This window comes from Micromonospora sp. 4G55 (assembly GCF_016803375.1).
Window position 1 is genome coordinate 1 of record NZ_JAEVHN010000003.1, and the last position, 53,801, is coordinate 53,801.

General features: G+C 66.2%; 43 protein-coding genes, 1 tRNA gene and 3 pseudogenes. 25 read left to right on the plus strand and 22 right to left on the minus strand.

The genetic code is table 11. The annotated features are described in order from the left end of the window. Window positions 1-149: 149 nt before the first annotated feature. Both JNW89_RS00535 and JNW89_RS00540 read right to left on the minus strand, forming a co-directional pair. Window positions 150-716 carry an ImmA/IrrE family metallo-endopeptidase gene (locus tag JNW89_RS00535; RefSeq protein WP_238447150.1) on the minus strand — a complete coding sequence of 189 codons (567 nt, stop codon included), beginning with the start codon at window positions 714-716 and terminating at the stop codon, window positions 150-152. A 4-nt stretch (window positions 717-720) separates the two neighbouring features. Beyond that, window positions 721-1,077 (minus strand): helix-turn-helix domain-containing protein, encoded by a 357-nt coding sequence (locus JNW89_RS00540; RefSeq protein ID WP_238447189.1) that lies wholly within the window; start codon window positions 1,075-1,077, stop codon window positions 721-723. A 151-nt stretch (window positions 1,078-1,228) separates the two neighbouring features. On the opposite strand from JNW89_RS00540, the gene JNW89_RS00545 reads away from it, so the two are divergent. The 4 genes from JNW89_RS00545 to JNW89_RS00560 are packed head-to-tail and all read left to right on the plus strand — an operon-like array spanning window position 1,229 to window position 3,275. Beyond that, window positions 1,229-1,489, plus strand: coding sequence for a multiubiquitin domain-containing protein (locus tag JNW89_RS00545; RefSeq protein WP_238447151.1), 261 nt, complete (start codon window positions 1,229-1,231; stop codon window positions 1,487-1,489). After that, window positions 1,464-2,633, plus strand: coding sequence for a ThiF family adenylyltransferase (locus JNW89_RS00550; RefSeq protein WP_238447152.1), 1,170 nt, complete (start codon window positions 1,464-1,466; stop codon window positions 2,631-2,633). The genes JNW89_RS00545 and JNW89_RS00550 overlap by 26 nt, the downstream gene beginning before the upstream one ends. Further along, window positions 2,630-3,025 carry a DUF6527 family protein gene (locus tag JNW89_RS00555; protein ID WP_238447153.1) on the plus strand — a complete coding sequence of 132 codons (396 nt, stop codon included), beginning with the start codon at window positions 2,630-2,632 and terminating at the stop codon, window positions 3,023-3,025. Before JNW89_RS00550 ends, JNW89_RS00555 begins: the two co-directional genes overlap by 4 nt. A gap of 4 nt (window positions 3,026-3,029) precedes the next feature. Then, complete coding sequence (locus JNW89_RS00560; RefSeq protein ID WP_375155023.1) at window positions 3,030-3,275, plus strand: hypothetical protein; 246 nt, start codon at window positions 3,030-3,032, stop codon at window positions 3,273-3,275. Window positions 3,276-3,776: 501 nt separating this feature from the next. Here the strand turns inward: JNW89_RS00560 and JNW89_RS00565 are convergent. Further along, window positions 3,777-4,643, minus strand: a complete 867-nt coding sequence (locus tag JNW89_RS00565; RefSeq protein ID WP_238447155.1) for a site-specific integrase — start codon at window positions 4,641-4,643, stop codon at window positions 3,777-3,779. A gap of 437 nt (window positions 4,644-5,080) precedes the next feature. Next, entirely contained in the window at window positions 5,081-5,227 is a 147-nt protein-coding gene (locus JNW89_RS00570) for a hypothetical protein (RefSeq protein ID WP_238447156.1), read from the minus strand. A 377-nt stretch (window positions 5,228-5,604) separates the two neighbouring features. On the opposite strand from JNW89_RS00570, the gene JNW89_RS00575 reads away from it, so the two are divergent. From JNW89_RS00575 to JNW89_RS00640, 13 genes and pseudogenes are all read left to right on the plus strand, one after another. After that, on the plus strand, window positions 5,605-7,140 hold the full coding sequence (locus JNW89_RS00575) for a DUF3375 domain-containing protein (protein WP_238447157.1): 1,536 nt from the start codon (window positions 5,605-5,607) through the stop codon (window positions 7,138-7,140). Continuing rightward, window positions 7,137-7,910, plus strand: coding sequence for a DUF4194 domain-containing protein (locus JNW89_RS00580; protein ID WP_238447158.1), 774 nt, complete (start codon window positions 7,137-7,139; stop codon window positions 7,908-7,910). Before JNW89_RS00575 ends, JNW89_RS00580 begins: the two co-directional genes overlap by 4 nt. Beyond that, window positions 7,907-11,398, plus strand: coding sequence for an SbcC/MukB-like Walker B domain-containing protein (locus tag JNW89_RS00585; RefSeq protein ID WP_238447159.1), 3,492 nt, complete (start codon window positions 7,907-7,909; stop codon window positions 11,396-11,398). Before JNW89_RS00580 ends, JNW89_RS00585 begins: the two co-directional genes overlap by 4 nt. A gap of 55 nt (window positions 11,399-11,453) precedes the next feature. After that, window positions 11,454-12,206, plus strand: coding sequence for a DUF3322 domain-containing protein (locus JNW89_RS00590; protein WP_238447160.1), 753 nt, complete (start codon window positions 11,454-11,456; stop codon window positions 12,204-12,206). Continuing rightward, window positions 12,151-12,729: a Wadjet anti-phage system protein JetD domain-containing protein gene (locus tag JNW89_RS00595; RefSeq protein WP_238447161.1), complete on the plus strand. Its 579-nt coding sequence runs from the start codon at window positions 12,151-12,153 to the stop codon at window positions 12,727-12,729. Before JNW89_RS00590 ends, JNW89_RS00595 begins: the two co-directional genes overlap by 56 nt. A gap of 317 nt (window positions 12,730-13,046) precedes the next feature. Next, window positions 13,047-16,313, plus strand: a complete 3,267-nt coding sequence (locus tag JNW89_RS00600) for an NACHT domain-containing NTPase (protein ID WP_238447162.1) — start codon at window positions 13,047-13,049, stop codon at window positions 16,311-16,313. Window positions 16,314-16,554: 241 nt separating this feature from the next. Beyond that, a pseudogene (locus JNW89_RS37255) lies at window positions 16,555-18,018 on the plus strand (NF041680 family putative transposase). 18 nt (window positions 18,019-18,036) lie between these two features. After that, window positions 18,037-18,618, plus strand: a complete 582-nt coding sequence (locus JNW89_RS00615; protein WP_238447165.1) for a hypothetical protein — start codon at window positions 18,037-18,039, stop codon at window positions 18,616-18,618. Window positions 18,619-18,753: 135 nt separating this feature from the next. Continuing rightward, window positions 18,754-19,044 carry a hypothetical protein gene (locus JNW89_RS00620; protein WP_238447166.1) on the plus strand — a complete coding sequence of 97 codons (291 nt, stop codon included), beginning with the start codon at window positions 18,754-18,756 and terminating at the stop codon, window positions 19,042-19,044. Between the two features lie 327 nt (window positions 19,045-19,371). After that, window positions 19,372-21,939, plus strand: a complete 2,568-nt coding sequence (locus JNW89_RS00625) for a Nuclease sbcCD subunit C (protein ID WP_238447167.1) — start codon at window positions 19,372-19,374, stop codon at window positions 21,937-21,939. Between the two features lie 704 nt (window positions 21,940-22,643). Next, a complete protein-coding gene (locus JNW89_RS00630) occupies window positions 22,644-23,624 on the plus strand; it encodes a hypothetical protein (RefSeq protein WP_238447168.1) in 981 nt (326 codons plus the stop codon). Between the two features lie 106 nt (window positions 23,625-23,730). Next, window positions 23,731-24,351, plus strand: a complete 621-nt coding sequence (locus JNW89_RS00635) for a hypothetical protein (protein ID WP_238447169.1) — start codon at window positions 23,731-23,733, stop codon at window positions 24,349-24,351. Between the two features lie 358 nt (window positions 24,352-24,709). Continuing rightward, window positions 24,710-26,005 carry a site-specific integrase gene (locus JNW89_RS00640; RefSeq protein WP_238447190.1) on the plus strand — a complete coding sequence of 432 codons (1,296 nt, stop codon included), beginning with the start codon at window positions 24,710-24,712 and terminating at the stop codon, window positions 26,003-26,005. Window positions 26,006-26,139: 134 nt separating this feature from the next. Here the strand turns inward: JNW89_RS00640 and JNW89_RS00645 are convergent, their stop codons facing one another. Next, entirely contained in the window at window positions 26,140-27,582 is a 1,443-nt protein-coding gene (locus tag JNW89_RS00645; RefSeq protein WP_238447170.1) for a tyrosine-type recombinase/integrase, read from the minus strand. A 221-nt stretch (window positions 27,583-27,803) separates the two neighbouring features. Further along, window positions 27,804-28,331 (minus strand): hypothetical protein, encoded by a 528-nt coding sequence (locus tag JNW89_RS00650; protein WP_238447171.1) that lies wholly within the window; start codon window positions 28,329-28,331, stop codon window positions 27,804-27,806. 392 nt (window positions 28,332-28,723) lie between these two features. On the opposite strand from JNW89_RS00650, the gene JNW89_RS00655 reads away from it, so the two are divergent. Then, window positions 28,724-30,586 (plus strand): TOPRIM nucleotidyl transferase/hydrolase domain-containing protein, encoded by a 1,863-nt coding sequence (locus JNW89_RS00655; RefSeq protein WP_238447172.1) that lies wholly within the window; start codon window positions 28,724-28,726, stop codon window positions 30,584-30,586. 929 nt (window positions 30,587-31,515) lie between these two features. Here JNW89_RS00655 and JNW89_RS00660 read toward each other — a convergent pair. Continuing rightward, window positions 31,516-34,830, minus strand: coding sequence for a DEAD/DEAH box helicase (locus JNW89_RS00660; protein ID WP_238447173.1), 3,315 nt, complete (start codon window positions 34,828-34,830; stop codon window positions 31,516-31,518). A gap of 836 nt (window positions 34,831-35,666) precedes the next feature. Here JNW89_RS00660 and JNW89_RS00665 point away from each other — a divergent pair. Together JNW89_RS00665 and JNW89_RS00670 are read left to right on the plus strand one after the other, a co-directional pair. Continuing rightward, window positions 35,667-36,110: a hypothetical protein gene (locus tag JNW89_RS00665; RefSeq protein WP_238447174.1), complete on the plus strand. Its 444-nt coding sequence runs from the start codon at window positions 35,667-35,669 to the stop codon at window positions 36,108-36,110. Between the two features lie 631 nt (window positions 36,111-36,741). Then, window positions 36,742-36,814: transfer RNA gene (locus JNW89_RS00670), tRNA-Arg, on the plus strand. Window positions 36,815-36,960: 146 nt separating this feature from the next. On the opposite strand, the gene JNW89_RS00675 is transcribed toward JNW89_RS00670, so the two are convergent. Then, a complete protein-coding gene (locus tag JNW89_RS00675) occupies window positions 36,961-37,308 on the minus strand; it encodes an integrase (protein ID WP_238447175.1) in 348 nt (115 codons plus the stop codon). Window positions 37,309-37,313: 5 nt separating this feature from the next. On the opposite strand from JNW89_RS00675, the pseudogene JNW89_RS00680 reads away from it, so the two are divergent. Continuing rightward, window positions 37,314-37,433: pseudogene (locus tag JNW89_RS00680) on the plus strand (IS5/IS1182 family transposase); the annotation flags it as partial. Window positions 37,434-37,624: 191 nt separating this feature from the next. Here the strand turns inward: JNW89_RS00680 and JNW89_RS00685 are convergent. The 4 genes from JNW89_RS00685 to JNW89_RS38425 form a co-directional block, all read right to left on the minus strand. Then, complete coding sequence (locus JNW89_RS00685; protein ID WP_238447176.1) at window positions 37,625-38,467, minus strand: alpha/beta fold hydrolase; 843 nt, start codon at window positions 38,465-38,467, stop codon at window positions 37,625-37,627. A 614-nt stretch (window positions 38,468-39,081) separates the two neighbouring features. Next, entirely contained in the window at window positions 39,082-40,059 is a 978-nt protein-coding gene (locus tag JNW89_RS00690) for a low temperature requirement protein A (RefSeq protein ID WP_255540218.1), read from the minus strand. After that, window positions 40,011-40,238, minus strand: coding sequence for a low temperature requirement protein A (locus JNW89_RS36375; RefSeq protein ID WP_255540219.1), 228 nt, complete (start codon window positions 40,236-40,238; stop codon window positions 40,011-40,013). The genes JNW89_RS00690 and JNW89_RS36375 overlap by 49 nt, the downstream gene beginning before the upstream one ends. Window positions 40,239-41,027: 789 nt before the next feature. After that, entirely contained in the window at window positions 41,028-41,453 is a 426-nt protein-coding gene (locus tag JNW89_RS38425) for a PIN domain nuclease (protein ID WP_375155022.1), read from the minus strand. Between the two features lie 1,294 nt (window positions 41,454-42,747). Between JNW89_RS38425 and JNW89_RS00695 the strand changes: the two genes are divergently transcribed. After that, a complete protein-coding gene (locus JNW89_RS00695) occupies window positions 42,748-43,401 on the plus strand; it encodes an HIRAN domain-containing protein (protein WP_238447177.1) in 654 nt (217 codons plus the stop codon). Window positions 43,402-43,609: 208 nt separating this feature from the next. Continuing rightward, a protein-coding gene (locus JNW89_RS00700; RefSeq protein ID WP_238447178.1) for an IS5 family transposase occupies window positions 43,610-44,412 on the plus strand; the annotation gives its coding sequence in 2 pieces (ribosomal slippage) (window positions 43,610-43,940 and window positions 43,940-44,412; 804 coding nt in all). Window positions 44,413-44,823: 411 nt separating this feature from the next. On the opposite strand, the gene JNW89_RS00705 is transcribed toward JNW89_RS00700, so the two are convergent. From JNW89_RS00705 to JNW89_RS00745, 9 genes and pseudogenes are all read right to left on the minus strand, one after another. Continuing rightward, the gene (locus JNW89_RS00705; protein WP_238447179.1) at window positions 44,824-45,372 is read right to left on the minus strand and encodes a GNAT family N-acetyltransferase; all 549 of its coding nucleotides are present in this window, start codon (window positions 45,370-45,372) and stop codon (window positions 44,824-44,826) included. Between the two features lie 150 nt (window positions 45,373-45,522). After that, window positions 45,523-46,059: an alpha/beta hydrolase gene (locus JNW89_RS00710; protein ID WP_238447180.1), complete on the minus strand. Its 537-nt coding sequence runs from the start codon at window positions 46,057-46,059 to the stop codon at window positions 45,523-45,525. A 530-nt stretch (window positions 46,060-46,589) separates the two neighbouring features. Then, complete coding sequence (locus tag JNW89_RS00715) at window positions 46,590-47,045, minus strand: DUF6069 family protein (RefSeq protein WP_238447181.1); 456 nt, start codon at window positions 47,043-47,045, stop codon at window positions 46,590-46,592. 298 nt (window positions 47,046-47,343) lie between these two features. Further along, on the minus strand, window positions 47,344-48,342 hold the full coding sequence (locus JNW89_RS00720; RefSeq protein ID WP_238447182.1) for an RNA polymerase subunit sigma-70: 999 nt from the start codon (window positions 48,340-48,342) through the stop codon (window positions 47,344-47,346). A 105-nt stretch (window positions 48,343-48,447) separates the two neighbouring features. Next, window positions 48,448-48,728 (minus strand): annotated as a pseudogene (locus JNW89_RS00725) (transposase family protein); the annotation flags it as partial. Window positions 48,729-48,741: 13 nt separating this feature from the next. Then, window positions 48,742-49,419, minus strand: coding sequence for a TMEM175 family protein (locus JNW89_RS00730; protein ID WP_238447183.1), 678 nt, complete (start codon window positions 49,417-49,419; stop codon window positions 48,742-48,744). 152 nt (window positions 49,420-49,571) lie between these two features. Then, complete coding sequence (locus JNW89_RS00735) at window positions 49,572-49,733, minus strand: hypothetical protein (protein ID WP_238447184.1); 162 nt, start codon at window positions 49,731-49,733, stop codon at window positions 49,572-49,574. Window positions 49,734-49,975: 242 nt separating this feature from the next. After that, window positions 49,976-50,449, minus strand: coding sequence for an SRPBCC family protein (locus JNW89_RS00740; RefSeq protein WP_238447185.1), 474 nt, complete (start codon window positions 50,447-50,449; stop codon window positions 49,976-49,978). Next, window positions 50,446-50,745 carry a metalloregulator ArsR/SmtB family transcription factor gene (locus JNW89_RS00745; RefSeq protein ID WP_255540220.1) on the minus strand — a complete coding sequence of 100 codons (300 nt, stop codon included), beginning with the start codon at window positions 50,743-50,745 and terminating at the stop codon, window positions 50,446-50,448. Before JNW89_RS00745 ends, JNW89_RS00740 begins: the two co-directional genes overlap by 4 nt. A 196-nt stretch (window positions 50,746-50,941) precedes the next feature. On the opposite strand from JNW89_RS00745, the gene JNW89_RS00750 reads away from it, so the two are divergent. Both JNW89_RS00750 and JNW89_RS00755 read left to right on the plus strand, forming a co-directional pair. Beyond that, on the plus strand, window positions 50,942-52,003 hold the full coding sequence (locus JNW89_RS00750) for a hypothetical protein (RefSeq protein WP_238447187.1): 1,062 nt from the start codon (window positions 50,942-50,944) through the stop codon (window positions 52,001-52,003). Between the two features lie 79 nt (window positions 52,004-52,082). Further along, window positions 52,083-52,724 (plus strand): hypothetical protein, encoded by a 642-nt coding sequence (locus JNW89_RS00755; protein WP_238447188.1) that lies wholly within the window; start codon window positions 52,083-52,085, stop codon window positions 52,722-52,724. A 242-nt stretch (window positions 52,725-52,966) separates the two neighbouring features. Here the strand turns inward: JNW89_RS00755 and JNW89_RS00760 are convergent, their stop codons facing one another. Further along, window positions 52,967-53,563, minus strand: coding sequence for an ATP-dependent Clp protease proteolytic subunit (locus JNW89_RS00760; RefSeq protein WP_088964893.1), 597 nt, complete (start codon window positions 53,561-53,563; stop codon window positions 52,967-52,969). Between the last annotated feature and the right edge of the window lie 238 nt (window positions 53,564-53,801).

A 53,801-nucleotide genomic window follows, 5' to 3' on the forward strand; every position in this document is an offset into this window, starting at 1 on the left:
CCCGAACCCCGACCCTCCTCAGAGACGGGGCGGTTCAGTTGCAGCGAGATGAGCTCCGCGCTCCGCCGTCGGACTCCAGCCCGGCGAAGACCGATCGCTTGAACTACCGAACCTGTCGAAGTCTCTGCATAGGCCGATGGCCGGAAGGCTCACCGGAATCCGTACTTCATGCTGGCCCGGTCGGCGATCACACGAGCACCTCTCATCTGCATCTGCGCGAACTGCTCGCTCACCCCGTACGCGGACGCCACCTGGGTGTTGCTCCACTTCGAGTACGCGGCCTTCCGCGCGGCCTCCTGGGGCACCAAGAGCTCACCTGCCATGAACCCGGCCTGCTTCTCCTGAGCCTTGTCGAACTGGCGCTTGTGGTCCTCCCCCAAGATCACCGAGTCGAACGAGTGCTCCAGCAGGTGATGCCCCATCTCGTGGGCGATGCTCGACCGTCGCCGAACCAGGGCGTGCCCGTCGTTCTCTACGATCACGCGAGCGGTGCCCAGTGGCACCAGGGCCGCGGACCAACTCCCGCTCCTCGCTGCGTAGAAGTGGGTGTGCCCCTCGGTGCTGAGGTTCCAGTCAAGCAGTTCAGTAAGTGTGTAGACGCGGATGCCATGCGCGTCCGCCAGTTCGTACGGGTCGAGCTGATCAAATGACCCGAGACCGAGGGCCTCGCGCTCCTCGCAGGCCACCTCGCACATGAGCTTCTGGGTCCATCGCACAGCACTAACTCCGCGGCTCGCGCTCCGCCCGGAACCGACGCGCGGCGGCTCCGATGACCTCCTCCAGGTACGCCACATCGCTGGCGTTCAGGTCCTTTCGCGCTCGCAGCAGCGGGACCATCTGAGCGACTAGGTCGGGCTCCTCGGGCGATGGCCCTCGGGTGCCGACGTAGAAGTTCTCCGCTGGCATCCGTAACCACGTTGTCATCGCCGCGAACGCCGTGACGTCCGGCTTCAACCCGTTCGCCATCCTGGAGATCGTCGACGCGCTCACGCCGATCTCTTTCGCCAGCTGTCGCCAGGACAGCTCCTGCTGTTGCCGCGCTGCATCCAGCGCAGCGTAGAGCGACCTGACGTCCACGCTCAACTGATCACTCACACCTGCCTCGCCTCTCGTGCATCGCTCGACTTGTCGCTCATGTGTGGTAGCGTACCTCGTGCTCGAAGTTTCGAGCACCGACCCACTTGTAGTGCAGTGGGTCGACCTTCAGACGTGCGTTGAAAGGACCACCATGAACCCGAACGACCATGGCAAGAAGCCGGTCACCATCATCGTGAACACCCGCTCGGTCGAGTGGGCCGAAAAGGAGATCACCTACGAGCAGGCGTACGACCTCGCGTACCCCGGTCAGCTGCTCGGCGACGGGGACACCGCCACGGTCGAGTACTCCCGTGGTGCTGGCGGCCACGGCGGCGGGTCGCTGACCGCCGGCCACGGCGTGCACGTCAAGGAGGGGATGGTCTTCGATGTCTACCGCACCACTCGTTCGTGACCCGTCGATGAGCCGGCTGCTGGATGACGGGTACAACCTCGTCATCCAGGGCGGCCACCTGATCGTCCGTAGGATGCCGTACGTCACCTCCGCTGGCGTGGTGGCGTACGGGTCTCTGGCGTACCCGGTCACCGTGAGCGGCGACCGGATCAACGACGACACCGGAGACCACAGGATCTGGTTCATCGGCGAGCAGCCGTGCGACGAACACGGCCGAGCGTTGCCGGCCGTGTCACCGCAGGGCCGCGCGATCACCGAGGAACTCGCCGCCAGCTTCATGATCTCCAGCAAGCCGCCCACCGGGTACACCGACCAGCACGCGAAAGTCACCTCCTACGCGCGGATCTTGTCGCATCCCGCCCAGGCGATCGACCCCACCGTCACCCCGACGCCGGGGGCCAGGTGGGACGAGATCGAGGACGGTCTGCCATTCGTCTACCGCGACACCGCCTCATCCCGGGCCGGGCTGGCAGCGCTCAACTGCAAGTTCCGCGGCCAAAAGATCGCCATCGTCGGGCTGGGAGGCACCGGCAGTTACATCCTCGACCAGGTCGCGAAGACGTGGGTGGACGCCATCGAGTTGATCGACGGCGACTTCCTCGACAACCACAACGCCTTCCGTGCCCCCGGCGCCGCCGACGTCGAAGAACTTCGTCGCCGGCCGAACAAGGCGGAGTACTACGCCGAGCTGTACTCGCACATGCACACCGGCATCACCCCACACCCCGTGTACCTCGACCAGGACAACCTCTCGCTCCTCGACGGCTGCACATTCGCGTTCCTCGCCGCGGCGGACGCCACGACCCTGCCCGCGATCATGGCCTGGCTGACCGAGCGTCAGATCCCATACATCGACGTCGGCATGGGCGTCGAAGAGGTCGACGGGCACCTCTCCGGCCTGCTGCGCATGACGACGCACTTCCCCGAGCGCGCCGCAGGACCCGCACCCGCGCCAGCCCTCGCCGGCGGCCGCGTGGACGAATACGACCGCAACATCCAAGCCGCTGACTTGAACGCCTTCAACGCCATCCTCGCCGTCATCGCCTGGAAGAAGTACCTCGGCTACTACGCCGACCACACCCAGGCCGTCGAGACGCTGTACAAGCTGTTCACCGGAGAGATCCGCAATAGGGCGACCGAGTGACCAAAGTATCGAGGCTCGCTCCGGAGTTCATCGACACCTTCCCGACGCAACTCGACCCGGGGGTGCTGTACGTATCCGCCAAGTACTCCACCGCTGCGCACCTGTGCTGCTGCGGTTGCCGCGAAGAGGTGATCACGCCCCTGTCTCCGGCGCAGTGGGTGCTGACGTTCGACGGTACCGTCTCGCTGCAGCCCTCAGTCGGCAACTGGAGCCTGCCATGCCGCTCCCACTACATCATCGACGGCGGCCGAGTCCGGTGGTCACGGCCCTTCACCAATAAGGAGATCAAACTCAATCGTCAGGGCGACCGCCAAGAGCTCAACGCAGCGCGAGCTCATACCCCTAGCTGGCTACGGCGCATAGTCCATCGCATCAAACCTTGGAAGCGCTAGCAAGATCCACCTCGCCCGTGATGGCCTGGGTCGGGCCCTGGCGATCGTGCTCTCCAGGGGCAACGTCAACGACTTCATCCGCTTCACCCAGGTCATGGCAGCCTTGCGGGTCGAGCGGTCGGGGCCCGGCCGGCATCGGGTCCGGCCGGACCATGTCACCACCGGCAAGGGCTACAGCTCGAAGGCCATCCGGGCGGACCTGCGCCGGCGAGGCATCGGGCACACGATCCCTGAGCGAGCGGACCAGTAGGCCAACCGCCATCCGCGCGGCAGCCGAGGCGGCTGGCCACCGGTGTTCGACAAGCAGCTCTACAAGCGGCGCAACGTCGTTGAACGCTGCTTCAGCCGGCTCCTCACCACCTCTCTTGCCCTGGCCTTTGGCCTTGTCCGAGGGACCGGCCGCTAACTTTCTTGGCCTTCTTGCGCTTGGCCTTCACGGCGTCGCTCACGGCCCTGGGCGATGGCGCGATCCGCCCCCGAGGTGGTGTGCTGGTAGAGCATGGCCGCTTGGGGCGAGTCGTGACCCATCTGGGCCATCAGTTCTTGGGTGCTCGCGCCCGTCCGCGCCGCGCTGGAGTTAGCCGTCTGCCGCAGATCCACGAGATGCAGAGTGGGCTCGGCGCAACCGGCGGGCCCACGTTGCGGGTCGACTTCGCACCGCAAGAGTGTCGAGCCTTCGCCGGACGCGGGCTGGCCGCCCGGCGGTCCAGCCGTCGCTCGCACATCGACCGCACACCACCAACCGAAGCCGTCAGAGTGTCTTGCGGACGCGACCGAGGCGCCGCTTCGAGGTCCGCTGCCCGGATTCGCCGGTAGGTCGTGACGGCTTCCACCGCGGCCAGCACCCGCGCGCTGAGGGTGTCTGCGCGTCCGCAGCCGAGTCTTGCGACGGTGTCCTCTTGCGGTCGGTGTGGCAGCGAATCTCGCCGCCAAATTTTGCGGCGTCGAGGACGAGACGTGCGGTGGCCTCAGCGGCTTGGCGCTGGGTGTCAGGTAGGACGATGGTGTAGGTGTCGGCGGTCAAATGGATGGTGGCGTGTCCGAGCTGGTCCTGCACAGTTTTGAGGTCGGCGCCGGCGGCGTGGGCGAGGGTCGCGGCTCCGTGTCGCAGGTCGTGCAGCCGAATGGGTGGTAGTCCGGCCCGGCCGACCAGCAGCCGCAGACGCTGGGTGAGGTAGCCGGGATGAATTGGTAGCCCGTCGGGGCTCGTGAACACGTAGCCACTGTTGTGGCCCACCTTCCCGACGTCGGTCCGCGCTTGGCGCCGCTCGCGCTGGCGCTCGCGGTGCTGGCGCAGCACCCGCACGGTGTGCTGGTCCAGCGCGACGCTCCGGCGGCTGGCCTGTGACTTGGGCGGTCCTTCGTGCACGTCGTAGCCGGCGGTCGTGCGCTGCCGTACGACCGACAACTGGCCGGTGTGCAGGTCGACCTCGGTCCAGCGCAGACCTGCGGCTTCACCGCGGCGGAGCCCGCGTAGAGCGATCAGCCACCATAGGGCGAACAGGCTGTCGTCGTGGACGTAGTCGAGGAAGCTGGCCAGCTGCGTCGGCGTCCAGACGGCGATGGTCGGGCGCTCGCCGCTGGCCTTCCACTCGGCGACGCGGGCCTCGGTCCACACCTGGGCCTGGGGACGGGGCGCGCGGGTAGTTCCAGGTGGCGGGCCGGATTGGTAACGAGCAGGCCCTCGCGGACGGCGCCGGTCAGCGCTGCCCGCAGCGTCGTGTGGACGTGCTGCAAGGTGCACGGGCTCTGCAGTTGCCCGGACCGGTTGCGGGTGGCTGCGAACTGGGCGAACGCCGCGGCGAGCTGCCGTGCGCTCAGGTCACCGAGGATCAGATGGCCGATGTGCGGGATGAGGAACCGCTCGATGTCGTGGGTGTAGTGCATTCGTGTCGTCGGCCGGATTCGGGTCCTCGTCGATAGCCAGTACCGCAACCAGCGGGCGACCGTCCAGGACCGGCCGGCCTGCTCCTCACGGGACAACGCCAGCAATTCGTCCCGCGCCCGACGGGCCGCTGCCTGCGACGAGTAGCCGCCCCGGCGCACCCGCTCGGCCTAGCCGAGCAGGTTCCTCGTTGAGCAGTGGAAGTACCAGCTGCCGTGCTCACGTTCCGACAGCCGCGGACAGGAGCTGCCCCGCCGTCGGCCCGTCGCCGGGTCCGTGCACCTGCACCGCTTCACGATGGTGCCCTCACTGTTCATGATCTCTCCTTGACCTGGTGAGGCCTCATCGGGGAATGAGGTGAAACGTGGCAACGCCCGTTGATGGTCCGGGATTCTCCGATTGCCTTGCCCTCAGAAGCTCAGGCAAATGTGTCAGCTCCTGAAAGCTGATCATGGGCTGGTCGGGGACAATTTTAGAACGATTGTACGACTCCGGTAATTGTCAGACGGGGCTGGCATCATCAAGCGCGAATCGACAGCGCGCCGATGGGATGCTGCATGAGATGCGACTGCGGGCGAGCCACAACGTTCGACGCTGAACGATGCCTTGGCGGATCGCTCGCCTGCCTGGGTGGGCCACACCGTCGGCCGCGGCGGCCTTCCTGGCGGCCCATATTTCAAGCTGACCGCGTCCGGTGAGCGACATCGTCGGCGAGCTCGCCCGCGTCGCTGGCGCATTCGACCAGCCGACCCTCACACTCCTGTACAGAGGCCACGCGAAAGTGGTGATCGCGATGCTGCGCAGCGCGTTCACTCGGGACAACCGCACCATCTCGGCCGCTCGACTCCACGCGCAGGTCGACACCTACCTTGATCAACTGCGGATCGATGGTTTCACCGATCTCCCGTCCGGATCGGGTCGTGATCTGTGCCTGCGGTGGATGCGGGGGCAGTGGCTCGTCCGCAGCGTCGCAGACGATGGCGCCGAGGTCTACACGCTGACCAGTCACGCCCAAGACGCTCTCAACCTCGTCACGAACCTGACGCGGGAACGCGCCAGCCTCAGTGAGCACCGGATCGCCACGATCGTCAACGCGGTGCGGCGGTTCAACACCGAGGTCAACCCGGACCGCGGCGCTCGGGTGGACATTCTCAACAGCGAGATCGCTCGGCTGACCCGCGAGCGTGACCGTCTCCTCCAAGGCGCGGACCTGACCCGCCCGTCGGCCGACTACATGCTCGAGGGGTACGGCGAACTGCTTCAGCTGGTGGCAGCGCTGCCAAGCGACTTCGCCCGCGTACAGGAGGCGTTCACCGCGCTGCGCACGCAGATCCTGGGTTCGTTTCGCGCAGAGGACCGCCACGCCGGCGAGGTGATCGATGACTACCTGCGGCGCACCGACTCGCTGATGACCGCCACCGCCGAGGGTCGGGCATTCGAGGGCGCCTTCACCCTGCTCCGGGACGACGAGTTGCTCCTGCAACTGCGCGAGGACCTCTCGGCGCTGCTGAGCCATCCCATGGCAGAGGACATCCTCAACGACGTCGACCGCCGCGATCTGCGCGGAACTGTCGGGCTGATCCGGCGCGGCATCGACGCGGTGCTCGCCCAACGCAATCGCGTCACCGCCACGCTGCGCGAGTACATCCAGACCCACAACACCGTCCGAGACCGCGAACTGGACAACACCCTGCGCCAACTCGACGCCGAACTCGCCCGATGGATGACCTCGGCCGGGCCACGCACGACCGTCGCGCTGCCGCTGCTCCCCGCCCGCTTAGACGTGCACCATCTCCGCGAACGATTCCACAACCCAGACGACGACGCCGGGCCACCGCCACTGCGGGACGTCACCACGCAACGCCCCGACGGGCTCACCCTGGCGGACCTGCTGGCGCAGGGCGGCCCGTCGCTTGACCAACTCCGCGCCGCCGTTCACGAGGCCCTCGCCTCGGACGAGCCCCTGGCGTCCCTGGGGCGGCTGTTCGACGCGCTGGACGCGCCGCTACGCCGGCCCGTCGAGATCTTCGGTCTGCTTCACCTGACCACGAACATGGACGACTTCGTTCGCGACAAGGAGCACACCGAGGTGTACCGAACGCTGCGGCCGGACGGCACCCGACGCGACTTGGCGGTCCCGGTGATTACACCAGGCCCGCAGAGCCCAGACTCGCCTGTCACGTTTGCAGAAGAACCCCGGGGCCGAGCGCCCAGATTGGAGCCGGCATGAGCGTCGACGAGACATCCTCGACCGGTGCAGCCGCGGACATCCCCATCGGCTGGGACGACCCGGAGCGGGAGTTGACCAGCAGCGTCTCGCTCTTCGAAGGCGATGAAGGCGGACTCGAGCTGTCGCAACGCCGCGTGCTGGTCGCTCTGCTCAAGCAGCGGTTCATCACCGCGCAGAGCCACCCCAAGGAATGGAAGACGCTCACGGCGAACCCACGGCTGATTCGCTCTCGGCTCAACGACCTGTTCCTCAATCTCCACCTGGACGCCGACCGCGAGGTCGCCTACAAACGGCCGGTAGTGCCCGAAGGCGGCGGCAGGTTCCCCACCCTGCTCCATGACACCGCGTGGAGCCGCGAGGAGACCATCCTGCTGGTGTACCTGCGCACCCGCAGCCGCTCGGAAGAGGCCGCCGGCACCTCCCGCACCTATGTCGACCGGCAAGACATCCTCGAGCACATCGCGTCGCTTCGCCCGGCGCACGCCACTGATCATGCCGCCGACGGGCGACGCGCCGCCAAGGCCATCGAAAGCCTCAACCGAGCCGGACTGCTGATCGGCGCGAGTATCAGCGACCGGTTCGAGGTCAGCCCCGCCATCGACGTCGTGCTGCCCCTCGAGCGCCTGCAGGACCTACTGCGCTGGCTCAAGGCACAGCCGGCCGGCACAACGAGCGCCAATGGCGTCGCCAGCCCGGTCGACGGCAGCAGCGAGGCGGAAGCCATCGACGCCAGCACCGAGCACCTCTCTACCGACGAGGACGCACCGTGACGATCAGCGACCACAACCAGCCCGCGCTGCTGCCCCCGCCCGAGTCGCCCTGGCCCCGTGTGACCACGCCGCCGGAACCGCTGTTTTCTATCGCTGGCGCCACTGCTAGCACCCTGCAGTGGAAGGCGGAGGCGTTCCAGCTGGTGAATTGGGGAGGGTTTGAAGGCCGGGTGCGCTTCGACTTCCACAGCGGCGCGACGCTGATATCCGGAGCGTCGGGGACGGGAAAGAGCACGCTGCTCGACGCGTACATCGCCCTGATGATGCCGTCGGATACGCCGTTCAACGGCGCCTCAAACGACGCCGTCGCCGGGCGCGCCCGCAGCGCCGAGCAGCGCAACCTGCTGTCTTACTTGCGCGGCCAGACCGACACGACCGCCGACGACCACGGCCGTGAACGCCCCAAGGTGCTTCGAGGAGCCGGGCGACCAACCTGGGGCGCGGTGGCCATGACGTTCATCGACGACCACGGCCGCCGCTTCACCGCGCTGCGGATCTACCACGTCTCGTCGCGCGCGACCCAAGCCGGCGACATCACCATGCGGATGGCTACCTACGAGGGCCACCTGGACCTGGCCGATCTCGCCGAGCACGCAAGCTCGCTGTTCGCGCCGAAGTCGCTCAAGACCGCGTTCCCGGGACTGCTGACGCACGACAGCTACGCCTCCTTCGCCGCTCGCCTGCACACCCGGCTGGGCATCGGCGCGAACGGCGACGGCGCGAAGGCGCTGCGACTGTTGGTACGGATCCAGTCCGGGCACCAGATCCGCACCGTCGATGAGCTGTACAAGGACATGGTCCTGGAGCGGCCCGCGACTTACGAGGCAGCCGACCGGGCAATCGGCCACTTCGACGACCTCGAGGACGCCCACGCCGCGATGCGCAAAGAGCAGCAGAAGGCTGAACTGCTCGGCCCGATCACCCAGAAGCACGCCGACATCACCGCGGCGCAGGCGACGATCGAGCAGATTGACACATTCGGCGTCACGGCCGCCGGCGACACCCCTATCGTGCTGTGGCGATTGCGACGGGAAGCCGCCCTGCTGGACAGCGTGATCACCGCCAACCAGGAAAAGCAGAAGACGAACGGGATCGACCTGACGTCTGCGATTGAGCGCGAGCAGTCGCTGGAGGGGGAACTCGTCGCGACTGTGGCCGCCCATCAGGACGCGGGCGGAGGTGAGCTGGAGAATCTCGCTCAGCAGGCCATGCAGCAACGCCAGCGCCGCGACGAACGGCTGGCGCGGCGCGCGGCGCTCACCGAACGCACCGTCGAACTGGCCGTGCCGCTCGACGACAGGGACACCTTCGCCCAGCTGCAGGCGACCGCCGCAGCGTTCCTCGCCACCGGCGATACCGCCGAGAAGGCGCTACGAGACCGCCGCGAGGAGCTACGCGGCTTGGAGTTCCCACTGCTGGAGAACCGCAGGAAGCTGACCGAAGAGCGCGCCTCGCTGGCCGGCCGCGCCGGGCGCGTTCCGAAGCACCTCGACGACCTGCGCCACGACGTCGCCCGAGCATCGCGCATACAAGCCAGCGAACTGCCATTCCTGGCCGAGCTCATCGACATCGCACCTGACCAGGGGCGGTGGCGCACAGCCGTAGAGACGGTCTTAGGAGCCAGCGCCCGGTTGCTGCTCGTACCCCGCGACCGTCTGGAAATGTTCTCCGCGGCCATCGACCCACTGCGCCTGCGCGGCCGGCTGACCTTCGAAGGGGTGCCGCTCGGCCTTGACGGCCACGCCGACACCAACCCGGACAGAATCGCCGGGAAACTCGTGTTCAAGCCATCTTCCTTCACCGGCTGGGTACAGCGGCACGTGTCCGACCCGGCCCGCAACGCCCTTTGCCTAGAGGACCCCGATCAGCTGGGCGGACCCGGGTACCGAGTAACGATCGCTGGCCAAACCCGTCTCGGCACGCGAGGCACCCACGGGCGCAACGAGCAGCCGAACATCATCGGCTTCAGCAATGAGGACACCCTCGCCGACATCGACCGCGAACTGCGCGACATCGAGGCGAACCTCGACACAATTGATCACCAGCGACAAACGATCGACAGCGAATGGACGACGCTGAACGCCCGCCGCAGCGCCTACGAGGCGATCCGGGCCGTCACCTGGGACGACATTGACGTGGCCAGTGTCGAGGCGGCCATCGACAAGCTGGACCGCGCCCGCCAAGCAATCCTTGACGCAGACGACAATCTGCAGCAACTACAGGGACGCATCGACCAACTGAAAGAGGAACTGGAGGGCGCCCGCGCACGCCGATTCGAGCTCAAGCAGAAGGAAACCAACCTTCGCCTGCAGGCGTCGTCGCTCAACACGCAACACACCGGGGTGCAGGGTGACCTGCACCGGATCAACCTTGAGAAACGGGTGGTGCTCACCGACGAGCAGACAGCCGCACTCGACCGGCACTTCACCGCAGCGGTCGCCCCAGCGGACCCCAGTGACCTCGACCAGTTCCCGACGAACCTGAGTCGGCTACGGCAGCGGCTGTCAGCCACCGCGCAGTCCGCTGACACGCAATTGCGCAACGCGGAGGCTGAGCTGGAGCGGATCTTCGCCGCGTACCAGTTGAAGTTCGAGGACCCGAACCTCGGGCGGACCGCAGCGTCATACCAGGACTACGCCACGATCCTGGACAGCATTCTCAGCACCGGGCTGCACGAGCGCCAACAGGAGTGGCGCAAGCGACTGATGAAGTGGAGCGGTGAAGACCTGGTTCCGCTCGCCGGGGCCATGGAATCCTCGATCGAGGACATCGAGGAACGCCTCGAACCCATCAACGGCATCCTGCGTGGTCTGCCGTTCGGCGCCAACCGCGACCGGCTGCGCATCAAGCTCCGACGCCTGACTCCCGATGCCGTCGTCCAGTTCCGCCGCCAGCTGCGAGTCCTGTCTTCCGGCGCGACGCGAGAACTGCCCGAACACCAAATGGAACAGCGCTTCCACGATCTGCAGCAGTTCATGGGCCGTATCCGCCGCCGCAACGACCCACGCGCCGTCGCCGACCTCAGCGACCGCGACCGGCTGCTCGACGTCCGCCGACACGTCGACATCACCGCCGAGCGCTACGACACCACCGGACAACTGCTCAGCACCCACTCCTCCCTCGGCGGTAAGAGCGGCGGCGAAAGCCAGGAACTGGTCGCGTTCATCGTCGGCGCGGCGCTCCGATTCCGGCTCGGCGACGAACTCCGCGAACGGCCACGGTTCGCACCAGTCTTCCTCGACGAAGGCTTCGTCAAATCCGACGCCGAGTTCGCCGGCCGCGCCGTACAGGCATGGAAAGGCCTGGGCTTCCAGCTGATCATCGGAGCGCCACTGGACAAGGTGACAGCACTGGAACCGCACATGGACGAATTACTAGCCATCACCAAGAACACGAGCACGCACTACTCCTTCGTCAGCCGCATCAGCGACGCCACACATCACCCCGTGAGCAGCCCGTCGGCCATACCCAACGCGCGCCCCCCATGAACGGATCCGATCTCATGGCACAGCACCCCACACCCGACGGCGGAGCAACGCCACGATGAAGACGATCGAGCAAGTCCTGACCGACATCGAGCGACGACTCAGCAACACCTGGGCTAGCTACATCACCGACACCCTCGGGATCACCTTGCCCCCTGCCGCAGCAGCGGACGACGGAGCGGTGCCCACGACGCCGGCGCCCTCCGAGCAGCCGGGCCCGCGGGCAGCCTCCTGGCCGCATGACTTCCCGCTGGGACAACCCACCTCGCCAAACCTCGCCAAAGACTTCGCTACCGCGGCAACCTGGGCCGCCTCATGGCGCTCATGGAGCGCGGCGCACGACACGCCACTGCGCACCCGCACCCGTCGCGTCCACAACACCGACCAGGAACTCCCCACGCACCTCGTCGTCACCGATCCCGACCATGCAGCCCGACTATGCGCACGGCACTGGCCGCAACGGCTAGAACGAGCACGCCAACGAGCCAACCTGCTCACCGACCGCTTCCCCCACCTCGCCGAAGCGGGACCGCTCGCCGCGACGATCACCGCAGTCGACGAGCTGAGCGAGACGGACTTCGAGCTGCTCTGCCGAGCTGGAACATGGTTCGCCGAGCACGACGCAACTGGCCTCACCCCCAGACAGGTGCCGATCGAAGGGCTGCACGCCAAGTGGCTCAACCACCGGCTCGAACTGGTACGCCGCCTATCGGCCCGAGAACGACTTGAGACTCCTGCCACCACATCCACCACGAGTGCACTTCACCTACCTCGACCCCGCCCACCTCGCCGCAGGCGGACGCCGGCATGACTCCGTCACCATCGGCGATCGGGCGCTACCGGAGTACCAGCCACGAGTCGTCATCATCTCCGAGAACAAGGACACCGCCATCCACTTCCCCGCGCTCGACGGCGCCGTCAGCGTCGAGGGCGTCGGCCGCGGAGGTAGGACGATCGCCGCCCTACCTTGGGTGACCGGCGCCGAACACATCCTTTACTGGGGCGACATGGACGCCGACGGCCTAGAGATTCTCAACGAGTTCCGCGCCGCCGGCGTACCCGCAGGATCGCTCTTCATGGACCTGACCGCCTACACGCGATGGGAGCGATTCGGCACCAACAGCGATGCGCGGGGCCGGCCTCTGCAGGCCCGCAGGCCGCGACTGGTGCCGTTCCTGACCGACGCCGAAGAGGCCCTCTACCAATGCCTTACCGCCGAGACGTGGACCCGACACCGACGCGTAGAGCAAGAGCGGGTTCCACTCGATGCGGCGGCATCGGCCGTGCGGCGCCTCGTTAGCCAAACCCACGGGCCGACGTGGCCCCTTCCCTGAGCCCGAGGGCCTGACGGTCTCACGTCACCGACTCACGTGCGAACGCGCGGCCAGCGACGGCGACCGGATGGCTGTTGGGGCTTGACAAATCCGGCTCGTTTCAGCCACCAGGCATTTTGAACATCGGCACCCAGTGCGCTTCACGTAGAATGGGGATGTCGTCGGAAGGGGTTAGGGTGCCCGAGAGTCGCTACAAGTTCTTGTACGAGCGTCTTGGAGACCACGACTTCCAACTCCTTGTCAACGCTCTCCTCACAGCCCGTTTCGAAAACTTTGCGCCACTGCCTCTACGCCAAGCTGACGGTGGCCGGGACGGGATGCTGCGTGACGCTCCAGAGAAAGTGCTTGTTTACCAGGTGAAGTGGTCAGTCGACGGGCGGCGGAAGGACCCGGTCGGCTGGCTCGACGCAACCGTTCGTCGGGAGGAAGACAACCTTCGCCGGCTGGCCGGGGATGGTGTGCGGCGATACACGTTGGTGACGAACGTACCGAGCACCGGGAAGCCGGGCACCGGAACGTTCGACCAACTCAACTCCAAACTTGACCGGCACGCTAGGGCGTTCGGGCTCGAACAGATGAGTTGCTTCTGGCGTGAGGCGGTCGACGGGATGGTTGACAACGCCTCAACTGAGATCAAGTGGCAATACGCCGACATGCTCGCCGGCTGGGATCTCATCCGCTACCTCATCAGCGAGGAGGCCGTCGGACGCAAGGATAGCGGCCTGCGCGCACTGGTCCGGAAAGTCGCCGCGGCTCAGTGGGATGACGACGAACGCGTTAAGTTCAGTCAGGTAGACATCGACCGCGAAAAGGTTGCGGACCTGTTCATCGATGTCGGTGCCGGTCGCCTTCGCGCAAACGGCCCTGGTGACGCTGCCCACCCTCCCTTTGAAGCGGTCGGCGGCGCTGCCGCTCATCTCTTGCGCACCGCCAGTACCTGCACGCTCGTGCGAGGCGCACCAGGTCAGGGCAAATCGACGCTATCGCAGTATGTGTCACAGGTGCAGCGTGCCGCCTTTCTGCCGACGCATCAACAACCCGCAGATTTACCGAAGGTCCCGAACCCCCTCTTCCCGATACGTTTTGATCTAAGCGACTACTCGCGATGGCTATCGGGAATCGATGTCTGGGACGGGGGCGGAGAGCAAGCGCCGAAGAGGTCTCGGAAACGACCAGCAGCGGCGTCGACAATTGAGTGCTTCCTCGCCGAGTTGATGACGCACGCCAGCGGCGGCCTTCCGGTCTTGCCGAAAGATGTGCAAGAGATCTTCGAACGTGTCCCAAGCATGATTGTCCTGGACGGGCTAGACGAAGTCGGACGACCGAGAACCCGCAAGGCGGTCGTAGAAGCGATCAACCAGTTCTGTCGCCGCAACAAGGCGTACCGAGACGTGCCGAAGGTCGTCGTCACCACACGTCCCAGCACTAACGAGCTGCCAGAGCCGGCGAGCGACCTTTTTGAGGTGCTTGTGTTGAGGCCGCTAGAGCCAAGACAGCGCGATGAATACCTGCAGAAGTGGTGCGCGGTCCGTGGTATCCATGGCAGCGAGGGCCGGGCTCTGCGAAAGAACTTCAGGGCCAAGAGTGCCGAGCCCTACATTGGGGAACTTGCCGGAAATCCGATGCAGTTGACGATCCTCCTGGATCTCCTCCACAAGCATGGGGAAGCGACTCCCACGCAACGAACTGAACTATACGACTCGTATGTCGATCTGCTGCTAGCTCGCGAAGCAAATAAGCATCCGGAGTCCGTGCGGAAGCACCAGAAGGAGCTGCGGGAGATCGTACCCTTCCTCGGCTGGTATCTTCAGTCTCGGAGCGAAGAGGACAGCGTAAACACGCGGATGTCTGTCGCCGACCTAAAAGCCGCCATCCGCCACTTCCAGTTCACCTATGGCAAACCCTTATCCGTCGTGGATGAGATGTTCGAAGCGACAAGTGATCGGCTCTGGGCACTAACGAGCAAGGCCGAGGGAACCTATGAATTCGAAGTGCTATCCCTTCGCGAGTATTTCGCCGCCCGATTCTTGTACCGCTACGCCGGTGAGGACACCAGGGCCTTCGACAGGAACAAAGTATTCCGAGAGCTACTGAGGCGTCCCTATTGGCTCAATACTGCGCGTTTCTATGGCGGTAACGCCGAAGGTGGAGACGTCTATATCCTCGCCGAGGGCATTCACGAAGAGATCGTCGACCACAACACCCCTGCATCGATCGTGGCAGCGTGGACCCTGCTGACCGACGGCGTGTTCGCGAGCCGACCGCGCCAAGCCCGGAAAGTGCTCAGCACTCTATGCAGCGATCAGAATATCGCTGTCCTCCTTGAGGCCCTGGACCGCAGGGAGATTATCCCACTCCCAGAGCTTCCCCAACTTCCTGCTGTGGACGGCCCGGACCCGACTTGGACAAGGTTGACCGAGCAATTGACCGCCCATCCGACTCACCCCACCACCCCTCAGCGCGTACGGGCGCTTCGGCAGCTGCTTAATCAGCGTGCGGAGTTCACAGGATGGTGGACCCAACAGATGCAGGCCGTCATCAAGAGCCCAGTCGAGGCCTCCTGGCTGGAAATGGCTGCTCGGTGTGAGGGAGCCGCTGGCATCGAGCTCGACCTCGACGGCATCGACCTGTCCCGCCCGCTCGTCGCTCAATTCCTACTCGACACCGGCCTCGTGCCGCCACCTGGAAGCAAGTTCGAAGCCGACCTGATCCAAGCTGTGCTCGATGGTCTATGTCCGAACGTCAGCTCCATTCGATCGGTGCCTGCGCAGATTGCGGTCGCTTTCGGAACGGAATACTTCATCCGGGCGACGGAGGCGGGTTTCGGCGGAGAGGACAATTATGTAGATCCCCGACGGCGCCAAGAGGCAATCTCCTCTCTACGGCGATCTGGTTCGCCCTTCGCTGCTGTTGCCTCGCTCCGTCGGTTTAGGGCAGGGGAGAAAGGCAGTACTTTCCCCTGGTCAAACACCGCAACGGCACTGTATGAGCAGGTTGGACGCTGTTGGCTGTCGTCGCAGATCGCTATCATCGGCGCCGCATCGCCGTACAAGCTAGCCTTCACTCGCCTGCCAGGAACTACGCCGTTCGGTCCGAATGGCCATCCCGCGACTTTGCTCGCCGAAACTCGGATCAAGGCCGATGACCGGCGGTGGTGGCTCCACCAGCTTGAGGGAATCACAGACCCAGCTGGCCAGGATTGGGGCGGGTCGATGAAATTCGACCTGGCCCGTGCGGAATGGGCTCTTGCGCTCTGGTGCGTCGCGACAGAACCGGTGGTATCCAATCTCCTTGCCGAGTGGCAATCTGTGTTTGAGACGCTGCCCGAGGTTCGGCGTCGTGGGGTCCTGGATGCTGCGCTTCGTATGGGTGCCCACGGATGGCTCGAACCGCTCTCGGCTCACGGGGACCTAGCTCCTGAAACGGTACGCAATCTGGTCTTGTCCCGAAACCCTCACAGTCGCCGGTCCCTTCACCCGAGCTATAGGACGGACAGGCCCGCACACGCAACGCCAACGCCGCTCCTGACTGTTGCGCGCTCCGACAAGTGGCTCAAGGTAGATGCAGTCAGCATCTACCGATGACTGCGGCTTAGCTTGATTTTTAACCTGTGCGGCGTGGACGGGGATTGATGGGTTTCGTCTTCTTTGCAGCTGGTGTCTTGGCGTTCGTGGTGGTCGCGGTGTAGACGTCGTAGCGCGGGGTGGCTTAGCTTGATCTTTAACCTCCGAGGGTCCTGTGGGGACCCTGACCGATGACGGAAACAGCCCTTGGTTGATGATCTTCTTGTCTAGGGAAGAGCATCAATAACCAAGGGCTGTTCTGGTGACCAGTGTGCATGACCGTGGTCCGGCTGGTGCCGTCGGGGAGTTGACGGGGTTCCGGCGAGAGTTCTACGACTGTATGACCGCTCGGGCTGACGCGTTGTTCGACCTGGCGGACGCGGTGTTGTGCGCCGACGGGCCGGTCCGGTCGTTGGTGGAGTTGTCGCTGGTGGGTGAGCACCGTCGGGGTCACGGGGCGTTGTATGACGCCCTCGCCTGTGGGCGGCTGGACATCGATCGGCTGCGCACCGCCCTCGCCGGGGTGCCGTTGCCGCGGGCGGCTGACGGCCGTCTCGTTTTGGCGGTCGACATCACCTGCTGGCTGCGGCCGGACGCGCACACCTCACCGCAGCGGATCCTGTGTCACACCTATGGGCGCGGCAAGGATCAGACGATCATGATCCCGGGCTGGCCGTATTCGATGGTGGTGGCCCTGGAATCGGGCCGAAGTTCGTGGACCGCGCCGTTGGACGCGGTGCGGCTGGCGCCTGGTGATGACGCGGCGACGGTCACTGCTGGGCAGCTGCGAGACATCGTGGGGCGGCTGATCGCGGCCGGGCAGTGGCAGGCCGGGGACTTGGAGATCCTGGTCGTGGCCGACGCCGGCTACGACGCGCCCCGACTTGCGTTCCTCCTGCGTGATCTGCCCGTGTAGGTCCTCGCGCGGATGCGCTCAGACCGGGTACTACGCCGGGCAGTGCCGCCTCGGCAGGCCGGGACGATCGGCCGACCGCGCCGGCACGGCGGCGAGTTCGTCTTCGGCGATCCGGCCACGTGGGGTGAGCCAGATGCTGCCACCGTTGCCGATACCCGTCTCTACGGCACGGCGTGGGCTCGAGCCTGGGACCGGTTGCACCCACGGTTGACCCACCGATCCGCCTGGACCGCTGCGGCGAAGGTGCTGCCGGTCATCGAGGGAACCGTCATCCGTTTGGAAGTCGACCATCTACCCAGCGGCGCGACCCCGAAGCCGGTCTGGCTGTGGTGGTCCGGCGTCGACGCCACCAGCGCTGATGTCGACCGGCTCTGGCAGACGTTCCTGCGCCGCTTCGACATCGAACACACATTCCGCCTGTTCAAACAGACCCTCGGCTGGACCTGCCCGAAGATCCGCACGCCACAGGCCGCCGACCTGTGGACCTGGCTGATCCTCGCCGCCTACACCCAGCTCCGTCTGGCCCGCGCCCTCGCCACCGACCTGCGTCGCCCCTGGGAGAAACCCGCACCACCGCAGCGTCTGTCACCCGCCCGCGTCCGCCGCGGGTTTCGGCACCTCCGCGCGAAAGCCGGCTGCCCGGCCGGTGCACCCAAACCCTCCCGGCCAGGACCAGGGCGGCCACCCGGCCGCCGCAACAACCACCCCACCCCGCGCTACGACGTCCACACCGCCACCACCACGAACGCCAAGACACCGACTGCAAAGAAGACGAAGCCCGTCAATCCCCGTCCACGCCGCACAGGTTAAAGATCAAGCTTAGGGCCTGTGTCAAAGTCCGCCCGCGCGGAGCTTGCCACGCTCGCCAGCTATCACCTGGTCGCGGCGAAGACTCAGCTGCTGACCCGCTCCGAGTTCGGCGGGCGCGGGAGCAACACCGAGCCGCAGCAGATCCTCCGGCAGATGACGAAGTCCGAGGGCGGGCTCCGCCAGCTGTGCCAGGTCGTGCTCGACGGCCGGGCCGGTCGTGATCCGCAGGAGCTGCCCGACGGGGCCATGCCGAAGAACAAGCGCTTCCTGCGGGCCGAACGGCTCACCGCCGGCCGGCTGCGGGAGCTTGCGCAGATCTCCGACGAGCAGAGCGTCACGCACGAGAGCCCCGAGGACCTGTTCGCCGCCGCGATCGCGGACTTCCGTAAGCACCTCGAGGAGTTGCACGCCGCGGCGATCGTAGTGAACGAGGTCGTCGACAACGAGGGCGTGGCGTTAGTCGACGCCAAGGGCTACGACGATCCCGAGATGAAGCGTACGTTCACCGAGGTCTCCGAGTTCGTCTCCGAGTGGCGGGCCGCGCGTCGCCGTGCCACTCGGATGCGGGCTGATCTGGACAACAGCGGGGACGAGGAGTGACCCCCCCGAGGGCGGGCACTGAGTCCGGAGGCGTATGACACCGCTTGTGACCTCGCCGGAGCGGCCCTCCTGCGACGGGTTCCGGCAGCTGCGACGCTGCTGCAGATCGTCGAGGAGAAGCTGTGGTCGGAGTTCGTGATCGCCGTCTACATCGCGGCCGACTCGAACAACGCCGTCCGATATGTCGGGAGCGCGGTGCGGTCAGCGCTGGCCGGCGTGGACGACCGTATCCAGGAACATGCACGGACCGGCCGGGCCGCACGCTGGACCCGGCTGATGGTGGTGCCCCTGATCCCGGACACCGATGCGAGTCTCGTGCGCCGGATCGAAGGACGCGTCGGCGCGGTGCTGCAGCCGGTGGACACGATACGGCTGCCGGTCTTCCGCAGGGGCACAAGACCGGCGGGCTTCAGCACACCCCGTTAACGCAACGTGCGGGTGATTGGCCTCGTCCTTGGACGAGGCCGTCCACCCCGCCAAGCCGGAGCTCCTCGGCGGTCGGACGGCTGACCGAGGCGGATGGTCTGGCGAGGCTTCATCCGGTGGCGCCGATTCGTACGTATGGGCGAGTGTCGCGCCTCTTCTTCAGTTCACTGAGCGTTACGGTGTCGACCCGGACGCTCAGACCACGGCGAATGATCACATGGAGCGAGTGCTTTGACGTCAGCAACGGCATCAACGGGGAGTGGTCGGGCGGCATCGCCGGCGGGCACGAAGCACGGACCCGCACGGTTCTGGGCGGTCGACCTTCACGTGCACACCCCGGCCTCACGCGATGTCGACGTGCACACCTATGGCGCGAGCGAGCCCCGTCAGATCGTCGACGCGGCGATCGCCGCCGGGCTGCACGCGATCGCCGTCACCGACCACAACACCGCCGGCTGGTGCGACAGAATGGCCGAGGCCGCCCGCGACACGACGCTCGTGGTGCTGCCCGGCCTGGAGCTCAGCACGGCCGAAGGGCATCTCCTCGCTATCTGGGAAGAGGGCACCCCGGCGCAGCACATCGAGGACGTGCTCGTCGAACTCGGGGTGCTCCGCGCCGACCACGGCGACCTGCACAAGGCCCTGGACAAGGGCTTCACCGACACCGCGAAGGTCATCACCGCCCGGGGGGGCCTGGCAATCCCGGCGCACGCCGACCGGGAGAAGGGCCTGCTCCGCCTCGCCGTGACCGACCGCATCAACCAGACGCTGCTCGACGACGCCATCGGCGCGATCGAGATCGTCGACATCACCGAGGCCGAGAGGATCAAGGCCCGGCTCGACGGCCGGCGCGAGCTCGCGGTCGTCCGCAGTTCCGACACCACCGCACCCGGCGCCAGCACCCACGTCCTGCACGGCATCGGCCTCCGGCGGACCTGGATCAAGGCGTCGCGGCCGGACCTGTGCGGCCTGCGGCACGCGCTGGCGGATCCGGCCCTGCGTGTCCGCCTGGAAGAACCCATGGCGCCGGAGCACACGGTGATCGAGTCCGTGACCGTGACCGGCGGGTTCCTCGACGGTCAGCAGTTCCAGTTTTCATGCGACCTCAACTGCCTGCTCGGCGGGACCGGAGCGGGCAAGTCGCTGCTCATTGAGGTGGTCCGGTTCACTCTCGACCAGCAGACCGACGCCGGAGACTTCCCGCAGGTCCGCAAGGAGGTCGAGTCCCGGCTGAAGTACGCGCTCACCTCGGGCTCCACCGTCGAGGTCGTGCTCACCCGCGGCCACGCGCGGTGCCTCGTGCGCCGTGCGTACTTCGAGGACGGCTCCACCCAGCCTGAGTTCATCGGCGACACCGAGCAGCTGACCGGCCTGTCCGGTCGGATCGCGATCACCGGGTTCTCGCAGAGCGAGGTGATCGAGTACGCCCGGACGCCGGTCGGCCGGATGGCCCTTATCGACGCCGCCCTCGACCTGACCGAGTTCGAGATCCGCGAAACGGAAGCGGTCAGCAGGCTTAACGACAACGGCCGGCTCATCGGCTCGCTTGAAACCAAGATTTCGCAGGCCCGCGCGAGGTTGGAGACCCTTCCGGAGGTCGAGAAGCGGCTGGAGGAGCTGTCCGGCTTGTTCGACGGCGAGACCATCAAGATGCAGGCGAAGTGGAGTGCGGAGAAGGCCCTCTTTGAGCCCGTGGTCGGCATCCCCGAACTGAAGGTCACCGCCCGGACGGACAGCGGGGAGAAGTTCCGGGCATTGGCCGCCATCGCCGACAACCAGGACCTCTACCAGCGAGCGCAGGCGGCATACGCACAGTTGCGCGAGGCGGTCGAGGCAGCGAACGCGCAGTTGGCGCAGGTCCTGCTGGTGGTGAACAAGGAACTGGACGACATCCGGCAGGAGTGGCTCGAGCGGTACCGGCAGTTCGACCGTGAACTCGCCGAAGCGGTCAGCCGTATCGATGTTGATAACAAGGGTCTCGCCGCGCTGCGCACCCGGCTCGTCGAACTTCAGACGGAGAAGGCGAAACTCGACGTGCAGCAGACCCAGCTCAACGACGAGCTCGTGCCGAACCTGGCCACGGCTACGTCCTACCGGGAAGAGTTGATCGCCGAGCTCATCGAGGCGCGCAAGGCGCGGCGCCGGCGGCGTGAGGACCGGATCAAGGCGCTCAACAAGCTTATGGGCGGCATCGTCCGGATCAAGATGCTCTCCGAGAACGACGACTCGGCCTACCTGACCGAGCTGACGGCCATCGCCAAAGGATCGCGGCTGCGGGCGCCGGTCCTCCAGTTGATCTGCGAAGAGTCGACCCCGGTCAAGCTGGTCCGCTCGTTCCTTGCTGACGACGTCGACGGCGTGTGTGTCGCCACGGGCGCCGAGCGCAAGCACGTCGAGACCCTGTTCGAGCACGTGCGGGAGAAGGGCTCTATCGAGGACTTCCTGCGGATGCAGACCCTCGACCTGCACGACGGCCTCTCCGTCGAGTTCCGCAAACACGCCAACGATGGGTATGTGGCGATCGAGCGGCTCGCGCACGGCCAGAAGTGCACCGCCATCCTCATCATCGCCCTCGCCGATGGCAACGACCCCCTGATCATCGACCAGCCGGAGGACGCCCTTCACGCACCGTGGATCGAGGAATACCTCGTGGCGAAGCTTCGCGACCTGCGAGGCAGCCGGCAGTACATCTTCGCCACCCGCAGCCCTGGCCTCGTCGTCTCCGCCGACGCCGAAATGATCATCACCCTTACGTCGGACGCGACGAACGGTGTCGTCGAGGCAACCGGATCCCTCGAGCGCCACGACCTCAACACCCTGGCGCTATATCACCTGGAAGGTGGCCCGATTCCTTTCAAGCGTCGGACGGTCAAGCTGGGTTCATCGATGATGTGACTCAGGACCGCCGGCCGCCGGCACCCGGACAGCCGCAGCTGACGGACCGCACCGCGCTGTCGAGTGATGCGATGGACTCGGCCGTGCCGACGATGCTTCAGCACGTCCATTAAGGGGCGGTCGCACTGCTGGCGGTTCTCATCGGGAGGCGAGGGGTGCCCGATTCGCAGAACGAAGTTTCTCTGCGGCCTGCATCCGGCGGCCTTACCAGTCGTGCCTGCAATCGAGATCGAGTTCAGCACTGAGCGCGATCGTGACCCGTGCGGCGCCGCCTCGACCGCGGTACGAGCGCCTGGTCAGTGGGGAGGGTGCGCGTGACGCCTTGGCCGATTCCCGGGTGTCGTCCGGATCCGCCCCACGGCCAGACGCTGCCCAGTACCTCCGCGAGCGCGCGCAAGATTCCAGGCCGCTCGCCGGGTGTGGTGCCGCGCAGGCAGATCGCCACCAGGCAACACAGGCCAGCCATGACCCCGATCGCCGTCACTGCTGCCACTTCGCCAGCCGCCACTTCGTCTCCTTCACCAACCACGCCCCAACCCCCGCCGGCTGCCTGACCGAACGGGCTTACCACTCGATTACGCCACGCACAAAATTCCTTACAGACTCAAAGTTTGCGGGGTTGTAACGTGTAGCCGGTGCCCCGGGGACCAGTGGGTGGCGCTACCGCCGCTCTCATCGACGCTCTTGCCCGTCGTGGTGTGCGGGTGTCCCGCTACCAGATTGAGCGGTGGCGCACCAGCGGCGATCTACCCCGACCGGCTCGGCGTGGCCTCGGCCGCGGTCGAGGTGTCGCCTCCGAGGAACCCGATGAGTCAACCCTCAACCTGGCGATCGCGCTGGCAAAAGGGTCTAGACGTGGATCACGAAGGGTCGGTAACCATGCGATCGAACGGCTCGGCATGGGCCATCCCGTGGACGAGCATGACGTGCGCCGCGCCCTGAAGGCCGCGCTGGATGACCTTGCCCGCCGCACCCATGCAGACCTCGGCGACACCGACGAGGGATGGCAGGCACGCCACAGCATCGCGGAGCGGGCGGCCCCAGACCTCCAGGTGATCAGCTGGCAGGAGCTCATCGACGCCTTCGACGGTCAGGACGCTCCTGCAAGTCCATCACCCGACCAGCGGCGGGCAGCGGCTCAGGGTTTCCTGCACGCCTTGAGCCACGGTGACGAGGCGTTGGCCGACGACGTAATCGAGATTTTCGGTCTACTCGGAATGACTGACGCGCAGCGCGAGGAACTGCGGCGCGTACAGCGTGACGCCGAACTGCGGGGCGAGGATCCTCTTGGCAGCATCGCGGAGGCAGTGTCGCTCAAGACCCTGCGCCGGACCGCTGCTACAGCCGACATCGAGACGATCAGCCGCGCCGTCCAGGCCATCACGATCATCGCCGCCTACCAGACCATCGTCCTCCTCGTCGGAGCACTAGATCTCGCTGGGTCCCGTCCCGACCCGGGGCCCCTCAACCGCTTCGACAGCAAGATGATCCGGACGCTGCAGGCTGACCCGATGTGGCCAATAGCGAGCACGGTCATGCTCAGCCCGCGCCCACGGCCGCGCGTCCGACAACTCGTCACCCTCTCACTCGGAGTGCTTGCCGCCGGCGCCCTGCCGCTGTGGGAGGCATATCGTGACCGGCTGCTGCAGCTCGTCGGGAACGATCATGACGATGAGCTGCATTAGCCTTCGGGATAGTGCCTCCGAACAACGCACGGTAGAGTCAAGGAGTTCCTGAGCCCAGGGGCCGCCGAGGCCCGGGGCTCATTCTCTGCCGAAAGAGGTTCGACTCGTGAGTCTGCCCACCTTCGCCCCGCACCCAACGCCTGCCACACCGACGGCCACACTCACCCGTGCTCAGGCTGCAGGCCGGCTGGGTCTGCATCCTGGGGGTGTCGACAAGTTGGTCCGCGCTGGCATCTTCGAACTGCCGATCACCGGAGCCCTGGTTAACGAACTCGCCGCTCGTCAGCGCCTTCGAGTCACCGTGGGAGAACTCACCGTGCTCCGCACGGACGCTCGCGCTGATGCGTACCCCGGCGAAGACCGGCAGTTCATCGGCTTCCACGTCGACCACACTGACGACGAGCTCGAACAGACAAGCCTCCGCTGGTGGCGTTCGGACCCGGCTCGCATCCTCGACAACGTTCTCCTGGCCGTCACCGTGGCAACCATTCCAGTCGCGGTCTACCGCATCACCGGTCGAGTCGGTGAGAAGTACCGCGACGGTGAAGAGGCTCCGCGGCACCACTATGCCGGCCAGCTCATCGCGCGCGTTCACCCGGGAATGCGCCGGACGTACCCTCAGAGAACGCCGGCTCACCTTCGTGATTTGGCGAAGCAGATTATGAACAGCCGCGTCGCCGTTGCCAGCGGTGGCCCAATCGGCTACCTCTACGGATCAGAAGGTTAGGGGTTCGAGTCCCTTCGGGCGCGCTTATTTGACCAGGGAAGATAGCCGATTGGCTATCTTCCCTGTCGTCGTGTGAGTCACGTGTGAGTCACGGCTGTGGCACACGTTCTTGGGCTCGCACGGCATCGCTGAGCTGCTGATCTGTCTGGCGGCGCAGCGGGTTCGTCAGGTAGGCGCGCTGGAAGGAGCTCGAACTCCTGACCTCGGTTCGTAGTCGGATCTCATCTGATTGAGAGACGATTATGAACTTATGTGGAGGAAGGTCCGGTTGCTGGCTTGCTGGGCCGGTCGCGGACCCACGGCCAGCTCGGCTGCGGACTTCGCTGGTTGTTGAGGCTGGCTTCTGGGGTGGGTGCTGATGCGCACCTCGGATGGGCTGGGTCGGGTGTACCGGCGGTGTGGCTGCCGCGACGAAGAGACGGGTAAGCAGTTCGGCGGTCGCTGCGAGCGGCTGGCGGACCTCAGCCACGGTCGCTGGTACTTCTCGTTGCAGGTCCCCGCTGTTGACGGCGGTCGTGATCGGGTCCGTCGGGGCGGGTTCGCCACCTTGGCGGAGGCGGAACGGGCCTGCTGGGAACTGTCCCAGTTGCCGGGGCCGGAGGCGGTGGCGCGGACCTGGACGGTGCGGCGCTGGCTGCATTTCTGGCTGTCGGAGTTGGAGGGCCGGTTGAGGCCCACGACGGTGCTCAACTACCGCAGCGTCGTGGAGAAGTACCTGATCCCGCACCTGGGCTTCTATCGGTTGAGCAAGTTGCGTACGAAGACCGTTCAGCGGGCCATGGATGCGATCTGCCGTCAGGTCGTGCGCGGCGGCCGGCTGATCTCGCCGGGCAGCGTGAGCCGGATCCGGGCCGTGCTGCGCAGCGCGTTGTCGGAGGCGAGACGGCAGGGCATCGTCGGCCACAATCCCGCCCGGAATCTGCGGCTACCGAACGGGGCGCGCCCGCACGCTGTGGTCTGGGATGACGAGCACGAGGCGGTGTGGCGGGAGACCGGCGTGCGCCCGCGAGTGGCCGTGTGGGACCTGGACAACCTGGCGCGGTTCCTTGAGGCGGTGCGCGATGATCCGCTGTTCGTGCTGTGGTGGCTGGTGGCGCTGCGCGGCCCGCGCCGGGGCGAGATGGCGGGCCTGCGCTGGGAGGACATCAACCTGGCCGCAGGAGAGTTGACGATCAGGGAACAGGTCATCGTGATCGGCGGGCGGGAGCACCTCGGCCCGCCCAAGTCAGCGGCGGGGGTGCGGACACTGGCTCTCGACGAGGCGACCGTGAAGCTGTTGTGGGAGTTGTGGCATGAGCAGCGGCGCCGCCGTGGCGGTGTTGATCCGAAGGGACGGGTCTTCGTCCACGCGAACGGGCGCCCGGTAAGCCCGGACTGGCTGACCCGCCGGTTCGCGAAGCTGGTCAAGCAGCTGGGGCTGCCACCGGTGCGGTTGCATGACCTGCGGCACGCGGCCGCGGGGCTGGCCTCGGCGGCTGGGGTGGACCTGAAGATGATCCAGCACGACATGGGCCACGCCAGCCCGGTCACCACCGCCGAGACGTACATCTACGTGTTCAAGAAGATGGCCAAGGAAGCGGTGCGGGCGAGCGCAGAGCTGCTGCTGTCGCACGCGAAGATCCGCATGTCGCTGGAGGGAGCCTCGCAGGCCTGACTGTCCTGGCGATCGCTGTCACCGCACCCTGCGGTGGGGTGGGCAGGTGCGGCTGGGCGTCGCCGGAATCGGTCGGGCTGCCCGGGGAGGCAGGGACATGTTCCCGCCTCCCCGGGCAGCCCGTGACGAGATCGTCACCGGCTTTCGCGTGCCCGCCTACTCCGGCCCGTCGGCGTGACCTGGTCCCTTGTCTTGGACCGCCTTTGCGCTGCGCGGGTGTCGCCGGCTGGCTTCGTCTTCTCGGCGGTCGTCGGGCACCGCGTTGCGGCGTCGCGACATCCAGCGGGCCGCCGTATCTCGGCGCCGGGTTTGCCGGCGTTGAGGACGAGGCGGGCGGTGGCTTCGGCGGCTTTGTGCTGGGTGGCGGGCAGGCTGGTCGTGTAGGTGTCGGCGGTGATGCGGATGGTGGCGTGGCCGAGCTGGTGCTGGATGGTTTTGAGGTCGGCGCCGGCGGTGTGGGCGAGGGTGGCGGCGCCGTGCCGGAGGTCGTGCAGCCGGATCGGGGGTAGCCCGGCCCGGTCGACGAGGAGGCGGAGGCGTTGGGTGAGGTAGCCGGGGTGGACGGGTAGCCCGTCGGGGCTGGTGAACACGTAGCCGCTGTCGTGGCAGACCTTCCCTGCCCCGGTGCGCGCGGCTCGGTGTTGGCGTTGTCGTTCGGCGTGCTGGCGCAGGATTCGTACGGTGTGCCGGTCGAGGGCGATGGCGCGTCGGCTGGTCGCGGACTTGGGTGGGCCTTCGTGGACGTCGTAGCCGGCGGTGGTGCGTTGCCGCACGATCGACAGGTGGCGCGCGTGTAGGTCGATTTCGGTCCAGCGGAGGCCTGCGGCTTCGCCGCGGCGTAGGCCGCGTAGGGCGATCAGCCACCACAGGGCGAACAGGTTGTCGTCGCGGACGTAGTCGAGGAACGCGGCGAGCTGGGCCGGGGTCCATACCGCGACGGACGCCCGCTGACCGGTGGCTTCCCATTCGGCGACCCGGGCTTCGGTCCACAGCTGCGCGAGGGGACGTTCCTGGGCGGGCAGTTCGACCCGGCGGGCCGGGTTGTCTACGAGTAGGCCCTCGCGGACCGCGGCGTTGAGCGCGGCGCGTAGCGTGGTGTGGACGTGCTGCAGCGTGCAGGGCGTCTGGGGTTGGCCGGACCGGTTGCAGGTGGCGGCGATCTGCGTGAACGCCGCGTTGAGCTGCCGGGAGGTCAGGTCCCCTAGGACCAGATGCCCGATGTGCGGGATGATGAAACGCTCGACGTCGCGGGTGTAGTGCATCTTCGTCGTCGGCCGGATCCGGGTCCTCGTTGACAGCCAGTACCGCAACCACCTGTCGACCGTCCACGACCTGCCGGCCTGCTGCTCCCGCGACAGGACCAGGAACTCGTCACGGGCCCGCCGCGCGGCCGCCTCCGACGCGTACCCACCCCGGCGTACCCGCTCCGCCTGCCCGAGCAGATTCCTCGTGGAGCAGTGGAAGTACCAACTCCCGTGGTCACGCTCCGACAACCTCGGGCAACTCTTGCCCAGCGCACGCCTGGTGACCGGGTCCAGGCAGCCGCACCGCTTCACGATCGCACCGTGGCTTTTCATCGCTTTTCTCCCTTTGTCGATGGTGGCCATACCTTGACCCAGGGACAGTGGGGTGAAAGGCGCATTCCGGGCTGGCTCACGAATCTGGCCGATTGTGAGTGGTTCAGAGCGAAAAGAATCGGCGGTTCTGTTCGGGTCAGGGGACCGGACAGGTGGTCGCGTCTAGCGCACGACCGCTGCTTCATCTACCCGTACGCTGGAGATAAGTTTGAGCGATCACCTCAGAGTGCGACGAGGCGAATACAAAGGCCCGAGTTCGGCCCCGGAGGCAGGCCGAGAACCGTATTAATCCCGACGTTCTGACGGAGATCAGATAGGAGAGCGTCGGGGTTTACAAGACTGCCGACTTTCATCTCAGACTCCGGCCGCGAGTTCGCCACAACTTTGGCCCTATAAACCTGCACCTTGGCGAGGGAAGCAACAGCGCGCAGACACACTGCTCTCATGTAGAAGCGGACAAACTCACCCTCAGCCAGAGTGCTCGCAGCGTTCACCGGAACACGCTTGGTGTATGACCTACCGTTCCGCGAGGCGGTTTCGTGAGACACAAGAAGGCTTTCCGTTTCGACCGCGGAGCCGAGCGACTCGGGCGAACCCGACCAACATGCCTCCTCAAGAAGAACCGGCCACCGACGGGTGCCCAAAGAATTCAGACGAGGACTCAGATAGAGGGCTGCGCGTTGAATGTCACTGCGCACTTCATCCACCATCACGGTGCGCGTTTCATCATCCAAGTCCTCGAAGACCATAGCCATAACCTTCGCTCCCAACAGAAGAGACCGCCGAAAATGCCATAAACAGTATGCGTGAGACCAGATACGTAAAGTCCGATATAACCGCTCTGTCGGTATTCGTGGTATCCACACACAATTCTTCGGCCCCACTCACCCTTCGCACTTGTGTGATCACTCTGGGCTTTCTCGTGGGTGGGACTCCCACCGAAGTATTGATGAACCTTGCTAGCGGGCACGATACCTCGCCCGGAGTCCGGCGTTGTTGCAACGGGAGCAGTAGGTTTTCCGCTACGGTCAAGGACCGAGTCAACATCCTGCGGCACGACACGTCGACCGAAGAGCTGCGATGCCTGCTGCATGCGCGTAACGACTACCTGCGTTCAAGGCGACCACCCAAGGAGGGCGTGATGCGTCCCGTCTCGCTGACGGTTACAGGCTTTCGAAGCTTGGGGAAGGTAGGCCCAATCCCCGTACGTAACCCGACGATCTTGACGGGGCACAACGACAGCGGAAAGTCCGCAACTTTGGACGCCCTTGCGTTTCTGCTAGGTGCCTACCACCCCATTGACGAGGATCGGACGTACGAAGCCCGGCACGCCGAGCCTTCGGAAGCGGACGACTCGGGCACTGGCACTGACGGTTACGAGCCGGACATGAGGGTCCCAACAATCTCGGTAGAGGGAGAGTTCGAGCTCTCGGATCGAGAACAAGAAGATCTCGGCCTGGGACATCGCGTGCGAATTAGGAGGACGTACTCATCGGATCAGTCGACGAGAATCGAGTTACTTGCTGACGTTGCTGCGGATCCACGTCTACGCGATCTTGAGTCAAAGCCACTGACGGAACTAAAGGGCGTAGCGAGTGATATTGGGTTGGAGGTAGGAGGCGACACGCGCCGCAAGAGCACCTGGCTGGAAGCCCTAGAGAAATACGCGGCTACCAGTCCACGTGTGGAAGATTGGGCGCCCCTAAGCCAAGAGGCCAAAGGACGCCTCCCGCGCTTCCTTCGTTTTGGCGATGCGGATGCAGCCGAGACGGTCGTGAAGGCGGCGCTTACAAGCCGCTATAAGATCCACCTCCAAGATGACGACCTCAAACAGCAGGTCCACGACTTGGAGCAGGAGCTGAGCAGGCGTGTTCGGCAAGACGCCCAGGGCTTGATTCGACACATCCAGGAACGATGCACCGACCTTGTGCTTGTTGACATTGAACCTTCGGTCTCCTTTACGTCTGGACTCCGCTCGACAAAGTTGAAGCTAGCGCGAAGATCTGGCGAGGAGGTAAGCCTCAGCGCTGTCGGCGCCGGCCGGGCAAGGCGAATCAGCCTAGCGATCTGGGAGTGGACCAGCGAAATCCTGAAGAAGGATGCAACCGGTCACGCCAAGTCGGATGAGTTCCAGGATGTTGTCATCGCCTATGACGAGCCAGATACACACCTCGACTATTTGCAGCAGCGACGAGTCATGAAGCTGATCCGCGAGCAGTGCGATGTCCCGGGTGTGTCCATGATGATCGCCACCCACTCGATGAACCTCATTGATGGCGCGTCAATCGAGGATATTGTTCACCTAAATCTTGACGGTGAACGAACGGTGGCAGACACGCTTCTTCATGATCTCGACGACGCCGAAAATTCCAGGTTTCTTTCGGACATCGCCGCCGCTCTTGGATTGCGGAACACCGTCCTCCTGCATGAACGTTGCTTCGTCGGCGTGGAAGGGCCCACCGAGCAACACTCATTCCCACTGATGTTCAGATTGTCAACCGGCCGTTCAGTCCAGTCAGCTGGAATCGTAATCATCGGCTGCCACAATAATGAGGGCGCTCTGAAGTTCGTGGGTTATTTGGCGCGCACCGGAAGGCAAGTCCTTCTGGCAATCGATGCCGACAGCCAAAGGCTCCGCATCTTCAGTGACGCCAACCTCGCGAAGGAGGGGCTCACTATAGATCAGCATGTTCGGTTCATCGGCGGTCCGGACAAAGAGCTTGAGACAATCTTCTCGAATGAGCAGTGGGCACAACTAGCAAATGCAGTGTGGCCAAGGAACGATTCGACCAGATGGCTATCGACCCAAATAGAAGCCGCTCGAAATGGGAAGTTTAGCTCTGAACTCCTAGAGATGTTTAAGACGGGCAGCTCCTCTGGTCCGTCTTCTAAAACCGAGATGATGTACGAGATGGCACGTGGTTTGAAGAGCCCGGACGAGGTTCCTCAGGAGCTTCGAGATCTCTTTTCGCAGTTGGAGAAGCTTGCAAGCCTAGATGCCTAGTGCCCGTCGCGACAGCAGCCGCGCCTTCCGCTGTCGCGGCGTGGGGGGCTCCCAATTGTGCCAACTTTTCGAAGGGGTCCATCGCTGCCCATGCTCGCGTTGCGGAAAACCGCACCAGCGGCACGCATTCGGCAGAGGGGGCGTAGAGTGACGAACTTGATGGCGGGTGGGCGTCACGGCAGCTCCTCCCCTCGACCTGCTGATGTCCACGGTCGCACGTGGGTACGACGTTTTCCAGAATTCGATCTCTCTGTGCCTGCTCACCGGCCTCCTAAAGCAGGCTAAACCCGACGAGAGGTGCACGGCAGTCGTTTGGCTGCGCTCGCGCTCCTCTTAGCCGGACGCGCGAGTCCAGCCGAGGCAGTCGTGGGCGGAGAAGGCTACGACTCTTCTAGAGTTGCGCTTGGTGGTTTGACCTTGGAGATGCCATCGGCTTCGCGGCGACGCCACCAAGACTTCCTGAGCGGCCAGGACGCTCGTCACTGACCCTCCCGCACATTGCGCCTGGGATCCTGGCGTCGCCATGGTTCTGTTGACACGGGAGCGATGTAGGCGACAGCTGGCCCTGCGGGCCAGCTACGGGAGAGCCTCCCATCTGGCCGCAGGATTGGCCACATGTAGTAGGCGTGCCTTCCCTGTGGCCGGTCGCGTGGGCCCAGATGGCGAAGGACTCGCCGACGCGGTCCGCCGTTCGCAGCGTGGTCGGTAAGCGTGCGTCGAGCTGCGTCCGATTCCCGTTCATCTTCGTCAGTGCGAGGAGTTCTTCGGCGAGCTTTTCAGAGCTGGATTCGGTGTCGACTAACTTGATCTTTAACCTGCGGCGGCGGGTTGGTGGCCCCGGCCGATCACGGAAACAGCCCTTGGCCGATGATCTTCTTGTCTAGGGAAGAACATCAATAACCAAGGGCTGTTCTGGTGACCGCACACGGTTACCCGCTGGCGATGACCGAGAGCGGTACCGCGTAGGTCTCGGACAGGTAGAGCTGTGTGCCGGCGAGGAGATCTCGCTGGCCGTCGCTGACGCTGCTTTTCTGTAGCCCTGGCTGGACGATGGTTATCTCGAAGTCGGGGTCGAGGTCGCGCAGGCGCCGTGCGATGGCTGCCAACTGTTCGAGGCTGCCGCGTTCGAAGCGGGTGCGGTGGCGTTGGCGGGCCAGGCTTTCGCGGTGGATCATGTGTTGGATGAGGCGAGTTCGGTCGCCCTTCCAGTGCACGCTGCGTTGGGCTTGGCCGCAGACTTCGTAGAGGTCGCCCACGCGGACGCCTGGTCGGCCGTCGTGGGCGTACTTGCAGTGGAACAGGCGGACGACGAGCCGTTCGTCGGCGACGCGGAGGGCGATGATGTCGGCTGCCTCGTTGGTGTCGTCGTCATCGAAGATGATGTCGTACGGCTGGGCCATCAGGTGCTCGATGACGCGTCGTTGGATGGAGTCGGGTCGGCGTTCGGCTCGCTGGGACTCCTTGGTCAGATCGATACCGGTCCAGTCCCAGGCGTCGATCCGGCTGTCGTCGAACGGGCGCTCCACGGTGGGGGCGGAGATGAGCAGGTCTCGGACGAGTTGCGCACCGTCGTGGAACCGGATCATCGGCGGCTCTTCGTCGAGCCAGGCTGCGAGCGGGATGAAGGTTCGGCCGTGGCGGACGGCGACGGCAGGACCCGACAGCTGGGTGAATGCGGCGCCGCGGTCGCTGAGGACGACTTCGAAGCGGGACTCGTGCTCGTCTGTAAACACGCGAAAGCGCAGGGGGCCGTCGGCAGAGCGGTCGACGATGTCGATGCCGATGTCCAGGAAGGTCGTGGTGTGTTCGCCGAACCGGAAGATGAGGGTGTCCTCGTTGCGGATCCAGACGTTGGCGCTCCACTCGATGGCCAGCGGAACTAGCCCTTCCGGTCTGGTCGTGATCGGCTCGACCCGCATGGTGGTGCGGAGGAACGCCGCCGGGTCGATGGACGCGTCGACCAACTTGCGGCCGACGTGTCGGCACCAGGCGACCCACTCGGAGATGTCCTCGGCGATCCGGTAGGACCACATGCGGCCTTTGTAGGAGCCTCCGGCGCTCGCGCGGTCACCGTCGGCGAACCCGAACCCGAACAGGTTGGAGGTCATCTTGTTGTGGAAGTTCTGCTCAGTCAGCCCTTCGTGGACGTTGCCGCCGGCGTACATGGTGTAGCGCACGGAGCGGCCCAGAGCGTGTCGCAGCCCGAGGTTGGCGATGATCAGCCGGTTGATTCCGTGCAGGATCCGGAACACCTGCATGCCTTGGACGAGTTCGACACCCTCTCCTCCCACAGCTTCGGCCAAGTCGCGGTGGTACCGGCGGGTGTCGGAACTGTGCACGAACAGCAGACCGTTCTGGCGGTCGAAGAACATGATGACGAGGTCGTGGACGACGTCCTGCAGCGTGCCAATCTCGCCCCATCTCACCGGCTCACGCTCACGCAGGACGGCGACGGCAACATTCTCGGCCGCATTGATCGACGAGAAGTGCAACCGGTCCGCGCCGATCGCATCGACGAGCCGCCGCGGGTGCCAGGTACCAGCGGGGACGCGGTACGCCACCGCGCTTACCCGCGGTTGGATGTTCTGCATGGCGATGTTGCCGAGCGCGTCGTCGAAGCCGTCGAGGAACTCGGCCCGGCGCAGGTGCCGGCCGACGGCCCCGTCGGTGAGGTCTCGAAGGAGCACGTTCCAGTCGGCGTCCTGGGAGTACAACTCCTCTAACGCCTGACTGATCTTCGGGTCGGCGGTGTTCGCAACGACGGTTGCCGGACCGATGCCTTCGGCGGTGCGGGTAAACCGCCCGATGAACTGCAGCGTCACGCCGAGACCCCGGTGGGCATCGTGCAGCGCGGCGACCTTCAGCGCCGGTAGGTCGTATCCCTCACCGAGCATGTCCACGCAGACGACGATCCGGGCTGACCGTGACGCGACAGCATCCAGCGCTGCCTTCCGGTCACGGGCTCCCATCCGGCCGTGCACGACCACCACAGGTTGGTCAGTGACTCGCCGGTACACCTCGACGAGCATCTCGGCCCGAGCGATGGTCGCAGCCCGGGCCATCACCACATGGTCGAAATCATCGGCGAGGTCACGCCGAAGCTGGTCGACAGCCGCTTCCGCGATCTTCGCATCGGCCTCGGCCCGGTCGTAGTCGAAGACGTGCCGGAGCCGGATCGTTTGGAAGTAGCCATCCTGCTGGGCCTTGCGCAGCGGATACCGGTATACGACCCGGCCCGGCACCAGCTTGTTGTCCCCCCGGAACGGTGTCGCGGTGAACTGCGCCACGCGTCGGGCGGGAAACGCCTCGCGGAAGTCGGACCAGGTCCGGGCCGGGACGTGATGGGCCTCGTCGATGAACAGGTGGCTGACCTCGGTTGCCAGCTTCTCGCGTACCTCATCCGGGCTCTTCACGATCGCGGCCATAGTGGTCAGCAGCACGTGGCAGCCGGCTAGCAGAGTATCGGCCTCAGCAAGGTCAACGATGCGACCCTGCAGCAGGGCTACCGTCGGCAGGGCAATGTCCGCTGGGACCACGCCGACCTCGGGCAGCACCCCGAGCGTGACGAACTTGCGGAAGATCTGTCCGCGCAACGATCGTGTCGGCACGACGACCAGCAGCGGCGCGGTTCTTTCCGCGATCAGTGACGCGATCATCGTGTCGGTCTTACCGGTGCCTGTCGGCAGGACCACCGTAGCCGTCTCGTCCGAGACGCTCCAGTGCGCCAGGAGTCCGTGTAGCGCCCCCAGCTGCGCACCGCGCAGTCCACGCCGCTCACCAGTAGCGTCGCGGAATCGGAACTGATCGCGCCAAGACTCAAGAACCTTGTCCCTGACTGCCGTCAGATCCGCAGCGGTTGGCTGCGGCGATGCCCCAGTGGCCCAGCGCAAATCATCGCGCGACAAGGACGCGCCGTCCGCGACCTCGCGCAGAGGCACCCGGCTGACGAGCACGCGCTCACTGGCCGCCGGCGCTTGTTCGGCACGGTTGACGATGACGAGACCGGAATCGAGACGGAGCAGCCGGTCCGCGCGACCGACCGAGACCGACTCCGCCTCGCCAGCCAGCGAGAAGCCGGGGCGATGGAGGCGCCGGACAAGATGCTTACCCACCATTGTGACCAGCGCCCACTCGTCGGGAACGTCGACCTGCACATGCACGCTGGATCTTCCGGCGATCTTCATTTCAGCGGTATGCCGCTTGGGTTCGGCCGGCGTCGCCGGCCCCATGGCTCGGTTCGCCATGCTCAATCCTTCCAGGTCCGCACACGGCACCCCAGAAAGGACTCACCCTCCCCGGTCCGCTCGCACAAACCGGGGCACAGTGGTATCGTCGCCGACCTACCGCCAAGTAGAACGCCGACCCGGATGAGGTGCCCGACCCGGCACCTTGCCGGGTCGTCGTGTTTCAGCAGTAGAGCACGCAGCGTAGTCGTATCTCAAGCAGGTCATCACCCAAGATCCTGGTTCGCGGGGCACCCGCTGGCCTGCATCTTGTGGAAGGACTTGTGCGTAGAGCGGTGGATAACTCAGCGTGGCCGTTACGCATGGTATGCGACTGTGTCTCTGGCCAGGGACTTTGCTGGACAGATGTTCGATCCTTCGGATGTGGATAGATAGCCGCATCCTGTGGATAACTTGCCACAGTGGACCCTGAGCCTGGACTAAAACGTGATCTGCGCCATAGCGACTGTCGGCGTGTCGGGGTCGGCGATCCGCCGGTGAAGGGCCCGACGCCGGCGGTGTTGATAGCTGCGGCTGCGACGCCGGGAAGAGGATCTATGCCGAAAGCGAGCATGGCCCCGTCAAGTTCGCCGAGGCCGTCGACCAACTGCTCGGCTACACAATCTGGCGGGATACCCGAGTCGCCCTCATCTTGTTCATGCATGACCGGGTGGACACGACCGCCGCGATCGATAGCGCCTGCCTGGCCGAGCCTGCTGCTGCCTCAAATCGGCGTGAAACCAAGTCCGGCCAGGAGTCGCCGGCAGCAGCATCCCGAGCTACCTGCCGCTGCTCGCCGAACGCTGCGCCCGTCGGCGTGCTGGCCGACCCCCTCGGCTGCCGGGCACGATGGGCGGGTGAAGGTGGAACTGCTGGTGGTTGAGGATTGCCCGAATGAAGGACTGGCCGCCGCCGTGGTGCGTCGCGCGCTCGACGAGGTGGGCCTGTCGACGGTGCGGATCGCCGTCCGGGTGGTAACCAGCGAGGCTGACGCCGAGCAACTCGGTTTCGTCGGCTCACCCAGCGTTCTCATCGATGGTCGGGATCCATTCGCCGAAGCCCATCACCGTCCGGCGTTGGCGTGCCGGCTCTACCGCGACGACACCGGCGTTTCGGGTGTTCCGCCGATCCGGCGCCTGCGCCAGGCGCTCAGACAGGCCGCCGAACCGCCGGGCAGTGAGCTCCCGGGGCTGACCGGCGGGCTGCAGCTACTCGACGGGCACGGTCGTGACAGAAGTTGCGCGGAGCCAGCCTTGCAGGTAGGTCACCGGACCGGTCAGGTCGTGCCGCCGGCCCGGTAGCCGATGTGACTATCGGGGCGGACGAGATACGGGCCGCCGGCACTGGGGGTGAGGCCGAGCCGCCGCCGCACGTAGGACGTGAGTGGGCGATCCATGGCTGCTCGGTGGCTGCTCGGACGTCGGGGAACTGGCACGGACGTACCGGGACTCAGCCGGATTTCACGGCTATCCCGTGACCTCCTCACCGATCGATGGCTGCGGATGTTGGCCACGCGCAGCGCCTGGACCAGCCAGAACCTAGCCGGACGTGGGCGGACTGGGGAGGTTGTGACCGGATCGGGTTTGGCATAGAGTGCTATTTGGATGATTGGGCTCGACGGGATCGGACTACGGATCAGAAGGTTCGGCCGGAGGGCCGTTGGCGCGTCTCGCCGCATGCGCCGACCTTGCGCGCCCCCGCCGCCGCAGGAACGCCCATGGTAGCGCTCGGAACTTGCTCGGTGAGTCATGGGCAGGCTCGGGTAGCTCTGGTCAGTGTCGGGCAGCGGTGGGTACCAGGCGTTGCCAGGCGATGATCGCATGCTCGGTGTGTGCTCCACTGGTCGGAGCAGCGGCGGCTGCCAGCGGTGAGCACGGGTGGGCACTCCTGGGAACTCATGGCTATCGGCTGGCAGGTAAGCTGGGCCATCGCGCCCTCGTAGCTCAGGGGATAGAGCATCGGTTTCCTAAACCGTGTGTCGCAGGTTCGAATCCTGCCGGGGGCACCTCGAAGATCAGCGAAAACGCTACCTGAGCTGGCAATATGCGTGGCGCTCGATTGGTTGACATGTGCAGCCGTAGGTCACTGGAAGCGACCGTTTGTCGTAGGTCGCGGAATACGCGCGGAATAATCTTGGAGTCGTCTGACGGGTCAGCCGGGTGGCCAGGGCAAGATCCGGAATGGCGACCATCTTACGGGCCAAGCCATGCCGGTCAGCACGTCGTCGATCCGGCCGTTGACGGTGGCCTCTTCCCCATCGATGCACTTGGCGTAGACCTTGAGCAGGACGTCGACGGAGTGGCCGGCCCGCTCGGCGACCTCGGTTGCCGGAACGCCAGCGTTGAGCCACAGCGAAACTGCAGCGTGCCGCAGGTCGTACGGCCGTCCGGCTAGCGGGGAGTCGACCAGACGCGGAGTCAGCGCCAACCGCCGTGCCTCCTCCCAGACGCGGGAGTAGGTCGAGGCGGCAACGACGTTGCCCCGCTCGCTGCGGAACATGCGGCGCCGTGGAGTGCGGCATCAACCGGCTCAAGCGGAACCGCGCCGTGGCCACCCGCTTCGATAAGCTGGCCGTGCGCTACGAAGCCACCATCCACCTCGCGGCCATCAACGAGTGGCTGTAGCCGACTTCGACATAGGCCCTAGTCACGGTGCGACGGTCGGACCCGGCGGGCACGGGCGGCGGACCATAGGACGTTGAAGCGGTGGAGCAGCTCCCGGAGGTCGCGGTCCAGTAGCGACATCTCATTGAGCGCCGCCACGACCCGCGGCGTCGTACGACGTCCGGTCGCCGGCCGACGCGGCTCCTCGTCCGTCAGGAGGTGTGGCGCAACACGGCGTCCACGACGGCCGGCCACGTCACCCGCGGCACGCCCTGGCTGATGCCGGGCAGTGTGAGCAGCGTGGCGCCCGGAATCTCCGCGGCCAGGGCCACCCCATTCCGGTGCGGGAAGAACGGATCCTCGTCCCCGTGCACCACCAGGGTCGGCGCGGTGATCTCGCCGAGTCGCTCGCGCCACCGCGGCTGGCAGTCGATGGCCGCGAACATGCTGCCGAGGTGGCTCGCACGCTGCGCCTTCGCCGTCCGTCCTGCTCGGTCGAACACCGACCCGGCAGCCGCCTGTACGTCCTGCTCGTCGAATCCTCGCGACCCGGACACCAGCCGCGCGGAACCGGTCATGTATTCGACCACGCTGGCGCGATCGGTCCAGTCCGGCTTCGGACGCCCGAACATCTGTTCCATCATCTCCGGCGCGTGGTCTGGCAGGTCGGGATCGACCGGACCGGGCGCGACCGGACGGGCGGATACCAGGGTCAGCGACGCAACTTGGTCGGGATGGTCAAGCGCGAGCAGTTGCGCGATGAAACCTCCGACGCCCATCCCGACCACGTGCGTACGCCCCAGATCCAGCGCCACCAACAGCTCGGACGCATCGGTCACCAGGTCGCGCAGGTCGTAGGTGGGCGCGTCCGGGTCGACGAACGTCGACTGGCCGGCGTCGCGCAGGTCGTAGCGCACCACATACCGCTCGGCCAGCGCCGTGCACAGCTCATCCGGCCAGCTCAGCATGGTGACGCCGACCAGTAGCACCGGCGGATCCGCCGGGTCCCCGAAGGTTTCCACGCACAACTCGACACCGTTGACCTTGATCCGCATCTCCGCTCCTTCTGATTCACAAGCTGGTACAAGACAGCGCCAGAAAACTATCGCGATGGCCCGTAGTAGACGGACCACCTTCCGCCGCAGAACTCATCGGTCGGCAACCCAGGTAGGTGCCTCGACGAGGCACACGCGACGCCGCGATGTTCATGGTCGGCGGTCCTCCGCGTGCCCCAAACCAGGGCCGATCATGGTCTGCAGCGGTCAACGACAAGCCGCATCGGCGTCGCTGTCCGGGCCCTCATCGCGATACCAGCCAACCGAGCGGTGCACCGCCCGCCGGGACACCCCGAACCGCTCAGCCACCCCGGTCACCGGCACCCGGCCTGAACCTCCAACACAGCCCGGTACCGCTGCTCTGTCATGGTCACAACTCCACCAGCACTCGGCGGAGTGTCACGCATCAAGTGAAGCCACCGTGTAACGCATCAAGCGGAGTACGACAGCCGGCTGCCGGCGAGGTCGGGTCTCAGGACCTGCGTGACAGATCAGTCTCGGGACGTGGGTGACACGTCCGGCTAGATGACCTTTTGACGTTGCGTATTTCTTGAGGCCCGTCTGATCCCTGGCCCTGACGGTTCGCCCGTGAAGGACCGGGATTCCGTGGTGGGTCAGATCCGTGGGGCGGGTGCCTCGGGTGCGCGGCCGCGGGCGCGCCAAGCGTCCGAGCCGGCGACTCCGGCCAATACGGCAGCGGCGGCGCCACCGGCGGCCAGGGGTGGCAGGTGCCAGGTGGCCGGGATCAGGAGGCCCAGGGCGAGCAGGCCGGCCAGCCGCGATCGGGAGATTCGGCTGAAGGCCTGCAGTTCGAGGAGTGACCGACCGGCCAAGAACAGCGCGGGCCCGCCGAGGATGGCGATGAGCCAGTTCGGTTCCGGCCGGCCGAGCGGCTGCATGATGTACAGCTCGAAGCTGACACCGGCCAGGAAGACACCGGCGATCATGAGCAGGTGAGTCCCGGCTACCGCCACGGACTGCCGGAGCGGGTTCCGAGCACCCGTGATGGCCAGCGGCAGGGTCGCGCCGGCCCGGTAGAAATAGACCCGCCAGAGCAGCACGATGGCGACGAACGCAAGCCCGAACCCGGCCACATGCGGGGTGCCTAAGTCACTGGCGCTGAGCCCCTTGCCAGCCACGAAGATCGCCTCACCTAACGTGATCAAATAGAACTGCTGCAACCGCTCGGCCACGTGCTCACCCGCGATTGGTACGCCAGCGAATCGCTCAAAAGCGGCCGTGCCCCTGACGTAGCCGATGGCCAGCGCGAGGGCCCAGAGCACGGCGCGGAGACCCTGGTCGGGCACCAGCGCGCCCACGATCCACAGCACCGCGCTCACGGCAATCGCCACGGGGTCCGTTTGACGGCGGACGATCAGGAGGAGCAGCAGGCGGCTTATCCGGACCGCCGTATATGCGCCGGCGAAGACGAGAGCCCGCTGCTCGAACCCCTGCGGTACCACGACGGCCATCACCACGGCGCCGGCCATCGACATGAACACGAGAATCTGGACCAGCAGCAGATCCGGACGTCGTCGGCTGGTCAAGGCGACCGTCGACAGCCACAGGACCCAGAGCGCCAGGAACAGCAACAGGTCGGGGCAGCCTCACCGATCAGGAGCTCGTGCCCGGTGCTGAAGTCGTCGACCAGCCGCAAGCTGACCTGATTGAGCGCGAACACGAAGACAAGATCGAAGAGCAGCTCCAGGAAGCTCGCCCGCATCCAGCCGGCTCCCTCGCGTACGAGCCGCTCGCCGCCCGGCTCATCCATCCGTCATCAGCCCGACGCAGAGTCCCAACATAGTCATGGCGCTTCCTCTCGTATCACTCCATCCAAACGAGCCAGGAACGATGAAGCCGCTCGCCACGGCAGAGCACCTAGCGCGATCTTGGGAAGCGACAGTCGACGGAGTTTCGCCCACCAACTGAAGCCGCGGGTTCGGATTAGCTGGTCGACCTTGGCCAAGCGTCGGCCGGTGCTACGGAGGGCGGAGTGTCACCCAGGTGCTGATACCGATATGCCACGCAGGTCCTGAGATCGGACAGCCGGCTGCCGGCGAGGTTGTTCAAAGTTTCTGTACGTCTTCAAGGCGGCCCTTGACGGGCCGCACGCGCCGCCGCCTGGGCGCGCGTCCGTCGCTTCGCTGGCGCTCCGACTCCGGCCACGCAACACGCCCGGCGGCTGGCGCGGAGAGCGCAAAGCCTGGGGCCGCCGCAGACGGTAGCGCCGAGAGTGGTTGAGGTTCGTGGGCCGGCAGCCGGCCGGGCGCGTCGGCCGTCGCACCGCCGCGACGTAGGGCGAGTCACCGCCGGCCGTGGTGGGGATGCGGCGCGGAGGATGTGGGGCCGCCCCTCCGACCTCAAGGGCGCTTCGCGTCGCTGCGCGACGCCCTGCGGGCCGCCCTTGACCTCGGAGCCTCTGCGACCCCTCGGGCCGGCGTTGCCGGCAGGCGGGGGCCTGCCCTTGAAGCTCGCGCCGCATCCCCACCACGGCCTCAGCGTTCGTGCCGGAATACGTCAACTCGCGAGTCAATCCAGGCTTGACGTGCAAATGCTCAGACTAATTGACGGTACCTCTCGGGACTACCCAGTCGGCGGGTTGGCCTGTTGTCGCCGTTATACGGTCAAAGTCCGAATCGTAATGCAAGAGGGTCAAGCTATGCCTCTCGGCCACGGCGGCTATGATCAGATCAGGAACCTTGGGTCCCCGATGCTGAGCGTTTTTCGTAAGCAGGTGTTGCACCTCTAGCGCTCTTTGCCAGTCGGTCTCTTCGGTGTCAACATACGAGAAGATGGCCGAACGTTGAGCGCGTAGTTTGTTATGCTCCTCGGCGTTACGGGAGGAATATAGCGCTTCAACTTCAAGTGCGCCGCAAGTGGCAACTAAACCAGCATCCACCAAAGGGCGGAGTCTAGCGCTGACGGAATCATACTTGAGGCGATTCCACGCACTGTTGTCTACCAGGTACTGAGGAGTTATCGCCACGCCGCCGCCCGCGCCTCTTCTAGTTCTTTGGGATCCCGTGCGCTCATATCCGCGAAGAACTGCTCTACTAGTTTGCGCCTTACCACTTCCCGTAGCGCAGCATTTACTGTGTCCCGGTTGGACTTCGTGCCAAGAAGTTTCTGAGCCTCTTCAAGAGTTGGCTCTTCTACGCCCTCGACTGTCTTCGTCATGTCAAGTCACCCCCTAGGTCAGCGTTTGGTGCTATTTGAGTGGTGCACCTACGACAAAGCCCGCCTCGCAGTACGAAGTTTGATACCCGAATGACAAGTGGTGAGAGCGACGACGAATAACGCCGGCAGCGGTCGCAGGTGTTGTCTTCGATCAGGGGAAGCCGCCACCCCTTGACTATGGACGCTTGGAGGTAGGCGAAGCATTCATCGCATAAGAACTTGGATGTACCGAGCAGAACAGTCCACGTCTGGATTGGCCGAGCCCTCAAATGATCGCACCGCTCGTCCTTTTCGAGGATTTCCTCAATCAATCCTTCGGCCCATTGCTGCTGCTGTTCCGTGTTCTCAATGGAGATCCGGCTCTTTGGTAGAACCTCTTCAAGCTTAGCCTTCGTCCGACTACTCGCCTGCCGAATCGCCTCGGCCGCAGACCTGCCCTCTTGTTCGGTGTAATGCGCATCAAGAAGAGGTTGGACGTTGGCATCATGGGCGGGGCAGTTGCGTCGGTGTGGGATGAAGCCCTCAGAGAAGTTTCCACTTCCAAGTGTCGTGGTGGAGCCCAGACCCAGAGCCGCACCACATTGATCGCACTCGCCCGTCAGCGATGCTTCCCGCCGGAGCCGTAGAGCGTACTCAAGTTCCGGGGGCGAATCTGTAGGAATCACTGGGAGAATGAAGGCTACGTCGCCCAATACCCACATCTCATCGCGTCCTGAAGGCGCTACAGAGACTAGCCGTGGCTCCTCCCCGGCTGCGTAAGCACGTGCGAATGCCGCCTTGGCCTCGGCTGCGCCCACTTCTGGTCCCCCTCTGGCTCCACCCTCTAATGACTTAGTGTCGCATGGTCTTGAGGGCGAGCCCAGACTACGACTTGGCCTCTTCTTGCGGCTGGGCTTCAGCCCGATGATGGCCAGTGATCCACGATCTGCACGCCCGACAGCCGCCCCTGAGGGGCGGTCTATGCCCGACCGAGCGCGGTGCAGCGGTGTTCGCTGGCTCGCCCCCGACCGCTGCCGGAGGTTGAGTGGTCGGGTATCCGACGCGGCAGGGGGCTCGGGGTAGAGGACAGGCGGGTCGACTGACAGTGTGTGCCGATGGGTTTCATGAACAAGCTGTTCCGGAAGACCGAGCGGCTGGACGAGGCGAGCCAGAAAGCCGCGCAGCGCGCTACGCCGGTTGATGCCGTACCGAGCCAGGCGGTAGTGCACGACGGCCTGCCGGACAGTTGGTATGTGCCGCAGGGCGGCAACCCTAATCGGTTCGTTGGTGGGAACGGTCTACCTACGCTGCGCCTGATCTCGTACCGGGACACCGGCGGCGAGCATGTCTTGCGGCTCTGCGAGGACGGTACCGGCCTTCTCGTCGGGCCGACGGATCGCCGGCTGCCTCGCGCCGGCATCTATGTTTCCCAGCTACGCGGCGAAGCTCACCACGAGGCCGAGTGTCGGGCGGGTAACTTTTACCCCGGCGAGCCGGTGCGGCTCGTCCGCGAGCCGGAGAACCCCTACGACCGAAACGCGGTGGCGGTGTACGACGCCACGGGAAAGTACATGGCCGCGTACGTCAACAAGCAAAAGGCCCGCACGCTGGCGAAGCTGATTGACTCGGGTGCCGAGATTGAGGCCATCTCGATCCGGGGTACACGTTCCGGCGTCGGGTGTGATCAAGTGGCCATTTTGGCGGCGAGTCCCGATGTGCTGCGCCACGTGCTGAGCCCACGTCCGGCGGGCGCGCCCCGGCCCGCCCACGAGAGGTGACCCAACAAGATCAGGAATATACACGGAATGATCAGACGCCTCGCCGACGAGTAGCCGGGCGTAGGCCCTGATAGGACGAGTGGCGCCGTAGCAGTAGCTCCACCATTCCTAAGAACTCCTAACAGAATGATCTACGCGGACGTGTAGATCTGTCCTTCGTGGACGATCAACTACAGTGATCGGCCGTGAGGCGAGGTGAGCAGCCGCCGTGATTGTCTCGGACGACCTGTGGGCCGAGATCGAGCCGTTGCTGCCGCCCCGTCCGCCGCGCAGGCACCGGTTCCCGGGCCGTAAGCCGCTGGATGACCGCAAGGTGTTGTGCGGGATCTTGTTCGTGCTCTACACGGGGATCCCGTGGGAGTATCTGCCCCAGGAGCTCGGGCTCGGGTTGGGGATGACCTGCTGGCGTCGGCTACGGGACTGGAACGACGCCGGCGTGTGGCAGCGACTGCACGAGGTCCTGCTGGGCAAGCTCCGTGCCGCCGGTCAACTGGACATGTCCCGGGCGGTGATCGACGGCTCCCACATCCGGGCGCTCAAAGGGGGCCCAAAACCGGCCCGAGCCCGGTCGACCGCCGCAAACCAGGCTCGAAACACCACGTCATCACCGACGCGGGCGGCATCCCCCTCGCCGCGACCCTGACCGGCGGCAACCGCCACGACGTCACCCAACTACTGCCCCTGATCGACAAGGTTCCCCGGATCAAGGGCATCCGCGGTCGACCCCGGCAGCGACCCGAGCGGATCTACGCCGACCGGGGTTACGACTACGACATCTACCGCCGCCAGCTCCGCGACAGGGGCATCACCCCGGTCATCGCCCGACGCGGCGTCGCCCACGGCTCCGGCCTCGGCACCCGACGATGGGTAGTCGAGCAGACCATCGCCCTGCTGCACTGGTTCCGCCGGCTACGCACCCGCTGGGAGATCCGCGACGACATCCACGAAGCCTTCCTCACCCTCGCCTGCGCCATCATCTGCTGGAGACGGCTCCAACGCTCAAAGAGTTAGGAGTTCTAAACCGTGTGTCGCAGGTTCGAATCCTGCCGGGGGCACCAGGTCAAACCGTGATCACCGATCAACTGTTCCGCCTTCCGGGGCTTGCGTGCCCGATCGCCTCGCCACCTTCGCCCTGCTCGCGTCCAGGTGCTGGGCGACCTCCTACTGGTGGTGTTCGTCGCCCTTCCGAGGCAGCGCGAGTGTGATCCGACAACTGATGTGCGACGCAGCTCCGCCCAGTGATGCGCGACAGATCCAGCAAGCCAGGGGCGACCGGATGGCCGCCGAGGCAACGCCCTGTCATGCCGATGAGTGGGCTGGCCGGTGCACGTGCGCCCCTGTCAGACGTCGGGGTCGCTGTCGTGAAGTGAGCGATGATTTGCTGGGTCTCGTCGTGGATCCGCCGCGCCGTCGACCAGGAGTTCAACCAGACGGAGTGACCTGGGAACACACGCCGAACCACTGCTCGGCGCCGTACTTTTCGAACCGCTCCACCTCGGTGAACCCCAGCTTCGCCGCAAGGCGCATCGAACTGTCATTGGCGGTCTGGGTGCAGAGCACCACCGGCTCGCCGGGAAGCGCGTCGGCGAACCAGGCGAGCGCCGCCGCGCACGCCTCGGCGGCGTACCCGTATCCCCATGCCTCCGGCAGGAACAGGTAGCCGAGATCGACCTCCCCCGACTCCGGACGGACTCGACCCGGAGGACCTACTGTGCGCCGCTCGAGCGTGACCATGCCGATCATCGCTCCGTCGAGATCGACCACAAAAAGGCCAGGGCGCCGCCCGGGCACCTCAGCCATCTCGCGCTCGAGTTCGTCACGCGGCCGAGGGCCACCGAGATAGGTGCCCACCTCTGGCGAGGCCAACAGCTCGATGAACGCCGCACGGTCCCGGGCCTCGGACTCACGGAGCACGAGCCGCTCGGTCCTGATCGGGGCAGACGGCCAAACGACGGCACCCAGCTCTGCCATGCGCGCAGATTAACCGATGGTCAAGCCACCGGAAGCGGGAGGAGCTTCTCGCCGGTGGGGCCGGTTTCAGCTCTCTGGCCCGAGCTCTCCGTCCTAAACGCACTGTCATTCGGCGCTTCTAGGTACCAGCAGCGATGCGAGACCAGGTGACTAGCTCGGCCAGCCAATAGCGTCGAGGAACTCTTCCACGGCGACCACGACTTGACTGAGCACCGCGATCGACTCGGTAAGCGGGCCGGGTACGTACATACCGTGGTCCGCGCCTTCCACCTCTAGCACATGGGGCGACAGCCGGCGGGCGATGTCACCGTCCCATAGCTTGTCGCCAGTGCCACCCACCAGCAGGAACGGCGCGGTTGCGCGGCCCAACGCATGAGCCACCCACGGCAGGGTGAGCAAGGGTGTGAGCCACACGGCGGGCAAGGATCTTTCGGCGGCAACCGCTGCCGCGTTCGTGCCGAGCGACTTGCCGATCAGCAGTGGGCGACCGCTAATGGTGTCGATCAGTGGAACGATCTCACCGCCAACCCAGCTCTCGATTTCTGGCTGATCAGGCTTCGGAAACTCCTGGGACCACGAGTGTCGATGTACTGTTGCGCCCCGCTGCTCCGCCACATCGCCCGCATACATCAGCAGGGAAGCGCCCGGTCCGAACCAGGCACCGGGAATCACGACAGCGTCAGCCATGCGGACGACCTTACTGACAGTCGGCCCGTGCGCGGCGTGCCCTTGCGTGCCCGATGCGACGGACGCTGAGGGCCAAGAAGGGTGAAGCTTGGACTGCAGCGCCGGAGAGCAGGTCACGGCAGGTGATCGGTGCGCGCCGAGGCGTGCCCTGCCCCGCCGGCTACGGCCTGACAGCCTCCCGCCGGCGTAGGTGTCAGGGCTCGGCTGCGAGCGCGTCCTGGCGCGGCGTGAGCCTGGCGTCGACCCGAGAGAGGGTCAGATCCCGGCTCAAGCCGCCGCGCAGGAGCCGAATCCGCATGGGAGGCGCGCGACGGCGGGGTCGGCCAGGGTGAACGCGACGGGGGTACCCGGTGCGCCCCGACTGAAGCGGATGACGTTTGGTCTTCATCCCGCAAGGTGCCCTGTGCTTCTTCGCACCCGCGACTCAGCTTTCGAGTTGACCAAGAAAGGGGTCGGAATGGAGGGTGGCAGCACCGGGGGCCACGTTAGTGCACACGCCCTTGCGCCGCGCGTGTCCCGTTGCGGGATCGTCAATCGGTCCGGGTGCGGAGGCTCCGCGCCAGGGTGGGGATCATCACCGTCGCGGGGACGAGGTGTAGCCCGAGGAGGGCGGTGGTGGTGGCGGTGTTCGCCCCGCAAACGAGTGGCGGGACCAACGAGATCGCGGTCAGCGACACTGCCGTCCACACGAATCGCTCGGCGGGGCGAGCGCTCCAACGAAGAAGAGCGACGGCAATGACGATGCCCACGACCGAGAAGAAGCCGGTCACCACGGCGAACCCGGACAACGGGATCGTCTCGCCACCATCGGGGACCTCGAAGTCGACGCCAACGGCCTGGGCGAGCGCAGCGGCGAGGGTGGTGGCCACCATCGCTGCGAGCGTGGCAATGAAGCCGGTGACGGCGAGCCCGCGGAGTCGGTGGGTGTGGCTGGTCTGGCCCGATGCCGGGCCTGCGACGACGCCGGTGTTATTCATGCTGTTCATGTCGTTCCTCCATCATTCGGTAACTGGCGTACGGGGTGTGTTGACTGGCATGTGACGGTCCTGGCCCTGGGCGTGACGATGCGCACCCTCGCCGTGCGACGGCCGGGGTTCCGCAGGGCGCGGACGCCGGTGCCGCGGAGCCAGAACTCGGCGTCGCGTCCGAGGACCGGCCCGGGTTCGCCGTCGCGCAACTCCAGCTGCACCCGCCCGCGGGTGACGACGCCGAACGCGTTGCACCACTGGGCCGCGACCACCGCGACACGCGCGCCACCGCGCAGCGCGAGCGTCCACACCGGGACTACTCCGTGCCGTCCGCCGGCAGGCGCTCCGGCAGCCCGAGCCGCGGGAACTGGTCGTCGTGGAAGATGATGATCTCGGTGATCGCCCCGCCGGTGACGCGCAGGACGTCGATCGTCAGCGGCAGGTACGCGCCCTCCCGCTTCCGCCAGAGGTAGAAGGCGACGGCGGGCTGCCGGTTCACGGAGGTGGGGACGGCGCGCAGACCCGTCATGCCCTCGAAGCCGTCGTCGATCCAGTCGTTCACCACCGCCTCGCGGCCGACGTACAGGCCCGGCGTGGGCGGCATCGAGCAGCGGACGTCGTCCCGCAGCATTGCGGCGAGCGCGTCGATGTCCGTGGCCACGCTGGCGTCGGTAAAGCGGCGCACCAGCTCGCGCGTCCCGGCGTCCTTCTCGTCGCCGGTCCAGTCCTGCCGCTCGGCGGGCAGGTGCTCCCGCATGCCGGCGCGGGCCCGCTGCAGCGCGCTGTTCACGGAGTTGACGGAGTCCCCGAGGAGCTCCGCGACGTCCTTCGCCGGCCAGCCGAGCACGTCCCGCAGGATCAGCACGGCCCGCGGGCGCGGCGCGAGGTGCTGGACTGCGACCAGGTACGCCAGCTCGATCGTCTCCCGCGCGACGGCGACGGTTTCCGGCTCGTCCGCGTCGCCCGCGGGCAGTTCGTCGAGCAGCCGGTCCGGGTAGGGCTGCAGCCACCGCACCTCGCCGCCGGTCGCAGGCTCCGGGCGGCACTTGGCGAGCAGGTCCAGGCAGGCGTTGGTGGCGATCCGGTACAGCCAGGCCCGGAACGTCGACCGCCCCTCGAAGGTCTCCCGCCGCCGCCAGGCACGCAGGAACGTCTCCTGCACGGTGTCCTCGGCGTCCTCGAACGACCCGAGCATCCGGTAGCAGTGCACGTGCAGCTCCCGCCGGTGCCGCTCCGCCAGCCCCGAGAACGTCGGCTCGTCGACCTCGCCCAGACCGCTCACGCCCAGCTCCTCCAGCCGCGTGTCCGCACTCATCTCGTCATCCTTCCGTCTCGTCGTGTCCCGTCGTAGGTGTGACGGGTGCGGGCGCGACAACTCATCACCAGGGTCAGTCGGCATGGCTGATCCAGTGAGCGTTTCTCATCCTTGGGAGGTCGGGTTTTCGACGTGGTGGAGAACGAGGATGGCCTGCACCCATTGCGGTTGTCCGAGAGGGGCTGCAGCGCAGCTTGGTCAGGGTTTTCAGGGTCTTCCAGGTCTTGAGGGTGGCGACGACGCGTTCGCCGCGGCAACGGATCCGGGCGTGGGCCTTGTTCACGGCCTGCTGCCGGCGCGACAGCTTCGGCCGGTAGCGGTGCCGCTTGAACGGGGGTACGCACGGAACCGCCGGCGCCTTGATACGCCTTGTCCGCGGAGGTTACGCAGGGCTTCTACTCAGCCGAATGCCGGCGGACTCGACGTTCGTCGGAGGCGTGCGGTCAGCGGTCCGGACCGCCACCCTCGCGGCGGGCCCGCCCTGGCGATCTCGCCCCGGATGGGCAGCCAGTAGAAGGGAATGAACGCGGCGATCACCGCCACGCCAAGAGCGGGAAGGAGAGCGCCCAGCAGGGTCCCGGTGGCGATCCAGGTGAGGGCGAGCCGGAAGCGCCGGCTGATGGCTTTCACGCCGGCGGAATCGATGGCGGTCACGAGCAGTCGGCGATGACGACGTGCGTACTCCCAGATGGCGTTGAACAAAATGGCTGCCACTTCGAACACTATGCCGTGCAGGACGACGGCAACGCGCTGTCCCTCTCCCTCACGAAACGCCTGGGCCAGAACCGAGGCGGCGAATGGCAGGAACGCGATGTCCATCAGCAGCACGGTGTTCAGAAACAACACCGTCCGGTCGGCAGTACGGATCTGGTCGAACATCACGTGATGATTGGCCCAGACCTGCCCGATCAGCATGAAGGTGACAAGGTAAGCCAGATAGGAGGGCCAGAGCGCGACGAGGCCGTGGAACAGGTGCCGGCTGTCCTGCGGCGGACGGATCTCCAGGACGAGCAGAGTGACGGCGATGGCGATGACCGCATCGCTGAACGCGACGACCCGCGAAGGATCGCGCTCCATACCGAACGGTGTTGACCTTCCTGATGCCTGAACAGGTCCTGTCACCGTCCAAGCATCAGGCACCAACCGCCGCGGGACGCGGAGCCGAGCGGCGTGCCATGGTGCCGGAGCTCGTAATGCATAGGTAGCCGGCAAGATGCCCGCTGTTCCGGTCAAGATCCGGATTCGCCGTGGTGATCCTCGTGGCCGCTGTCGTGGTGCCCCGCGTCCCGCTGCACCTGCCGCTCCTGCACGAAATAATCACCGAGGTCAGCGAGGAGACGCGCGCGGGCGGCGTCCACACGTGCCGCGTAGTCCGGCATGAAGATTTCCACGAGCGATGTCTCCAGGGCGCGCTGACGCGGTGCAACGCCGACCAGACGGCAATGTCCTCGTCGACGATGGCGTCGAACCGCCCAGTACCGATCACACTGTCAAGCCAATCGGAGAGCACCAGGGCCTGGTCGTGGGTCAGCTTGATCGCAAGGTCCTCAGCCATCGAGCGAGAGTAGCCAGAGCACGACAGGCAGCGGCGGGGCCGGCCCGCCCATCCGGACCGGCCCCCGCAGCGCACCGGTCAAACGGTCGCCGCGTACAGCCGCAACCCGGCCGGCCAACCGCCCTCACCGGCCACCGCGTCCCGGATGCCCTCCCAGCCGGACCCGTGCGCGTCGAGCTGGTCGTGGACCAGGTCGACCCGGGTGCCGGTCTCGGTGGGGTTGAAGGTGACGGTGACCCGGCTGCCGATCGCGTCCGGCGGCGGGACCTTCCAGTCGGGGCCGATCAGCCAGGCGAAGGCGAAGGTGCGCGGCGGGTCCCAGGTGAGGACCGTGCCCCAGACGCAGACCTCGCCGGCGTCGTTCTCCTCCCAGAGGCGTCCGCCGACGTGCGGGTCGACGCCGACCTGCTTGAGTTCGCCGGACAGCAGGTGGTGCGAGCGTTCCCACCAGCGGTCCATCCCGGCGGTGAAGACGGTGAAGGCGTGCTCGGGCGGGGCGGCGACCTCGACGCTGGTGCGTACGACGGTGGGCTCGGTGGCTTCGGTTGTCACGGTGTCTCCTCGGGCGGTTGCTCCACGGCCTGCGCGAACGCGGCCAGGGCGTGGTTCCAGAACTGGTCGAAGTAGCCGCGTACGGCGGCCAGACCCTGCGGGTCGAGCGCGTAGACGCGGCGGGTGCCCACAGCGGTGGACGAGACGAGTCGGGCTTCCTTGAGGACCTTGAGGTGTTGCGAGACCGCGGGACGGCTGACCGGCAGCTCGGCCGCGATCTCGGCGACGGAACGGGGGCCGGCGGCGAGCAGTTCGAAGACGGACCGCCGGGTCGCGTCGCCCAGGGCGTCCAACATCCGCCCTTGGTAAGTGGCCACGAACGGTAAGTCTAGGCTTTCCGATACTCCTGTCAAGGGCGCTCCCTCTGGCGCGATCGGGCACGGCGGGGTAGAAACAAGCTCATTCCCACCCACCTCAGCCCGGGCGCCCGACGCGCCGCCCAGAGAGCGCTCTCACGGACCCGAAGGCACCTCACCACCGACAGGTAGGCCGATGACACCTCCCCTTCACCCGTCCCGCCGGCAGCTCTTCACCCTCGCTGCCGCGACCGCCGCCGCGGCGGGGCTCGCCCCCGCCACCGCCGCCTCCGCCGCGCCCGCACGCCACCTCGAGGACGAGCCCGACTTCGGCCCGAACGTCTTCGTCTACGACCCGAGCACCCCGGCCGCCGAGATCCAGTCCACCGTGGACCAGCTTTTCGCCCGCCAGGAACACAACGAGATGGGCACCGACCGGTACGCGGTGCTCTTCAAGCCCGGCCGCTACGAGGTGAACGCCCGGCTGGGCTACTACACGACCGTGGCCGGCCTGGGCGAGCACCCGGACGACGTGGAGATCCACGGCGCGGTACGCGTCGTCGGCCAGCCCGACCCGAACTCCCCGGCCGGCATCTCCGCGCTGACCAACTTCTGGCGTTCGGCGGAGAACCTCGCCATCACCCCCACCGACTGGTCGAACCAGTGGGCCGTCTCCCAGGCGTCGCCGATGCGTCGGGTGCACGTCAAGGGCATCCTCTGGCTGGAGCCCGGCAACGGCGGCTACTCCAGCGGCGGCTTCATCGCCGACTCCAAGGTGGACGGCATCACGATCAACGGCTCCCAGCAGCAGTGGCTGACCCGCGACAGCGAGCTGGGCGGCGACTGGACCAACGGGGTCTGGAACCAGGTCTTCTCCGGCGTGCTCGGCGCGCCCGCTCAGGGCTTCCCGAACCCGCCGTACACGACGCTGCCGACCAGCCCGGTGACCCGGGAGAAGCCGTACCTGTTCGTGGACGCCGCCGGCCGCTGGCGGGTCGCCGTGCCGGGGCTGCGCCGCGACACCGCCGGCACCAGTTGGGCGGCCGGCGGCGGGACCACCCGCTCGCTGCCGCTGCGGGACTTCTTCATCGCCCGTCCGAGCCACGACGCGCAGCGGATCAACCGGGAGCTGGCGCGCGGCCGGCACCTGCTGCTCACCCCGGGCGTCTACCGCCTGGACCGCGCGCTGCGGGTCATCCACCCGGGCACCGTGGTGCTCGGCCTCGGCATGCCGAGCCTCGCCCCGACCGGGGGGTGACGCCGCGCTGCGGGTCGCCGACGTCGACGGCGTCCGCATCGTCGGCATCCTGGTCGACGCCGGCGAGGCGGAGTCGGACGTGCTGGTGCAGATCGGCCACCGGCACTCCCGCCGCGACCACGCCGACGACCCGATCTCGGTGCAGGACGTCTTCTTCCGCATCGGTGGGCCCTGGGTCGGGCGCGCGCGGACCAGCCTGGTGGTGGAGAGCGACCACACGCTGATCGACAATGTCTGGGCCTGGCGCGGCGACCACGGCAACGGCATCGGCTGGACGGCCAACACCGCCGGCACCGGCGTGATCGTCAACGGCGACGACGTGACGGCCTACGGGCTCTTCGTGGAGCACTACCAGCGCTACCAGACCATCTGGAACGGCGAGCGGGGCCGGACGATCTTCTACCAGAGCGAGCTGCCCTACGACCCGCCGAGCCAGGCCGCCTGGACCAGCCCCACCGGCCGGGGCTGGGCGTCCTACAAGGTCGGCGACCGGGTACGCGAGCACGAGGCCTGGGGGCTGGGCGTCTACTCCTACTTCAACCAGGGTGTGGACATCCGTTGCGACCGGGCGATCGAGGCGCCGCGCCGGCCCGGGGTCCGCTTCCACGACATGGTGACCGTCTTCCTCGACGGCAGCGGCGGTATCGAGAAGACCGTCAACGAGGTCGGCACCCCGGTCGTCGGTAGCTACGGCACCAGCCCGGTGATCAGTTACCCGTGAGCACGGCGCGCGGGCGACCGCGCGGCGGTGACCGCCCGTCCCCATCCCGGGGGCGGGCGGTCATGTAACACGATTCGCTCCGAAAGCGCTACGCCTTCTCGCTGAGCGGGCAGCGCATGCCCGGCATAGGCTCGAAATGCAGTGAGGATCGCAGGTCACGGCCGGGCGGACGCGATCGAGGGGGCGAGTCCGCTCCGGGCCGGGACACGTTGCGCGTACCACGGGGGGCCGCCACTCGTCGGTCAGCCGGCGAGCTGGTCCACCCGGGCGATCACCTGGTCGATCAGGCCGTAGTCGCGGGCCTGCTCGGCGGTGAACCAGCGGTCCCGGTCCCAGTCGCGCTGGATCTCCTCCAGGGTCCGACCACTGTGCTGGGCGATCAACTCCTGCATGGTCCGCTTCACGTGCAGCATGTTCTCCGCCTGGATGGTGATGTCGGCGGCGGTGCCACCCATCCCGCCGGAGGGCTGGTGCATCATGATCCGCGAGTGCGGGAGCGCGAAGCGCTTGCCCGCCGCGCCGGCGCAGAGCAGGAACTGCCCCATCGACCCGGCGAAGCCGAGCGCCAGCGTGGCCACGTCGTTCTGCACGTAGCGCATGGTGTCGTAGACGGCCATCCCCGCGCTCACCGAGCCGCCCGGCGAGTTGATGTAGAGGAAGATGTCCCGCTCGCTGTCCTCGGCGGCGAGCAGCAGGATCTGCGCGCAGATCTGGTTCGCGGTGTCGTCGGTGACCTCGGTGCCGAGGAAGACGATCCGCTCCCGCAGCAGCCGCTCGAACACGTGATCCCCGAAGGTCGGCTGACCACCGTCCAGCATGCGCACGTCGTACCCGATCATCGCGACCGCCCTCCCGACTTGCGCCGGCGGGCGAGGAGCACCGCCCGGGAACCGGCGTCTCCAGCCTGCGCCCGGCACCGGTCGCGGCCCCAGGATTTCTGCCGGCGGCAGATCCGCCGACGGCAGAACCGCGGCCGGCCTACCCCGCGGTCAGCCGCCGTCGCCCCGTTCGGGCCCGGCGGCGGGCCAGCATCCTGGAGGTACGCGGGCCGGGCGCCGGCCGCGCCGAGGCGATCAA

Coding starts and splice junctions, on each gene's coding strand:
- JNW89_RS00545 (WP_238447151.1), top strand. CDS start 1,229: ATGAACCCGAACGACCATGGCAAGAAGCCGGTCACCATCATCGTGAAC.
- JNW89_RS00550 (WP_238447152.1), top strand. CDS start 1,464: ATGTCTACCGCACCACTCGTTCGTGACCCGTCGATGAGCCGGCTGCTG.
- JNW89_RS00570 (WP_238447156.1), bottom strand. CDS start 5,227: ATGAACAGTGAGGGCACCATCGTGAAGCGGTGCAGGTGCACGGACCCG.
- JNW89_RS00580 (WP_238447158.1), top strand. CDS start 7,137: ATGAGCGTCGACGAGACATCCTCGACCGGTGCAGCCGCGGACATCCCC.
- JNW89_RS00590 (WP_238447160.1), top strand. CDS start 11,454: ATGAAGACGATCGAGCAAGTCCTGACCGACATCGAGCGACGACTCAGC.
- JNW89_RS00600 (WP_238447162.1), top strand. CDS start 13,047: ATGCTGCGTGACGCTCCAGAGAAAGTGCTTGTTTACCAGGTGAAGTGG.
- JNW89_RS00640 (WP_238447190.1), top strand. CDS start 24,710: ATGCGCACCTCGGATGGGCTGGGTCGGGTGTACCGGCGGTGTGGCTGC.
- JNW89_RS00645 (WP_238447170.1), bottom strand. CDS start 27,582: ATGAAAAGCCACGGTGCGATCGTGAAGCGGTGCGGCTGCCTGGACCCG.
- JNW89_RS00650 (WP_238447171.1), bottom strand. CDS start 28,331: ATGGTCTTCGAGGACTTGGATGATGAAACGCGCACCGTGATGGTGGAT.
- JNW89_RS00655 (WP_238447172.1), top strand. CDS start 28,724: ATGCGTCCCGTCTCGCTGACGGTTACAGGCTTTCGAAGCTTGGGGAAG.
- JNW89_RS00660 (WP_238447173.1), bottom strand. CDS start 34,830: ATGGCGAACCGAGCCATGGGGCCGGCGACGCCGGCCGAACCCAAGCGG.
- JNW89_RS00675 (WP_238447175.1), bottom strand. CDS start 37,308: ATGTTCCGCAGCGAGCGGGGCAACGTCGTTGCCGCCTCGACCTACTCC.
- JNW89_RS00685 (WP_238447176.1), bottom strand. CDS start 38,467: ATGCGGATCAAGGTCAACGGTGTCGAGTTGTGCGTGGAAACCTTCGGG.
- JNW89_RS36375 (WP_255540219.1), bottom strand. CDS start 40,238: ATGGATGAGCCGGGCGGCGAGCGGCTCGTACGCGAGGGAGCCGGCTGG.
- JNW89_RS00695 (WP_238447177.1), top strand. CDS start 42,748: ATGAACAAGCTGTTCCGGAAGACCGAGCGGCTGGACGAGGCGAGCCAG.
- JNW89_RS00705 (WP_238447179.1), bottom strand. CDS start 45,372: ATGGCAGAGCTGGGTGCCGTCGTTTGGCCGTCTGCCCCGATCAGGACC.
- JNW89_RS00710 (WP_238447180.1), bottom strand. CDS start 46,059: ATGGCTGACGCTGTCGTGATTCCCGGTGCCTGGTTCGGACCGGGCGCT.
- JNW89_RS00715 (WP_238447181.1), bottom strand. CDS start 47,045: ATGAACAGCATGAATAACACCGGCGTCGTCGCAGGCCCGGCATCGGGC.
- JNW89_RS00720 (WP_238447182.1), bottom strand. CDS start 48,342: ATGAGTGCGGACACGCGGCTGGAGGAGCTGGGCGTGAGCGGTCTGGGC.
- JNW89_RS00730 (WP_238447183.1), bottom strand. CDS start 49,419: ATGGAGCGCGATCCTTCGCGGGTCGTCGCGTTCAGCGATGCGGTCATC.
- JNW89_RS00745 (WP_255540220.1), bottom strand. CDS start 50,745: ATGTTGGACGCCCTGGGCGACGCGACCCGGCGGTCCGTCTTCGAACTG.
- JNW89_RS00750 (WP_238447187.1), top strand. CDS start 50,942: ATGACACCTCCCCTTCACCCGTCCCGCCGGCAGCTCTTCACCCTCGCT.
- JNW89_RS00760 (WP_088964893.1), bottom strand. CDS start 53,563: ATGATCGGGTACGACGTGCGCATGCTGGACGGTGGTCAGCCGACCTTC.